Raw genomic sequence first — 57,671 nt, forward strand, 5'->3', positions numbered from 1 at the left:
AATGGATGGTCCACCCCTTCGAGTCGGAGTGAGCGGCAGCGTCCCAGTGCCCGGGCCCGCCGGTGCCCCGGCGGCCGCCGAGGCCGTCGAGACGGTGGTTCCGGCCGCCGCCGACCAGGCTCGCGAAGTGACGGCGGTCGTCGAGGAGCCCGCTGCCGAGGAGGCCGGACGTCCGCGTCGCCGGGTCGCCCGCCGTGCGTCCGCGCCCGCCGGGTCCCCGGCCTCCGCCGAGGCCGCCGAGACCGTCGTCCCGGCCACCGCCGCGTCGGGTGCGGCCGCTGCTGCCGAGGCCGACGGCGTCGCTGAGCAGCCCGCCGTCCAGGCGCCCGCCGCCGCGGAGGAGGCCCCCGCCGCGCGTCCGCGCCGCCGTGCGACCCGCCGCGCGTCCGCGCCCGCCGGAGCGCCGAAGGCGGCCGAGTCCGCTGCCGCCGAGGCTCCCGCAGCCGAAACCCCCGTCACCGAGGCTGCCGCTGCCACCGAGGTGAGCGGTGTCGCCGAGGAGGCCGCCGCTGCCGGTCGTTCGCGTCGCCGGGTCGCCCGCCGCGCGTCCGCGCCCGCCGGCGTGCCGAAGGCCGCCGAGGAGGCTCCCGCCGCCGAAGCCGTCCCCGCCCAGGCCGTCCGGGAAGCGGAGGAGACCGCGGAAGCCGTCCAGGTGCCGGTCGCCGAGGAGGCGGCCCAGCGCCGTACCCGTCGCCGGTCCACCCGCCGGGCGTCCGCGCCCGCCACCGACACCGCCGAGTCCGCGGAGGCCACGGCCGACGAGACCGCCGCCGGTGCCCAGACCCCGGAGGTCCCCGTCACCACGCACACCACCGAGCCCGCCACCGCCGCCCAGGCGCCGCAGGCCCCCGCGTCGCAGGCCCCCGCCGAGGCGGCCGGCCCGCGTCGTTCCCGGCGCCGGGTCGTGCGCCCCGTGTTCGGGTTCTCCGAGCCCGCGCAGTCCACGCAGCCCGCGCAGCCCGCCGAGGCGGAGACCCCCGAGCCCGAGCCCGAGGCCCCGCGCCGGCCCGCGCGCCCGGCCGTCGCCGTCTTCCAGGCGCCGGTGTTCACCGAGCCGAGGTTCCAGACCCCGGAGCGCGCCGCCGCCCAGGCAGCCGCCGAGGCCGCCGAGGCGGAGGAGCCCGAGGAGTTCCCGGAGGAGCGGGCCGAGACCGGAGCGCGCCGCCGCCGTCGCCGCCGGGGCGCCGCCGAGGAGACCCCGGCCGTCGAGGCCGCCGCCGAGGAGGAGCCGGAGGAGCCCGCCGAGGCCGTCGCCGAAGCCGAGGAGGAGGCCGAGGAGGAGGCCGAGGAGGAGGCCGAGGAGGCGGAGGGCGCCGAGGGCTTCGAGGAGTCCGGTGCGCGCCGCCGTCGCCGTCGTGGCGGCCGGCGTCGCCGTCGCGGTGAGACCGCCGAGGGCGAGGGCGCGGAGGCCGAGGCCGAGGAACTGGCCGCCGAGCAGGCCGCGCAGGACGCCGAGGACACCGCCGAGCAGGAGGAGGAGGACGCCGAGGAGGCCCACGACGAGGCCGGTGTCTCCAGCTCCAGCAGCCGTCGCCGTCGTCGCCGCCGTCGTCGCGCCGGTGACACCGCTGCCGACACCGAGCCCGGCGAGGGCGACCCGGAGCGCACGGTCGTCAAGGTCCGCGAGCCCCGCAAGCCCGCCGAGCCGTCGGACGAGGTGCAGTCCATCAAGGGCTCGACCCGTCTGGAGGCCAAGAAGCAGCGCCGCCGGGAAGGCCGTGAGCAGGGGCGCCGCCGTGTCCCGATCATCACCGAGGCCGAGTTCCTGGCCCGCCGCGAGGCCGTCGAGCGCGTGATGGTCGTGCGCCAGCACGGCGAGCGCACGCAGATCGGCGTCCTGGAGGACGGCGTGCTCGTCGAGCACTACGTCAACAAGGAGCAGGCGACCTCGTACGTCGGCAATGTCTACCTCGGCAAGGTCCAGAACGTGCTGCCGTCGATGGAGGCCGCCTTCATCGACATCGGCAAGGGACGGAACGCCGTCCTGTACGCCGGTGAGGTCAACTTCGAGGCGCTGGGCATGGCCAACGGCCCGCGCCGCATCGAGTCTGCCCTGAAGTCCGGGCAGTCGGTCCTCGTCCAGGTGACGAAGGACCCGATCGGGCACAAGGGCGCGCGTCTGACCAGCCAGGTCTCCCTGCCCGGCCGCTACCTCGTGTACGTCCCCGAGGGCTCGATGACCGGGATCAGCCGCAAGCTGCCCGACACCGAGCGGGCCCGGCTGAAGACCATCCTCAAGAAGATCGTCCCCGAGGACGCGGGCGTCATCGTGCGCACCGCCGCCGAGGGCGCGAGCGAGGACGAGCTGCGCCGGGACGTCGAGCGGCTGCAGGCGCAGTGGGAGGACATCCAGAAGAAGTCGAAGAACGGCAACGCCCCGACGCTGCTGTACGGCGAGCCGGACATGACCGTCCGGGTCGTGCGCGACATCTTCAACGAGGACTTCTCCAAGGTCATCGTCAGCGGTGACGACGCCTGGGACACGGTCCACGGGTACGTCTCGCACGTCGCCCCGGATCTGGCGGGCCGGCTGTCGAAGTGGACCTCCGAGGTCGACGTCTTCGCCACCTACCGGATCGACGAGCAGCTCGCCAAGGCCCTGGACCGCAAGGTCTGGCTGCCCAGCGGCGGTTCGCTGGTGATCGACAAGACCGAGGCGATGGTCGTCATCGACGTCAACACCGGCAAGTTCACCGGCCAGGGCGGCAACCTGGAGGAGACCGTCACCAGGAACAACCTGGAGGCGGCCGAGGAGATCGTGCGCCAGCTGCGGCTGCGCGACCTCGGCGGCATCGTCGTGATCGACTTCATCGACATGGTCCTGGAGTCCAACCGCGACCTGGTGCTGCGCCGTCTGCTGGAGTGCCTGGGCCGCGACCGGACCAAGCACCAGGTGGCCGAGGTGACCTCGCTGGGCCTGGTGCAGATGACCCGCAAGCGGGTCGGCCAGGGTCTGCTGGAGTCCTTCTCCGAGACCTGCGTCCACTGCAACGGCCGCGGTGTCATCGTGCACATGGAGCAGCCGAGCGTCGCCGCCGGCGGTGGCGGCAAGCGCAAGAAGCGCGGGCGTGGGGGTGAGGTGCACGAGCACGTGCACGAGACCGCCGCCGTGGCCGTGGAGACCGGCGAGGCCCTCGAGCCCGAGGTGGAGACCGCCGCCGAGGTGGCCGCCGAGGTCGCCGAGCCGGTCACCCTGCCTGCCCCCGACTTCGCGCCGGACGAGGAGCTGTACAGCAGCGTCGCCGAGGCGGAGGCGGCGGCCACCCGTGGCCGTACGCGGCGCCGGGCGAGCCGCCGGGCCTCGGCTCCGGCCGGCGCGCCGAAGGCGGAGGCTCCTCGCCAGAGGGCCCCGAGGACCGAGGCCGCCGTGGCCGCCGAGGCGCCGACCGCGCAGGAGGTCACCGCCCAGGAGGCGGCGGCGCGCCCGGTGCGTCCGGAGCCGGCCGCCGAGGCCCTGGCCCAGCCCGCGGCCGTCGAGGACCAGGTGGTCGCGGCGCCGCATGCCGAGGCTGCCGAGGAGGCCGCGCCCAAGGGGCGTACGCGCCGTCGTGCGACCCGGAAGGTGTCGGCGCCGGCCGGTTCCCCCGCGGGGGCCGAGGCGGCGGTGGTGACCGTGCCCGAGGCCGAGGAGCCGGTGGCACAGCCCGCGGCCGAGGCGCCCGCCGAGGAGGCCCCGGCCCCGGTCGCCGTCGAGGAGGCGCCCGCCGAGGCCGCCGCCCCGGCCCGCCCGCGCCGTCGTGCCGTGCGCAAGGTCGGCGCGCCGACCGCGTCCGAGGAGGCGGCCGTCGTGGTCGTCCCGTCGGCCGCGGCGGAGGAGGCGCCGGCCGGCGATGTCACGGCCGAGGAGGTGGCCGAGGCGACCGCTCCGGCCAAGAAGGCGGCTCGCAAGACCGCCAAGAAGGCCACGGCGAAGAAGGCCGCCGCCAAGAAGACCGCGGTGAAGAAGACCGCGGCCAAGAAGACCACGGCCAAGAAGGCGGCCAAGACGGCCGCCGCGAAGTCGGCGGCGAAGAAGACCACCACGGTCGTGGCTTCGGACGCCTCCGACGAGGGCTGACGCCCGGGGTGTGGGGCCGGTCCGGGTGACCGGCCCCACACCCACCGGGGCCCGGTTTGACCCTCCAGGTCATGGCCCCGTAACCTTGACCGTCGGCGTGTCCACTGAACATGCCACATCCCCGTAAACCTCTTCCTCCCGGGCGCAAGGTTGGCCGGGAGAGGTCGTCCGTGGTGTTTCTGGGCGGCTGGCCTGCGGGGGTGCCGTTTCTTCGAGCGAAAGAGAGATCCGCGTGTACGCCATCGTGCGCAGCGGTGGTCGCCAGCACAAGGTTGCTGTCGGCGACATCGTTGAGGTTGACAAGATTTCCACCGCCAAGGTTGGCGACACGGTCGAGCTCTCGACCCTGCTCGTTGTCGACGGCGACGCTGTGACCAGCGACCCGTGGGTGCTGGCCGGCATCAAGGTCCAGGCCGAGGTCGTGGACCACCACAAGGGCCAGAAGATCGACATTCTGCGCTACAAGAACAAGACCGGCTACCGCCGTCGGCAGGGCCACCGCCAGCAGTACACGGCGATCAAGGTCACGTCGATCCCCACGGCTGCGAAGTAAGGGACTGAGGAGACATGGCACACAAGAAGGGCGCATCGTCCACCCGGAACGGTCGCGACTCCAACGCCCAGCGGCTCGGCGTGAAGCGCTTCGGCGGTCAGGTCGTGAACGCTGGTGAGATCCTGGTCCGTCAGCGCGGCACCCACTTCCACCCCGGCGCCGGTGTCGGCCGTGGCGGCGACGACACGCTGTTCGCCCTGCAGGCCGGTGCGGTGGAGTTCGGTACCCACCGCGGCCGCAAGGTCGTGAACATCGTTCCGGTCGCCTGAATCGCCTGATTCAGCACTGAACGCCTTCGCGAGGCGGACCTCACTTCCCGGTCGGGAAGGCGGGTCCGCCTTTCGCGTGTTGACCACTGTGTCGACGACGAGACATACCCGTACTTTCTGGAGGCACTGAACCATGACCACCTTCGTGGACCGCGTCGAACTGCATGTCGCCGCGGGTAACGGAGGTCACGGCTGTGCCTCCGTCCACCGCGAGAAGTTCAAGCCGCTCGGCGGCCCGGACGGCGGCAACGGCGGCCGTGGCGGTGACGTCATCCTCACCGTCGACCAGTCGGTGACGACACTTCTCGACTACCACCACTCCCCGCACCGCAAGGCCACCAACGGCAAGCCCGGCGAGGGCGGCAACCGCTCCGGCAAGGACGGCCAGGACCTCGTCCTGCCCGTGCCGGACGGCACGGTCGTGCTGGACAAGGCCGGCAATGTGCTCGCCGACCTGGTCGGCCACGGCACCTCGTACATCGCCGCACAGGGCGGCCGCGGCGGCCTCGGCAACGCGGCGCTGGCCTCCGCCCGCCGCAAGGCGCCCGGTTTCGCGCTGCTCGGCGAGCCCGGGGACCTGCACGACATCGTCCTGGAGCTGAAGACCGTCGCCGATGTGGCGCTGGTCGGCTACCCGAGCGCCGGCAAGTCCTCGCTGATCTCCGTGCTCAGCGCGGCCAAGCCGAAGATCGCCGACTATCCCTTCACGACCCTGGTGCCGAACCTCGGTGTCGTGACGGCCGGTTCGACCGTCTACACCATCGCCGACGTGCCGGGTCTGATCCCGGGCGCCAGCCAGGGCAAGGGCCTGGGCCTGGAGTTCCTGCGGCACGTGGAGCGGTGCAGCGTGCTGGTGCACGTGCTGGACACCGCGACCCTGGAGTCCGAGCGCGACCCGGTCTCCGACCTCGACGTCATCGAGGAGGAGCTGCGCCAGTACGGCGGCCTGGACAACCGTCCCCGGCTCGTCGTCCTGAACAAGGTCGACGTGCCGGACGGCAAGGACCTCGCCGAGATGGTCCGCCCTGACCTGGAGGCGCGCGGCTACCGCGTCTTCGAGGTGTCGGCGGTCGCCCACATCGGGCTGCGCGAGCTGTCGTTCGCGCTCGGTGAGCTGGTCGGCAAGGCACGCGCGGCCAAGCCGAAGGAGGAGGCGACCCGGATCGTCATCCGGCCCAAGGCCGTGGACGACGCCGGTTTCACCGTCACCCACGAGGAGGTCGGCGGCGAGCCGCTGTTCCGGGTGCGCGGTGAGAAGCCCGAGCGCTGGGTCCGTCAGACCGACTTCAACAACGACGAGGCCGTCGGCTATCTCGCCGACCGGCTGGGCCGCCTCGGCGTGGAAGAGGAGCTGATGAAGGCGGGCGCCCGGGCCGGCGACGCCGTCGCCATCGGCCCCGAGGAGAACGCGGTCGTCTTCGACTGGGAGCCGACGGTCATGGCCGGCGCGGAGATGCTGGGCCGCCGCGGCGAGGACCACCGCTTCGACGCGCCGAGGCCTGCGGCACAGCGCCGCCGGGACAAGCAGGCCGAGCGGGACGAGGCGCTGCGCGAGTACGACGAGTTCGACCCCTTCGAGTAGGGCTCGGACCATTGCCGGGGCAACCCCGTTCCGCTCCGGTGAGTCGAACCGTGCGGCGTGGAGAGGCACTTGAGCCTCTCCACGCCGCACTTCTCTGTCACCATGACTCCCGGAGCCGATGTGTCCCGGTCGTCCCGGTCCCGTTCCCTCCGCCGGTGCACGCTCACGATCGCACCGGTGTCGCCCTGGCCGCCGCCCGCACCCGAGCCCGGGACTCATCCCGGTCCCAGGCTCCTCTCAGCCTCGCCTCAGGCAAGCCTCTTACCGTCCCTTAACCATGGAGACGGCCTGCACGACGACCCCCGCGCCCCTGCCCCCGGGCACCCGCCTGCTGCACATCGGCCCGCACAAGACCGGGACCACCGCCATCCAGGGCGCCCTCTTCGCGGCCAGGGAGCGCATGCCGGAACACGGCGTCGCGTTCCCCGCGCACACCCGGCATCCCATGGAAGCCGCCCTCGCCGCCTGCGCCCGGCCGGCGATGATGGGCGACACCGTGCCCACCGACCGGCACTGGCGGCGGCTGCTGGACCAGGTGGCGGCCACTGGCGGGCTCACTTCGGTGATCAGCAGCGAGTTCTTCGCCGACGCCCAGGGCGACGGGACGATCGCCCGGATCGTGGAGCGGCTCGGCGGCGACCGCGTGCATGTGCTGGTCACGCTGCGCCCCCTGGTGAAGATCATGCCCTCGCAGTGGCAGCAGTACGTGCAGAACGGGCTGCGCATGGGCTATGCGGACTGGCTGGAGCACATGCTGCGCAGGCCGCCGTACGAGAAGCCCAATCCGAGCTTCTGGCACCGGCACCGGCACGACCGGCTGGTCGAGCGCTGGGCGCGGGCGGTCGGTCCGGGGCGGGTGACCGTGGTCGTGGTGGACGACGGTGACCGCGGTGGTCTGCTGCGCACCTTCGAGGCGCTGCTCGGGCTGCCGGAGAATCTCCTGCGGCCCGTTCCCGACGCCGCTAATCGTTCTCTTACCCTCGCCGAGACCGAAATGCTGCGCAATCTTAATGTCGAATTCCGCGGCAATGGACTGCCGGCCGAGCTGTATTCCCGTCTTGTCCGGGGCGGCGCCGTTCTCCATATGAAGAACGCGTGCCCTCCCGAGCCCGGGGACGTGAAGATCGTGACGCCGCGCTGGGCGGTCGAGCGGGCGGCCGGGATCGGCGCCGAGTCGGCAGAGCGGATCGCCGCGCTGGGGGTGCGGGTCCTCGGCGATCCGGCCCTGCTGTCCGCCGTTCCCGAACAACCGCAGTCCGGGCAGGTCGAGCCCCGGATCGCCCCGGAGGTCGCGGCCAGCGCGCTGTACGGGGCGCTCGCCGCGGCGGCCGGGCAGGCCTCCGTCCGGACCGTACAGCAGACGTCGTCGAGGGAACTCGTGCGGGTCCTCGGGCACCGCTGTCTGAAGCGGCTCGGGCGGCGCTGAACCGCACCCATGACCCGTGACGGACCTGTGGACTTACTCACAGGAAATTCACGGGTGTTCGCCAGGTTCCGGACCCAATCACCGGGGGTGCAAGGTGAATGACAGGTTGCGCTCACATATGCATGGGATGTCGCTCACCTTGCACTGCGCTTACCTAAAGTGGGAGCATTTCACGGTTCCCTGACGCCCCAAGGTAGGTCACCTGTGTCCCAGCACATAGCCAAGCCCCGAACCACCGCAGTGATCCTGGCCGGTGGCACCGGCCAGCGGGTGGGTCTGTCGATCCCCAAGCAGCTGCTGAAGATCGCCGGCAAGGCAGTCATCGAGCACACCCTGACCACCTTCGAGAAGGCGGACTCGGTCGACGACGTCATCGTGCTGATGGCGCCGGGCTTTGTCCCGGACGTCGAGAAGATCGTGGCCAAGGCCGGCTTCACCAAGGTGAAGAAGATCATCGAGGGCGGCTCCACGCGGAACGAGACCACCGAGCGCGCCATCTCCGCGCTGCGCGAGGGCCTGGCCGAGGGTGAGGACCTCAACGTCCTTTTCCACGACGCCGTACGCCCCCTGCTCTCGCGGCGCGTCATCGACGACTGCGTGGCCGCGCTGGAGCGTTACCAGGCCGTGGACGTGGCCATCCCGTCCGCCGACACCATCATCGTCACGCGAACGCACGGCGAGGACGGCGAGTTCATCACCGAGATCCCGGACCGCTCCCGGCTGCGCCGCGGCCAGACCCCGCAGGCCTTCAAGCTGTCCACGATCCGCCGCGCCTACGAGGTCGCCGCCGGCGACCCCAACTTCCAGGCCACGGACGACTGTTCCGTCGTGCTCAAGTACCTGCCGGACGTGCCGATCCACGTCGTCGCGGGTGACGAGTACAACATGAAGGTGACTCAGCCGGTCGATGTCTTCATCGCCGACAAGCTGTTCCAGCTGGCCTCCACCGCCGCGCCCGAGCAGGTCGGCGAGGACGCCTACCGCGACCTGCTCACCGGCAAGACGCTCGTCATCTTCGGCGGCTCCTACGGCATCGGCAAGGACATCGCCGAACTCGCCGAGTCCTACGGCGCGAACGTCTACGCGCTGGGCCGCTCCACCACCGGCACCCACGTGGAGAACCCGGAGGAGGTAGACGACGCGCTCTCCAAGGCGTACGCGGAGACCGGCCGGATCGACTACGTCGTCAACACCGCGGGCGTGCTGCGCATCGGCAGGCTCGCCGAGACCGACAACGCCACCATCGAGGAGGCGCTGAAGGTCAACTACCTGGCCCCGGTGCAGATCGCCCGGTCCAGCTACAAGTACCTCGCCGAGACCAACGGCCAGTTGCTGCTGTACACCTCCAGCAGCTACACCCGCGGCCGCGCCGAGTACTCCCTGTACTCCTCCACCAAGGCCGCCATGGTGAACCTCACCCAGGCGCTGTCCGACGAGTGGGCCGGCGACGGCATCCGCGTCAACTGCATCAACCCCGAACGCACCGCCACCCCGATGCGCACCAAGGCCTTCGGCCAGGAGCCCGCGGGCTCGCTGCTCTCCTCCGAGGCCGTGGCCCGCACCTCCCTGGACGTGCTCCTGTCGGAGCTGACCGGCCATGTCATCGACGTCCGTCAGCAGGACCCGACGGCGGGTGCCGCCATGGCCTCCGGTTTCGAGCAGGCGCTGGCCACTGTTCTGGACCGCCAGGACGGCATGTAATAATTCGTCAATAGCTTTTAGGAATTTCAGGCCTCTGCCACCGCTCATTAACCGGGCGTTAGCAGAGGCCTGAATCCGTACATCTCTCACCATTCCCCGCGAACCGGCACTCTCCCTCCCAGAGCAGGTTTCTCCGTGATATCCACTGCTATTCGCGTCGCCCGGGTGGGCAGCGCGGCCGAGCTGACCGCGGCGGCCCTCATGATCCTGGGCTTCCCGGCGCTCATGCTGGCCGCGCTCGCCCCGAGCGTTCCCGCCTTCGCGGCCCTGGCCGCCGTGACGTACCTGGCGGATCACTATCTGCACCGCAAGGGCAGCTATCTGATCAACCGCCTCAGCAAGATCCGGGCGGGTCTGTCGATCCGCTTCCTGATCCGGCAGCTGCTGCTGATCCTGCTACTGGCCCGCCTCTCGCACGCGGACGACCTGATCTTCTACGGCGCCGTCGCCTGCTTCATCGCCTTCTACGGCCTTCAGGCCCCGCACGGCGCGCTGGTCACGCTCATCCGCAACCGCCGCCGGATGCCGGTCGCCACCCGCAACATCGACCTGAAGTCGCGCATCCGCATCCCGGACGCCCCGCCGCGCCGGCTGCTGCACCGCAGCGCGGAGAAGATGCTCCACCTGGACCTGTTCGCGATGATCGGCATCCTGGTCTCGGCCGGGCAGGACTCACCTGCCGCGCCGGGCTTCGCCGGCGTCGGTCTCACCGTCGGCCTCGGCGTCCTGTACGTCCTCGTGCTCGTGCCGTACGTGCGCGGCCGGAAGATCCCGCCCAAGGCCGAGATCGTCCTCGCCGCCGTCGACGACTGGCTGGCCGGCTACAAGCCGGAGACGGTCCTGTACTTCTCCGGCTCCAAGGACTCCGCGTACCAGGTCAACATGTGGCTGGAGACGATGGAGCAGCTGGACACCCGGCCGCTGATCATCCTTCGTGAGCGGGCCATCCTGAGCAACCTCGCGCCGACCACGGTCCCCGTCATCTGCGTGCCCGGAGGGGTGCACCTGATGAACCTGGACCTGTCGACCGTGCGTGTGGCCCTGTACGCCGCGAACGTCGGCAAGAACATCCACCTGCTGCGCGTGCCCACCATGAAGCACGTCTTCATCGGCCACGGCGACAGCGACAAGCTCGCCAGCGTCAACCCGTACAGCAAGGTCTACGACGAGGTGTGGACCGCCGGGCGGGCCGGCCGCGACCGCTACGCCATCGCCGACGTCGGTGTCCGCGACGACGACATCGTGGAGGTCGGCCGTCCCCAGCTCGCGCCCATCCAGAGCCGGCAGGGCGGGCCCGACGGCCCCCGCGGTGGAGCCGCTGACGGACACTGCCCGACAGTTCTTTACGCCCCGACCTGGGAAGGCTGGGACGGCAACCCCGGCAACACCTCGATCGTGCTCGCCGGCGAGACCATCGTGAAGAAGCTGGTGTCGGCGAACCCGCCGGTCCGCGTCCTCTACAAGCCGCACCCGTTCACCGGCACCGTCAGCAAGAAGGCCGCCGCCGCGCACAGGCGGATCACCGCCCTGGTGGAGAAGGCCGCCGCCGAGCGCGCCGCCGACTCCCGCTTCACCGCCGACGGCAAGGCGCTCGCCCAGGCCAAGGCCGAGCTGACCCGGATCGAGGCCCGGCTCGCCGAGCTGGTCGCGGCCGGCGACGACAAGGGCGACGAGGCCGAGGCCACCCGGGACGGCGTCGTCGACGTGGCGAAGCACGCGGAGATCGCCCGGCTGCGCGCCGAGTGGGACACCGCCTACTGGCGCTCCTTCCCGTCGTACGAGCACCGCGTCATCACCGGCGCCGAGCCGCGTCTGTACGACTGCTTCAACGTCTCCGACGCGATGGTCTCCGACATCTCCTCCGTGGTCTCCGACTTCATCGCGAGCGGCAAGCCGTACGCGGTCACCGACTCCGCGGCGCTCGGTCACGAGGAGTTCAAGCGGCAGAACACGGCGGTGCGCGCCGCGGTGATCCTGTCCAACGACGCGCGCGAGCTGGGCGCACTGCTGGACGCCGTGCGCGATCCGTCGGCCGACCCGCTGACGGAGGCCCGCAAGGAGCTCAAGCGCTATCTGCTGGGCCCGGACGAGCCGAAGTCCATCGAACAGTTCAACGCCGCGGTGGCCGGCCTGGCCCTCAAGGCCGAGGCCCGCAACGTCGGCCAGCAGTCCCGGCTGGGCGCCGGGAGCGCGGACCCCGCCGGGGCCGCCGGGCTGACCAACGCGGTGCCCAGCCAGCGGACCGCGTCCGCCGACGACCAGGACGGTGTGAACGCCGGCTGACACCCACTGCCGAGGAGGGCCGGCCCCGGGAGAGATCCCGGGGCCGGCCCTCGCCGTCGTCCGGAATCCGTTGTTCACGTTTCTTACAGGCGCTCTTACCCCGGACGCCGACCGACGGTGAGCAACTCTTACCGACCCTACGTACTGTCGGGTGGATACCCGAGCCCCGCGTGACATGCATCACTGGTCACCCGATGCAGGGCAACCGCTTCCATGAGGAGACTGTCTGACGGGTTGCCATTGTGGCGATACTGGGGAAATTCTCTTTTGGTAAGTAAGGGGAAAGTGTGACCGTCGTGACGCAGCCTGATGTGAGCGTGATCATCGGGGCGTACGAAGCGATGCCGTACCTGGTCGAGTGCCTGGCGTCCGTCGAGGCCCAGACCATGGACCCGGCACGTCTCGAGGTCATCGCGGTCGACGACGGCTCGACGGACGGCACCGGGGAGTGTCTGGAGGAGTTCGCCGCCCGCGCCCCCATGCGCGTCACCGTCATCCGCCAGAAGAACTCCGGCGGCCCCAGCGGCCCGCGCAATGTCGGCCTCGGCAGGGCGGCCGGCCGGTTCGTGTTCTTCCTCGACGCCGACGACCGGCTCGGCCCCGAGGCCCTTGAGCGCATGGTCGCCATGGCCGACGAGAACGGCACGGACGTGGTGCTCGGCAAGGTCGAGGGCATCAACCGCATTCCGCCGAAGTCCATGTGGGGCAAGACCCTCGGCCGTACCGACGTCTTCTCCTCCAACATCAAGTTCACGCTGAGCGCGCAGAAGCTCTTCCGCCGCGAGCTGCTGGACAGGCACAGCATGCGGTTCGACGAGTCTCTGTTCACCGGCGAGGACGCCCTGTTCACCATGGAGGCGTACCTGCGAGCGGACGGCGTCTCGGTCCTTGCCGACTACCCCTGCTACTACCTGGTCGGCCGCGAGGACGGCAAGCACGTCACCAAGAGCGGCAGCTACACCCTGCGCTTCGACTCCGCGCGGTCCCTGATGACGCTGATCGCCGACATGGTCCCGGCCGGCGACAAACGGGACCTGCTCATGGTCCGGCCCTTCCTGATCACCCTGCTGCCGCAGTTCGGGCCGAAGTTCCTCAAGGACAGCGAGAAGGTCCGCCGGCACAAGTTCGAGCTGGCCAAGCCGCTGATGGACGCGTACTGGACGCCCGGAGTGGCCCGGCGGCTGAAGGTGCACGAGCGGCTGCGGCTGCACCTGGTCGCCCTGCAGCGAGCCGATCTGCTGCTGGACGTCGTGGAGTTCGTCAAGGCCAAGAAGCAGCCCGGCGCGATCCTGGAGAAGCGCGGCACCCGCGTCTACCTCGCCTACCCGCACTTCCGCTCGGAGACGGCCGCCATCCCGGACGACATCTACCTCGCCGCACCCCGCGAGGCCCGCGCCGTCCACGGCTACCGCGAGGCCGCCGCCAACTCCTTCCTGCGCCGGGTACTGCGCAAGGTACGGCGGACGCTGTCGGCGAAGAAGTTCAATCCGGCGGCGGCCTGACCGGGCGACACTCGCGGCGTGGCCGGGGTTGTGCGGGGTGGCTTGTGCCGTGGCGCGGACCGGTCGGGCAGGAGAGAACCGGTCCGCGCGGAGCGCCCCACACCAGCAGGCCAACCGCGGCCGGATGCCCGGCGCAGCGGGCGGCCCACCACGCGGCGGGCGCGGCGGTAGACGGACGCGGCGGGCGCGGGGGAGGTGCCCTGTGCCTTGCATGACCGGGCCGGCTCCTTGCGCAACTTCGCGTTGTCCTCGGCCAGTTCGCTGACCTGCATGTGCAGCCGGCCGAACCGGCTGCTGAGCGAGGTGAGGTCGGTGTCGTTCCACGGCCGGATGCCCGGCGGGAAGGACAGCGACCGCAGCCGCTCCTCGAAGGCGGTGCCGCCGTCGCCGTGCGTGAAGGTGTTCCGCAGCCCTTGCTTCTTCAGGAAGCCGACGAACCGGTCGAACCTCTCCCGGTGGTTGCTCACCAGGCCGCCGAGGTCCGCCTCCTCGTACAGCCGGGCCGGATCCGCCGCCTGCGGATCCTTGGCGGCCTGGTCCAGCGGCTGATGCGGGATCTCGAAGTACCGGCACAGCTCCAGCGTGCGCCAGTCGCCGCACAGCACGGTCGCGGGCGTCCCCGCCGGCAGCGCCGCGATGTTGCCGTGGATGCGCGAGCCGAAGGAGAAGTCAAAGCCGCGCAGATCGTCGATCCGGGTGACCGGGTCGATGTACACCCGCACCTTGTCCTCCCGGTACAACGGGTGGTCCGGGTGCGTCGGCATGGCGGCCTCCCGGGAGTTGGGGTCCGTGAGGTCGGCGCCCACCGCCGGCACCCGCTTGCGGACATCGAGCTCGGGGCCGTCTCGCTCCGGACACCGATCGACGAGCTGCGCTCCAGCACAGCCTCGCAGAACCCGCGCACCGACTGCTCCATCGGCTTCAGCCGGGCCGGGTTGTAGCTCACCCCCGTCTGCGCGCCGACGCCCAGCACCACGACCGGGATCCTCAGCTTGTCGATCAGCCGGGTCAGCCGCTTCGGCCGGCCCTCGAAGGACGGCCGGAAGGCGTTGGCCGGCGGGAGGACGAACGCGTCGTACCTCGTTGGTCCGGGCGGCCGCGGCCAGGTCCGTGCCGATCCCGTTGGACACGACCTCGGCGTCCGGTGTCTCAAGGATCTTGTGCGGCGCGTCGCTGAAGATCAGATTTCCCGAGTTGGTGGCGATGACGTCCCGGTGCACGACGAGCTTTAATTTCCATACGCAAGCAGTACAACTTTTTTGCCGTACGCAAACCGTGAAGGAACGGCTACGGAACGCGTGTCCGGAGGCTGGACCGGTGGGCGAGGGCCGATCCGCTTCGCGTAGATTGCCGCTCAGGCAGCCGGAACAGCGCGCGGGCAAAAGAGGGGAACAGAGGGCAAGGTGGCAAGGGCAAGGCAGGCCGTGGGCGAGGCCCGCAGGATCGTCGTCAAGGTGGGCTCCTCGTCGCTGACCACCGCCGCCGGCGGTCTGGACGCCGACCGCGTCGACGCGCTGGTCGACGTGCTGGCCAAGAGCCGCAGCGGCGGAGAGCGGGAGGTCGTCCTCGTCTCCTCCGGTGCCATCGCCGCCGGTCTCGCCCCGCTCGGTCTGCGCCGCCGCCCCAAGGACCTCGCCCGGCAGCAGGCCGCCGCCAGCGTCGGCCAGGGCCTGCTCGTCGCCCGCTACACCGCCTCCTTCGCCCGCTACGGCGTCCGCGTCGGCCAAGTCCTGCTCACCTCCGACGACATGAGCCGCCGCGCCCACCACCGCAACGCCTCCCGCACCCTCGACAAGCTCCTCGCGATGGGCGCCCTCCCGATCGTCAACGAGAACGACACGGTCGCCACCGACGAGATCCGCTTCGGCGACAACGACCGCCTCGCCGCCCTCGTCGCCCACCTCGTCCACGCCGACCTGCTCGTGCTCCTCTCCGACATCGACGGCGTCTACGACGGCGACCCCAGCAAGCCCGGCACCTCGCGGATAGCGGAGGTGAAGGGGCCGGATGACCTCGCGGGCGTCGCGATCGGCAGCGCGGGCAAGGCCGGCGTGGGCACCGGCGGGATGGTCACCAAGGTCGAGGCCGCCCGGATCGCGGCCGCGGCCGGCATCCCCGTGGTCCTCACCAGCGCCGTGCACGCGGCGGACGCCTTGAGCGGCGGCGACACCGGCACCTACTTCCACCCCACCGGAAAGCGCTCCGCCGACCGGCTCCTGTGGCTCCAGCACGCCTCCACCCCGCAAGGGGCGCTGACCCTGGACGACGGGGCGGTGGACGCCGTGGTGAAGCGACGCACATCGCTGCTGCCCGCCGGAATCGCCGCCGTGGAGGGCGAGTTCAGCGCCGGTGACCCCGTCGAACTGCGCGACACCACGGGGCGCGCGGTGGCCCGTGGACTCGTCAACTTCGACGCCAAGGAGATCCCCCGGCTGATCGGGCGCTCGACCCGTGAACTGGCCCGGGAACTCGGCCCGGCGTACGAACGCGAGGTCGTACACAGGGACGACCTGGTGCTCTTGCACGCGTAAAACGGGACGTAACGACAGCCCTCGGTGGGGGACGTTCCGTAAAACCGCCCCGCGGTGCCGTAGGGCCTGCTCAACTTTGTCTCAGAGAGACGTTCCGACAGACGTCCCCGAGCAGTGGGTGAAGGAGGCCGTCGTGAGACGAGTGCGCCCTGGGGTGGCCACCCGCGGTGCCCTGACGAGCGTCGCCGCCGGTGACACCTATGAGGAGCCCAAGGACATGCCCCGGCTCTGGCACGTCACTCTCAGCGTCTCCGGCCCGGACGTCCCCCTCACCGATCTGCGGCGGGCCCTGGAACAGCTGGCCCACGACCACCCCTTCCTGCTGACCAGCAGGTACGCGAGCGACCACGCGGAGATCCGGTACTGGGAGGAGGCCCGCGACCTGCACGACGCCGCCGCCGTCGCCCTGCGCCTGTGGGGCGAGCACCGGCAGACCGCCGGGCTGCCCCCGTGGGAGATCGTCGGCCTGGAGGTCATCGACCGCGAGACCTACCACCACCGCATCGCCGAGGGCTACGGCCCGCCGCCAGCCACACCGGTGGGAGTCCATCCCTTTTGATCCCTCCTGAGACCTTGTCTCGGGGTTTGGGATGAGCGGTGACCGACACGAGCCGCGCACTACCCTTCCCTCATGACCACGCTCTCGCCGTACGACTCGATGTCCCCGGTCACCCAGGCCGCCTACCGGGCCAAGGCCGCCGCCGCAGACCTCGCGCCGCTCCCGCGGGCCGTGAAGGACGACGCGCTGCTCGCCATCGCCGACGCGCTGGAGGTCCGGACCGCCGAGATCGTCGAGGCCAACGCTCGCGACGTGGCCAAGGCCAGGGAGAACGGCACCAGCGAGGCCATCGTCGACCGCCTCACCCTCACCCCCGAGCGGGTCCGCGCCATCGCCTCCGACGTCCGTGACGTGGCGAAGCTGCCCGACCCGGTCGGCGAGATCGTCCGCGGCTCCACCCTCCCCAACGGCATCGACCTGCGTCAGGTCCGCGTCCCGCTCGGCGTCGTCGGCATCATCTACGAGGCCCGCCCCAACGTCACCGTGGACGCCGCCGCCCTCTGTCTGAAGTCCGGCAACGCCGTCCTGCTGCGCGGCTCCGCCTCCGCCTACGAGTCCAACACCGCCCTCGTCCGCGTCATCCGGGACGCCGTCGGCGGCGCAGGCCTGCCCGCCGACGCCGTCCAGCTGGTCCCGGGAGAGAGCCGCGAGAGCGTGCGCGAGCTGATGCGCGCCCGGGGCCTCGTCGACGTGCTGATCCCGCGAGGCGGCGCCTCCCTCATCCAGACCGTGGTGAGCGAGTCCACCGTTCCCGTCATCGAGACCGGCACCGGCAACTGCCACGTCTACGTCGACGCCCACGCCGACATCGACATGGCCATCGACATCCTGATCAACTCCAAGGCCCAGCGGGTCAGCGTCTGCAACGCCGCCGAGACCCTCCTCGTCCACCAGGACATCGCCCCGGTGTTCCTGCCGCGCGCCCTCGACGCCCTCGCCGAGGCCGGCGTCACCGTGCACGCCGACGAGCGGGTGATGGCCTACGCCGAGAACTCCAAGGCCACGGTGGTGGAGGCCGTGGCCGAGGACTGGGAGACGGAGTACCTCTCCTACGACATCGCCGCCGCGGTCGTCGACTCCCTGGACAGGGCCGTGGAGCACATCCGGCTGTGGACCTCCGGCCACACCGAGGCGATCGTCACCACCTCCCAGCAGGCCGCCCGCCGCTTCACCCAGCTGGTCGACTCCACCACCGTCGCCGTGAACGCCTCCACCCGCTTCACCGACGGCGGCCAGTTCGGCTTCGGCGCCGAGATCGGCATCTCCACCCAGAAGCTGCACGCCCGCGGACCGATGGGCCTGCCGGAGCTGACCAGCACGAAGTACATCGTCACCGGTGACGGCCACGTGCGCCCCTGAGACTCACCCGTTCGGCCGTACGCCCCGCGCGTCGTGGCGGGCGGCCGAAACGGCGTCTCACCAGTCAGACGAATTTCCATACCGTCTGCCCAAATTGACCCCCCAGGTCTACTCTGGATGCGTGCCGGAGGACGTGGGGGGCACGCCGTTCCCTGACGGCTGGGAGCCCGACGACGACCACGACCACGGGGTGTCGGACGAAGAGTTCGCCTCCGTGGTCTTCGACGAGGCCTTCGTACAGGCGGCCACGGTCCATGAGCCGACCGCCGTCGAGCGCCTCCTTGCCGCCGCACAGGCCAGAGCCGAGGCCTCCGACGCGGAGGCCCGCCGCGCCCACGCCCGAGGCGAGCGCTACGACGACGCCTACGGCCCCGAAGGGACCGAATTCGGCCAAGATCCTGAGGACGACGAACTGGAGGACACCTACGTCCTCGGCGACCGCCGCTTCGGGGGATACGGCAAGCAGGTCCGCTGGCATCGCCCCGTGGCCTGGGTGCTGGCCGTCGTGATGGGCATCGGCATGGTCGCCCTGGCCTTCGCCGCCGTCTACCGCGGCGGCTCCGCGGGCACCCGTGACGGGATTCCCACGCCCGCCCCGACCGGCCTGGAACAGGGCAGCGCCGCCGCGCCCTCTGTCTCCGCCGACACCGCCCAGCCGCCGGCCTCGGCCATCCCGCGCTCCCCCTGAACGCCCGCCCCCGCTCTTGGTGAGCACCTGTCAGAAGTTGTCGTGTAGCAGGGCGTTTACCTGAGGCCTACGCGACCTACTCTGAAAGTATGAGCGGGTCTGGAGACCCACCGGAGGGCACACCCGAGGGCGGGCCCGGAGGTGGCGAGGACGAGTACCGATCCGTCGTGTTCGACGAGTCGTTCGTCCGTGCTGCGCGTCTCCAGGAGTACTCCGCCGAGGAGCGGATGGCCGACCACGCGCCCGCCGTACGCCGCCGTCCGCCCCTGCACCGCGGACTCACCCGACAGGCCCTGATCCTCGTCCTGCTGATCGCCGTCGCCTTCGGCACCGCGATCTACATGGGCGTCCGCCACCCCTACGGCACCCCGGAGACCCGGCGCCCCGTCGAACCCCTGAGGATGACGGTGATCCCGCTCGCCCCCACGGGCAAGGTGCCGGGCACCGCCGACGCCGAGAGCCTGTACACGCACAGTCCCGCCGCGTCGTACGACGTCGGCGCCGAGGGCATACCGCTGCCGGCCGCCCGCAGCACCGCCCACTTCTCCGACAGCCAGGTGGTGACCGCGCTCACCACCGCCAAGGACTACGTAGTCCGCTCCTCGCTCGACCCCGAGGTGCTGACCGGCCGCCAGGTCAGCCCTGTCCGCTCCCTCATCGACGCCGACCAGCTCGATCAGTTCGACCAGAGCTTCGACCACCCGGCGGCGGACGGCCGGCACGCCCCCACCGGCTGGCTGGTCCGTCTCGACCCCTCCCGCGTCCAGCTCGCCGCCGACGGACCGACCCGCGTCCAGGGCAACCTCCAGGCTGTCGAGAGCGACGCGAGCACGCTGGAGGTCACCGCCGACCACACCTTCGTCTACGCCCTGCGCCCCACCGGTGCCGCGGCCGGCGCCCCCGCGTCCCTGTTCACCCTCCGCCGCGAGGTGACCTTCCGCTTCACCCGCGACGATCTGCGCACCCACCAGGTCCAGCTGGTCACGTCCTACGTCCAGGCGGGCCCGCTCGCCTGCACCGAGGACTCCACGGCCTACCTCCGCCCCCTCCTGGCCGGCCAGACGGCCCACACCGGCGGCCCCGCGGGCACCGACCCCTACGAGACCGACAGCCCTGCGGCCCTGTGCGGGACGCTGGCCGCCGGAGCTGAGCCGAAGGTGTGAGCGGGGAAGTTTTCGAGGGCGGCCGGGGTCGGCCCTTGGGGCCGAGGAGGGGCGGCACCGCCGGATCCCGCCGCTGTGGCTGAACGGGGAGCCGGTGCGGCTGTGGTTGAGCGCGGAGCCGGTGCTGCCGTGGCTCAGCGGGGAGCCGGTGCCGTGGCGGCGGGGCGAGGGGAGCCGGTGTCCGTGTGGCGGGCTGGTGTCACCCCTCCTGAGGGGCGTCCGCCGGGCCTCCCTTGGCCGGTGGCGGGCTGCGGAAGCCGTCGAAGCCGCGGCGGACCCGGCCGCTCAGGTCGCCCGCGCCGTCCGCGAGGTCCGTGACCAGCTTCATCAGCGGGTCCTTGGAGGTCTTCACGTCGCTCGCGTAGCTGGCCGCCGACTCGCGGAAGGAGTCGCTGACCGAGGTGTCCTTGTCCTCGTCACGCCGCGGGTAGTGGCCGTCCATGATCCGCTGGAAGTCCCGGGACTCGGCCCACTTCTTCAGCTCGGCCGCACGGATCGTGGCGAAGGGGTGCGAGCGGGGCAGCACGTTCAGGATCTTCAGCACGGAGTCGCGCAGATCGCCGCCGGAGTCGTACTCCTCGGCCTGCTCCAGGAACGCGTCCACGTTCATCTCGTGCAGATGGTTGCCGCCCGCGATCTTCATCAGGCCGCGCATCGAGGCCCGGACATCCTGCCCCACCAGCAGCCCCGCCCGGTCCGCGGACAGCTCCGACTTGCGGAACCACTCCCTGAGCGCCGTGATAATGGCCATGATCGCGAAGTTGCCCAACGGGATCCAGGCGACCTTCAGCGCGAGGCTGGTCAGGAACAGCAGGATCGTGCGGTACACCGAGTGACCGGACAGCGCGTGTCCCACCTCGTGCCCGACGACCGCCCGCATCTCCTCCTCGTCGAGGAGTTCCACGAGCCCCGTGGTGACCACGATGATCGGCTCGTCCAGGCCGATGCACATCGCGTTCGGCTGCGGGTCCTGGTTGACGTACATCGGCGGGACCTTCTCCAGGTCCAGGATGTAACAAGCGTCCAGCAGCATGTCGTGCAGATGCTGGAACTGCCGTTCGGAGACGCGCACCGAGTCGGACAGGAACAGCAGTCTCAGGCTCCGCTCGGGCAGCAGCCCGCTGAGCGCTTTGAAAACGGTGTCGAATCCGCTCAGCTTGCGCAGCGCGACCAGGGCCGAGCGGTCGGCCGGATGCTCGTAGGCACGCGAGGATATCCCCGGGAAGCGCCTGCGCTGCCTGCTCGGCACGCGCTCGTGCCCCGTCTGCTGCTGGCCGTCGTCGGACATGTCTTCCCCCATGTGCGTATGAGTGCCCACTGTGCCCCCGAAGCGGAGTCCAGCCTAGGCGGAGATACCGTGGACGGGCAGTACGGCCGAAGGAGTCCACTCATGGAGCACCACCCCACAGCCGCCTGGCTGACTGATGCCGCCGCAAGCGCCGTCCAACAGCACGGGTCGGGCAATCTGCTCCGTATCGTCCTGATCGTGATGGTCCTGGGCTGTGCACTGACCGCCTGGTTCCTGCTGAGCGGCTACAAGCGGAAAGACGACTGACAGCTCGCGAAAGTTCCCCCGCGGGCCCAACGGCGGAGTCGGCGTGATCGCCGCCGGGACGCCCGCATACGATGAGCCGACATCTTTATCCCGCCCACACGCGTTAGGTCCTGCCGAAGATGAGCCTTCCCAGCACCGCAGCCCACTTGGTCACCCTCGCCGAAGCCGAGGGCGGCCACCACAACAGCCTCAACCCCGCGGTCACCGGAGGCAGCGCCCTCGCCATCCTGCTGCTCCTGCTGTGGATCACCACCCGCTTCAACCGCGACCGCTGAGCGGGGACCCCGTCCCCGGCCGGACGCCCAAGGCCGGGCCGGTAGGGTCTGCACGCATGGGAGAGCAGGACATGCCTACCGGTCCGGCAGACGAGACCGCCGACGACACGGTCAAGCACCCGCAGTACCGGCAGCACCGGCCGGGCCACGGCCCCGCGCACACGGGCAAGCGGCGCCTGGGCGTCATGGGCGGGACCTTCGACCCGATCCACCACGGGCACCTGGTGGCGGCCAGCGAGGTCGCCGCGCAGTTCCAGCTGGACGAGGTGGTGTTCGTGCCCACCGGCGAGCCGTGGCAGAAGTCCCACCGCAGGGTCTCGCCGGCCGAGGACCGCTATCTCATGACGGTCATCGCCACCGCCGAGAACCCGCAGTTCTCCGTCAGCCGCATCGACATCGACCGCGGCGGCCCCACCTACACCGTGGACACCCTGCGCGACCTGCGCGCCCTCAACCCCGACACGGACCTCTTCTTCATCACCGGCGCCGACGCCCTCGCGCAGCTGCTGACCTGGCGAGACAGCGAGGAGCTGTTCTCCCTCGCGCACTTCATCGGCGTCACCCGGCCCGGCCACCATCTGACCGACCCCGGCCTGCCGGAAGGCGGCGTCTCGCTCGTCGAGGTGCCGGCGCTGGCCATCTCCTCCACGGACTGCCGTGCGAGAGTCGCCAAGGGAGAACCCATCTGGTACATGGTGCCGGACGGAGTCGTGCGCTACATCGACAAGCGCGAGCTGTACCGCGGCGAGTGAGCCGAGAGGGGCACCGGTGAACGACCGATACGACGCGGGTGACGTTGGCCATGGCGCCGGCCCGTACGAAATCGTCGGCTATGACGAGTACGGCCGACCCATATACCGGCAGGTCCCGGCACAGCAGGCACCGCAGGCGACCTACGACCCGTACGCCCAGCAGCAGGGCTACGGCTACGACCCGTACGCCACCGGCCAGCAGCCACCGGTGACCTCCTACGACCCGGGCCGGCCCGCACCCGGGTACGACCCCTACGGCTCCCAGGCCCCGTACGACCCCTACGGCACCGGCACCCAGCACCTCGTCGGCCACGACCCCTACGGGCAGGCCGCGAACAGCGGACAGCAGCCCCGGGTCACCGAGCAGACCGCCCACATCCCGCAGCAGGCCGGCCCGGCGCAGCGCCCGCACGCCCCGGCGCCGTCCCAGGGGCCGCGGGACGCGGGCGAACGGGATTACCACACCGAGCAGTTCGCATTCGTCGAGGAGCCGGACGGCGACTCCGAGGACGTCATCGACTGGCTGAAGTTCACCGAGAACCGCACCGAGCGCCGCGAGGAGGCCCGCCGCCGCGCCCGCAGCCGGATCATCGCCCTTCTCGTCGTCCTCGCCCTCGTCGCGGTCGGCGGCGTCGGCTACCTCTGGTACGCCGGAAAGCTGCCCGGTCTGTCCTCCTCCGGCTCCAAGCCCGGCGCGGCGACGCCGGTCGCCGCCCAGAAACGCGACGTGATCGTCGTCCACCTGCACAACACCGGCAAGGGCGGCACCTCCACGGCGCTGCTGGTCGACAACACCACCACCAAGCAGGGCAGCACCGTGCTGCTGCCCAACTCCCTCGCCCTGAGCGACGACGACGGCTCCACCACCACTCTCGCCAAGTCGGTGGACGGCGACGGCGCCTCCGGCACCCGCGACCAGCTGGACACGGTCCTCGGCACCGACATCCAGGGCACCTGGCGCCTGGACACGCCCTACCTGCAGAACCTCGTCGACCTGGTCGGCAACATCGACATCGACACCAACACCGACGTGCCCGACCCGGACACCAGGAAGAAGGGCGCGGAACCCCTCGTCCACAAGGGCAGCGACCAGACCCTCAGCGGCAAGATGGCCGTCGCCTACGCCACCTACCGCGCCGCCGGAGAGTCCCAGAACGCCCAGCTGGAGCGGTTCGGCCAGGTCATGCAGGGCGTGCTGCGCAAGATGTCCTCCGACCCGTCGTCGGCCACGACCACCGTGCAGACCCTCGCGCAGATCCTCGACCCGCCGCTCACCGACAAGGACCTCGGCACCTTCCTCGCCAAGCTCGCCGACCTCGCCAAGAGCGGCGCCTACAAGACCGCCCTGCTGCCGGTCCAGGCCGACGGCACCCTGAGCGCGAGGACCAGCGACAGCGTGGTGAAGGACATCCTCGGCGGCACCGCCAAGAGCCCCGACGCCGGCTCCGCGGTCCGGGTCTCCGTGCAGAACGCCACCGGTGTGAAGGACGACGCGGAGAAGGCCCGTGTGGTGCTGCTCAACGGCGGCTTCACCTTCCTTGAGGGCGGCACCGCCCCCGGTGCGCAGGCCACCTCGAAGGTGGTCTACTCGGACGCCTCCCACAAGTCGGACGCCACCGAGGTCGCCAAGACCCTCGGCCTGCCCGCAGGCTCCGTGGCCAAGGGCACCGTCTCCTCCGGCGCCGACGTCTCGGTCGTCCTCGGTCAGGACTACAAGCCCACCAGCTCCTGACCGGGCGGTCCCGCGCACCCCACGTGCCACCGTAATCACGTGGGGTGCGCCCGGCGGTCCGTGAGACCCTTGAGGTCCAGTGACCGCCGACCGAAAGCTTCGTAGTGACCGCCACCGACCGTTCTCTTGACCTCATCAACACCGCCGCCCAGGCGGCGGCCGACAAGCTCGCCCACGACGTCATCGCCTACGACGTCAGCGACGTGCTGTCGATCACGGACGCCTTCCTGCTGGCCTCCGCGCCGAACGACCGCCAGGTCAAGGCCATCGTCGACGAGATCGAGGAGCGCCTGCTGAAGGAACTCGGCGCCAAGCCGGTCCGCCGCGAGGGCGACCGCGAGTCCCGCTGGATCCTGCTCGACTACGTCGACATCGTCGTGCATGTCCAGCACAGCGAGGAGCGCGTCTTCTACGCCCTGGAGCGGCTGTGGAAGGACTGCCCCGAGCTGGAGCTGCCTGCCGACGCCAAGGCCACCCGCGGCAAGGCCGAGGAGCACGCGAAGCTGCAGGCCGCCGAGGCAGAGCAGCAGCCGGGCGGGGACTGGTGATGAGCGCCACCGGCGAGGTCACCGACCGCAAGAATCGCGGCCGCCGCATCATCCTGTGGCGGCACGGCCAGACCGCCTGGAACGTCGAGCGCCGCTTCCAGGGCAGCACGGACGTCGCGCTGACCGAGACCGGCATCGGCCAGGCCCGCCGTGCCGCCCGGCTGCTCGCCTCCCTGGGGCCGGACTCGATCGTCTCCTCGGACCTGCAGCGGGCGGCGAACACCGCTGCCGAGCTCGCCGCCCTGACCGGCCTCGACGTCACCCGCGAGGAAGGCCTGCGCGAGACCTACGCGGGCGTCTGGCAGGGGCTGACGCACGAGGAGATCATCGCCCGCTACGGCGAGGAGTACGCCGCCTGGAAGCGCGGCGAGGCGGTCCGCCGCGGCGGCGGCGAACTGGAGACCGAGGTCGCCGACCGTGCGGCGCCCGTCGTACTGCGGCACCTCGAGAAGCTGCCGGAGGACGGCACTCTCGTCGTCGTCAGCCACGGTGGCACCATCCGCACTACCATCGGCCGGCTGCTCGGCCTGGAGGCCAGGCACTGGGAGAGCCTCGGCGGCCTCTCCAACTGCTGCTGGTCCGTGCTCGGTGAGGGCGCCCGCGGCTGGCGCCTGCTGGAGCACAACGCCGGCACCCTCCCGGAGCCGGTCCTCGGCGACGACGACTGAGCCTCTGGGGGCTCGCGACTCCGGATTTCACTTTCTGGCAGGTCACAGGCTAAAGTTCTTCTTGTTCGCCCCGCCGAGCGGGGCGAGACACCATGCGGCTCCGCCGCGTGGCGCCAGGGGCTATAGCTCAGTTGGTAGAGCGCCTGCATGGCATGCAGGAGGTCAGGAGTTCAATTCTCCTTAGCTCCACTGATCGACACTCTGTTGAGTTGTCAAAGATCGGTGATGAAGGTCCCGTCCTCTCAGAGGGCGGGATTTTCTGTTGTGTATGCCGGCGGCCACAGCCGCTCCCTTCGCTCCCGCAGCGACGCGATCTTCTCTCGCGACTCCTCGTCCTCCGGGGTGTAGACGACGATCCGGCACTCGGGCATCCCGTCGATGGACAGCGACTGCGAAGTCATCCGCATGTCGCCCACCGCCGCGTGACGGAACGTCTTCACCCGAGGGCCCGGCGGTATCACCTCACCACCCGCCCACAGCCGCGCGAACCAGGGGCTCGCCGCCGACAGCGCGCGTATGTACTCCTCCCAGGCCGACTCACCCACGTGTCTGCCGTACGCCGACCGCAGCGTCGCCACCATCAGCGGCAGCTCGCGCTCCCGGTCCACCACCGGGCAGTCCTCGTCCGTCGCGGTGAACAGCGTCCACAGCGCGTTCGGCACGCCGATCCCGCGGGCCTTCCGAGCCGCGAACAGGTCACGGTAGGCCGGGTTGGCGGCCAGGATGTCGTAACGCGCGTTGTAGACCACCGCCAGCAGGGGATCGAGGGTGTCGATGATGCCCTGCACCTCAGGGGCGACCCGGCGGGGCAGGGCACCCGGCTCTGCCTCGAACGGCACCTCCGCCAGCCGGTACAGATGCTCCCGCTCCGGCGCGTCCAGCCGCAGGGTGCGGGCGACCGCGTCCAGCACCTGTGGCGAGGCGTTGATCGGCCGACCTTGCTCCAGCCATGTGTACCAGGTCACACCCACGCCGGAGAGCTGGGCGACCTCCTCCCGGCGCAGGCCGGGTGTGCGCCGCCGCAGGCCCGGCGGCATTCCCACGTCGGCCGGTGTCACCCGGGCCCGCCTGCTGCGCAGGAAGGCGGCCAGCTCCGGCCTGCGGCGCTGAGCGCTCGCCGGCCGGACCGTCTTCGCCGTCCCCGCCCGGTTCGCTGTCCTTGTCGGCTGTGCCGTCCGTACCGTCTGTGTCGTCTGCCTTGTTTGCGTCGTCTGTGCCGTCGGCGTCGTGTTCGTCGTGCTCGCCGTCATCGTGCGACCCCCGTCGTCCCCGTCATCCTCGCCATCTCCCTGCGTCCCCCGTCGTCCCCGTCCTCATCGTCGGCGCCCCGACCCGGCCCTGCCAGGTGTTGGCAGTACCAGCATCGCCGGGCTCTCGGCACCCGTACCGGACCGTCGTCAGGCTCGGCGCCATGACGACGACATCCCGAAGCGGGCCAGGCGACGGGCCCGCTGCGAACCCTGCGATCAGTGAAGCACCTGCCACTGACAGTCACCCCTCGACCGCCGGCCGTCCCGCATCACCCGTCACGGACAGTGAAGCACCCGGCACTGACAACCGACCGCGGCTGCTGCTCGCCGTCCTGCTCACCGCCCTGTTCATGGCGGCCCTCGACGTCTTCATCGTGAATGTCGCCGCGCCCACCATCGGTTCCGGACTCCATGCCTCGGGCGCCGACCTGCAGCTGGTCATCGCCGGCTACGCCATCTCCTACTCCGTGTTGCTGATCACCGGCGCCCGGCTGGGCGACCGGCTCGGCCATGCCCGGGTCCACCTCGCCGGTGTCGCCCTGTTCACCACGGCCTCACTCGCCTGCGGCCTGGCGCAGGGGGCGACCGAGCTGATCGTCCTCCGGATGGCGCAGGGCGCCGGTGCGGCGCTGGCCATCCCGCAGGTGCTCAGCCTGATCCAGCGAACCTTCACCGGCGCGGCCCGGGCCCGGGCGCTCGGCGCCTATTCGGCGGTCCTCGCCGTCGGTGCGGCGGCCGGGCAGACAGCGGGCGGTGTGCTGGTCAGCGCCGATCTGTTCGGGACCGGCTGGCGGCCGGTGTTCCTCGTCAACGTACCGGTCGGTGCCGTGCTGCTCGTACTCGGCCGCCGGGTCCTGCCGCTGGGCGGCGTGGGAGGGAGGGAGCGGTCCCGTGCGCTCGACCTGCCCGGACTGGTGCTCCTGGGCGCGGCCGTGTCGCTGCTGACGGTGCCGCTGGTGCTCGGGCAGGAGGAGGACTGGCCGCTGTGGTCCTGGCTGTCACTGGCCGGTGCGGTGGTGCTGTTCGCGCTGTTCTGCGGGTACGAGACCCGGCTGGCCCGGCGCGGCGGCGCCCCGCTGATCGCGCCCCGGGTGCTGCGCCACCCCGGCATCGGCTTGGCCGTCTTCCGGATCCTCGTCGTGATGTCGGTCAACGCGGGCTTCCTCTTCGCGCTGACCCTGCATGTCCAGGGCGGCCTCGGCTACAGCGCGCTGCGGGCCGGCCTGAGCTTCGCCCCGACCGCCGGCGTCTTCGGCGCCGTCAGCCTGACGTGGCGGAGGTGGCCCGCCGGGCTGCAGCGGGTACTGACCTCGGCCGGGTTCGCGCTGACCGCGGTCTCCGTGGCCGTCGTGGGGCTGGCCTTCCACGGGGGCGGCGGCGGGGGAGCGGTGCTGTACGTCGGGTACGTGGGCGTGGGCGCCGGGCTAGCGCTCGCCTTCAGTCCGACTCTCACGCGCGCGCTCGCCACGGTGCGGCCCGAGGACGCTGCGGACGCCAGTGGCCTGCTGGCGACGGTCACCCAGCTCGGTCAGCTGATCGGCGTGGCGTCTTTCGGCACACTGTTCCTGAACCGGGTTGAGTCACCGGGGGTTCTGCGCTCGTATACCTCTGCGGAGGCGTTCTCGGTGTGTGCCTGGGCGCTGGCCTCAGCGGCCGTGGCAGGCGCCGTGTCCGGACTGGTACTGAGGCGTCGCTGACCGTATTGCTCCGGCCGTGGCAGAATCAAACGGCCGGAAGGGGGCGCGGCCCGACGGGAGGGAGTAGCGATGCCTGCGAGCATCCTTGAGGAGGTCGGCCACCTCCTCGGTGCGGCGTTGATACGGGACACGACCACCCGGCTGAGCTGCCCTTCCTGTGGTTCCGCGCATGTCGCTCAAGTGCTCGGCGACAACGGCGGAATCTCCTACGTGTGCACGGCCTGCGGCCACATCTGGAGCTGATCGATGGGTGCACACAGGCGAAAGTGCGACTGGTGTGGGAGCGGTACGCCGATCGTCCGTGACATGGAGCCGATCAATCCCGACTACCAGTACTGGTGCGAGGAATGCGCGCGGGCGCTGATCATAAAAGGCGACCCGATCGAGACGTACCGGGAATTGGAGGGCGAGCCGATCTACGGGCGCCTTCTCGAAGAGCACTGCACACTCAAGCGGTTCTACTCCTTCGTGACCGCCTGATACCCGGCGTGCCGCCGTCGTCTTCCGGCGCCGAGGTCCGGGTCAGCACGAGGAACGGCGCGCCGGCTGCCGCGTAGAGCGCCGGAAGCGTCAATTCCTCGGCTCCCTGGTGCGGTTCGGGCCGCCCGGTTCCGTGCGACACCCATCAGGGGGTCCGTGGGCCCGCAGCAACGGTACGAGTGGACCCGCACTCAGCCACGGCGGCCGCGAGGCCCAGAGCGGCCATGACAGCCTTCGAGGCAGCCCAAAGGCTTTCCCCCGGTCCCCCGGTCGGGCGTGTGCGGAACGCGCGCCAGAACGCCGTGGAGGGCCTGATCGACCGCTTCCTCGAACGCGACGGCCGCCCCGCGCGCGTGCCGCGGCCATGGCGTCGCGCCCCCGCCTCACAGGTGGGTCAGCACACCCGTCACGAGCAGGAACACCGGGAACAGCGCGGGCGTCAGTTCGATCCGGGCGACAAAGGCGGACATTGGCCACGCATCGGTGTGAAGCTGAAACCGATTTTGCGCTGCGCTCCCGGCCCTGTAATGTTTACGTCGTCGCCGGGGGAACCGGGCGAAACAGTAAAACAAGGGGCTATAGCTCAGTTGGTAGAGCGCTTGCATGGCATGCAAGAGGTCAGGAGTTCAATTCTCCTTAGCTCCACAGAAGTCGAAGGCGGACCATCCCGACGGATGGTCCGCCTTCGGCGTGTTGCGTCACCGAGCGCCGCGGCTGAACCACGACGGTCGAGCGAGCGTGGCCGAACCAAGGGGCGGTCACCCGGACCGGGTGACCGCCCCTTGGTGTGCTCAGCGGCCGAGAGCGCGCCGGCCGCGGCCCTGGGAGACGACCGGAAGGTTGCGGGACGGCGCCTGCCCGCGGGTGTCCTCCTCGATGCGCAGGGCGAGCGCCGGGCAGCGGCGCACCGCCCGCAGGGCCTTCGCCTCCGCGTACCGCGGCACCTGCGCCTGGGCGACGGTCGGGAAACCGTCGGCGCCGAGTTCGAACACCTCCGGGAGGATGTCGGCGCACAGTCCGTGGCCCCGGCACAGCGTCCAGTCGACGTAGATCTTCTGGCGGCTGGCGCCGGTTTCCTCGGGCTCTCCGCCGCCCGGGATGCCCGTAGGGGCCCTGCCGCCCTCGAAGAGCGGCAGAACGCCCTCCACGGGCCGTCCGCAGCCGTTTCCGAGGACATGCGCGGCCAGGTCGTCGGTGAACGCCTTGATGGTCGACTCCAGGAACATCGCCGAGCCGTCCGGATGCGAACACGCGCCACGGCGCTTGACGTTCTTCGCGACCTGCTTCAGCGCCTCCAGCGCGGCCGGGCCGCCGCCGCCCAGGATGTCCTCCATGCCGCGCGCGGCGGCCGGCAGTCCGAGGTAGCAGGGCCCGCACTGGCCCGCGCTCTCCTCGGCCAGCCACTGCGCCACCCGCAGCGACTCGCCCAGCGGGCAGGTCTCCTGGCTGATCGGCAGAATCGCGCCCGCACCCAGCGAACCGCCCACCGCGTCCAGCGAGTTGCGCGAGACGATCGCCTCGTTGACGGTCGCCGCGTCGATCCACTTGCCGTGATAACCGCCGGTCAGCACGCCCTGCGGCACCGGCGGGGCACCCGCCAGCTGCAGCACATAGCGCAGCGGCACGCCCGTGGGCACCTCGATCACCATCGGGCGGGCGACCGCGCCGGACACGGTGAGCATGACGGTGCCCGGCTCGTCGTACAGGCCGGTGTTGCCGTAGCGCTCGGGGCCGATGCGGGCGGCGATGGCCAGCTGCGCGAACGTCTCCGCGTTGGACAGCAGCGTGGGCGCGCCGCCGACGCCGCTCTGCGAGGCGCTGATCTTGCGGCCGGGCGGGATCGCTGGGCCGCCGTCGACCGAGCGGATCAGCGAGGCGGCGGCGCCGGTGACCATCCGCACCGGGTTGCGCTGCACCCACGCGCGCAGCGCCGATCTACGGCTGTTGCTCAGCCCACGTTCGGCGAGCGCGGCCTCCATGGAGCGCTGCGTCGACTCGCGGGTGACACCGATCACCAGCGTCCGCGCGCCGAGCGCCTCGGCGCACAGCAGCGCGCCGTCCAGGATCAGGTGCGGGGCGCGGTTGATCAGCACCGTGTCCTTGCGGCATGCAGGCTCGTCCTCGCTGCCGTTGACCACGACGACCGGCCGCACCCCGCGCTTGATCGCCGACTCGGCGACCGAGCGCAGCTTCTTGTGGAAGGGGAAGCCCGCGCCGCCACGGCCCCTGAGGTTGATGCGTTCGGCGAGCTGAGCGAGCTGTTCGCCGCCGAGCGGGTCGAGCGGCCCGTGCACCTTCAGGTGCATGGGCAGATCGAGCCGTTCCACAAGGTCGAAGCCCGACGTGAGCTGCGGAAGGCCGACCACGCGGACTTCGGGTACGTCGGGCAGGGCCTCGTTCACTTAAAAGCCTCCGGACGGCGTGTTCCAAGATTCGCCCGAACCCGGAGTGTCGTAGGACGCGCCGGGCAGCGTTTCGGTAGCGGGACCGCTGTTGTACGTGTCACTGGCGTTGTACGTGCCGTAGAGGCCGTTTGTCTCACCGGTGTCGTACATGTCACTTCCGCCGTAACCGACGGTGCCCGAATTGCCGTAGACCGGAATGGTCTGCCCGGTGTCCTGGAGCGGGTCGTACGCGGACGGCGGGGCCTCGCCGACCGGCGGCGGGGACGGGATCGGCCAGCTGCCCGAGGTGCTGGACAGGCCCTCCACGCGCGGCATGGCCTCCGTGGCCTGCATGTCCAGCGGCAGGTCCATACGGGAGGTCTGACCGGCCGGGTACGACTGCCGGGAGCGGCCCGGCGTGGAGACCGCGCGGTAGGCGGCCGCGAAGCCCGACGCGGGTTCCGCGGCGGGGGTGGCGGGGGACTGGTACAGCGGCGCCGAAGGAGCGGCGGCTCCCCTCGGCTCGCGTCGGCTCTCGAAGCCCGCCGGAGCCGGCTCGGCCGCCCGGGAACGGCTCGCGTCCAGCTCCTCGAGTCCGGGCCGCTCCGAGCTGCCGAACAGCGCCACCAGCCGGTCGGCGACCCGGCGCTTGACCGGGCGCGGGGCGGCGCGCAGGGCGAGGGCGGCCATCACGCCCAGCAGCGACAGGCCGTAGGAGATCACGAAGAACGGCTTGGCCGCGCGACCCGCGTACAGGCCGTGGATCAGCGCGGCGCACCAGGCCGGGTAGGCGAGCATGTGCATGGCGCGCCAGCGGGCGGCGACCGGGGCCGGGGTGGCGAAATTGCTGCGCAGGGCGCCGGTGACGCCCACGAAGATCATCAGCAGGCCCGCCAGCGAACCCAGGCCGATCAGGCCGCCGATTCCGGTGACGCCGAGCGCGAACGGAATGATCGCGGCGATCGCCTTCGTGTGGCCGAGCGCGACCTTCGTGGTGATGTGCAGCAGGAGGAACGCGATCGAGGCGACCCCGAGCGTGCGGTGCACCGCCTGGCCGACGATCCGCTGCCGGATGTTCAGGAAGATCCGGTCCTGCGCGAACAGGCCCCAGATCACCGAGCAGCTGAGCGAGACCAGGGACAACACGCCCGCGCCGAAGTTGAGGAAGTCGCGGAACTGGTTGCCTCCGGCCAGCACGACCACGGGTATGAGCAGCAGGACGACAGCCGATGCCACCCCGTAGGCCGAGCGGCCCGGCTTGGGGAGGGAGCTGGTACTACGACGAGGGTTCATGGGGGCAACTCCGAGCAGTTTCGGGAAAGCGGTCCCGCTGCCGAACTCTAAGTGGCGCCATACCGATCAGTACGGGGGTTTGAGTTATTGCGTCGTTATCGGCGGACCATGCGACTGGGCTGATGTCCCTTGGCGGACGGTGCGCGAAGTAATTGTTGACCTTGGTGAGCCCTCCTCGGGGTTCTGGCATGTCCACAAGGGATACGGAAGAGCGCCGCCGCTTGCTCAAGCGTGTCGCGGCTCGCCGAAGGCCGTCGCCGCGCGCTGAAGGCCTGCGGTACCCTAGCGCCATGCGTGCCGTACGCCTTCTGCTTAGCGGGCCGCGCTGATCAGTACCGACCCCGGGTAGAACCGTGAGGTCGGCATCGGCGCGGCGTCCCCTCCTGTGCGAGGGGTTTTTTCATTTCCGCAGGCAGAGACGATCGATGGAGCTTTGAGGATCATGAGCGAGACGAACCCCGCTGCCGCCGCCACGTCGGCGGAGGCCGCGCCGCACCGCTACACGGCCGCCATGGCGGCCGAGATCGAGGCACGCTGGCAGGACTTCTGGGACGCCGACGGCACGTACGCGGCGCCGAACCCCGAGGGTGATCTGGCGGGCGACCCGGAGCTGGTCGCCAAGCCCAAGAAGTTCATCATGGACATGTTCCCGTACCCCTCGGGTGCGGGCCTGCACGTCGGCCACCCGCTGGGCTACATCGCCACCGACGTCTTCGCCCGGTTCCAGCGCATGACCGGCCACAACGTCCTGCACACCCTGGGCTTCGACGCCTTCGGCCTGCCCGCCGAGCAGTACGCCGTGCAGACCGGCACGCACCCGCGCGTGTCCACCGAGGCCAACATCGAGAACATGAAGACCCAGCTGCGCCGGCTGGGCCTGGGCCACGACAAGCGCCGGTCCTTCGCCACGATCGACCCGGACTACTACAAGTGGACCCAGTGGATCTTCCTGCAGATCTTCAACTCGTGGTACGACGACGAGGCGAAGAAGGCCCGCCCGATCTCCGAGCTGATCGCCCAGTTCGAGTCCGGTGAGCGCCCGATTCCGGGCACCACGCGCGCGTGGAGCGAGCTGAACGCCCGCGAGCGCGCCGACATCCTGGGCGAGTACCGCCTGGCCTACGCCTCCGACGCGCCGGTCAACTGGTGCCCTGGCCTGGGCACCGTACTGGCCAACGAGGAGGTCACCGCCGACGGCCGCTCCGAGCGCGGCAACTACCCGGTCTTCAAGGCCAAGCTGCGCCAGTGGAACATGCGCATCACCGCCTACGCCGACCGGCTGCTGGAGGACCTGGAGGAGCTGGACTGGCCCGAGGCCATCAAGCTGCAGCAGCGCAACTGGATCGGCCGCAGCGAGGGCGCCCGCGTCGACTTCCCGATCGACGGCGAGCACATCACGATCTTCACCACCCGCCAGGACACCCTGTTCGGCGCGACCTACATGGTGCTGGCGCCCGAGCACCCGCTGGTCGAGAAGTTCACCCCCGAGGCCTGGCCCGAGGGCACGCACGAGGTGTGGACCGGCGGACACGCCACCCCGGCCGAGGCCGTCGCCGCCTACCGTGCGCAGGCCGCATCGAAGTCCGACGTCGAGCGCCAGGCCGAGGCCAAGGACAAGACCGGCGTCTTCACCGGCGCGTTCGCGACCAACCCGGTCAACGGCGAGCAGGTCCCCGTCTTCATCGCCGACTACGTCCTGATGGGCTACGGCACCGGCGCGATCATGGCCGTCCCGGCGCACGACACCCGTGACTTCGCCTTCGCGCGTGCCTTCGAGCTGCCGATCCGCTGCGTGGTCGAGCCGACCGACGGCCGCGGCACCGACACGGCGACCTGGGACGACGCCTTCGTGTCGTACGACGCGAAGCTGGTCAACTCCGCGAGCGACGAGGTCTCCCTGGACGGCCTGGGCGTCGTCGAGGCCAAGGCCCGCATCACCGAATGGCTGCAGGACAAGGGCATCGGCGAGGGCACCGTCAACTTCCGTCTGCGCGACTGGCTGTTCAGCCGCCAGCGCTACTGGGGCGAGCCCTTCCCGATCGTCTACGACGAGGACGGCGTCGCCCACTCGCTGCCCGAGTCGATGCTGCCGCTGGAGCTGCCCGAGGTCGAGGACTACAGCCCGCGCACCTTCGACCCGGACGACGCCGACACCCAGCCCGAGACCCCGCTGTCGCGCAACGAGGAGTGGGTCAACGTCACCCTGGACCTGGGCGACGGGCCGAAGCAGTACCGCCGCGAGACCAACACCATGCCCAACTGGGCGGGTTCCTGCTGGTACGAGTTCCGCTACCTGGACCCGCACAACGAGCGGCAGCTGGTCGACCCCGAGATCGAGCAGTACTGGATGGGCCCGCGCGAGGGCCGGCCGCACGGCGGTGTCGACCTGTACGTCGGCGGCGCCGAGCACGCGGTGCTGCACCTGCTGTACGCGCGCTTCTGGTCCAAGGTGCTGTACGACCTGGGCCACGTGTCGTCGGCCGAGCCGTTCCACAAGCTGTTCAACCAAGGCATGATCCAGGCCTACGTCTACCGCGACAGCCGTGGCATCGCGGTGCCGGCCGCCGAGGTGGAGGAGCGCGACGGCGCCTACTACTACCAGGGCGAGAAGGTCACCCGCCTGCTGGGCAAGATGGGCAAGTCCCTGAAGAACGCGGTGACCCCGGACGAGATCTGCGCCGAGTACGGTGCCGACACCCTGCGCCTGTACGAGATGGCCATGGGCCCGCTGGACGTCTCCCGGCCGTGGGACACGCGCGCGGTGGTCGGCCAGTTCCGGCTGCTGCAGCGACTGTGGCGCAACATCGTCGACGAGGCGACCGGTGAGGTCACCGTCACCGACGCCGAGCCCGACGAGGAGACCCTGCGCGCCCTGCACAAGGCGATCGACGGCGTCCGCCAGGACCTGGAGGGCCTGCGCTTCAACACCGCCATCGCCAAGGTCACCGAGCTGAACAACCACCTGACCAAGACCGGCACCGCGGTGCCGCGTTCGGTGGCCGAGCCGCTGGTGCTGATGGCCGCCCCGCTGGCCCCGCACATCGCCGAGGAGCTGTGGCGCAAGCTGGGCCGCACCGACTCGGTCGTCCACCAGGACTTCCCGGTCGCCGACCCGGACTACGTCGTGGACGAGACCGTGACCTGCGTCGTGCAGATCAAGGGCAAGGTCAAGGCCCGCCTGGAGGTGCCGCCGGCCATCTCCGAGGAGGAGCTGGAGAAGGTGGCGCTGGCCGACGACAAGGTCGTCGCGGCGCTGGCCGGCGCGGGCATCCGCAAGGTGATCGTCCGGGCGCCGAAGCTGGTGAACATCGTTCCGGCGTGATGACCGGACACCGGCCACGGCCGGCATCGGGGTAGTCCCCTACGGGCAGGTTCGGGGTTTTTCCGGAACTCCGGGCCTGCCCGCTGCGTTTACCGTGGAAAGCGCAGCGGCGTGTGCCGCACCGGCCGGAGGAGGAGCGTCATGGAAGCAGTGATCGCCGTGTTTGCCCTGCTCTTCCTGCTCTTCATTGGCCTGGGCGCGTACGCCACGGTCAAGGCGGTCGGCGCCGCCAAGCGCGGGGTGGACCGGACGATCGAGCAGGCCCGCCGCACCGTCGAGGACCACACCCTGCGCGCCAGGTCCTTCGTCCAGGTCGGCCCGGCCGCGGAGATCGCGCAGCTGAGGCTCGCGCTGCGCACCTCGATGCGCGCCACCCAGGACGCCCTGCGCGCGGGCGCGGCCGAGGACGAGTCGCTGAAGGAGTCCCTCGGCCTCTTCGAACGGCTCAGCGCACACGGGCAAGAGCTGGACGCCGACCTCAGGCGGCTGGAGTCGGAGCCGGACCGGGCCGAACTCGCCGCGCGGCTGCCCGAGCTGCGCAGCCGCACCGCGCGCATCACCAAGTCCGCGGACTCACTGCGCTGGGCGGTCCGCGACCGGGCGCGCCGCTTCGTCGAGGACGATCTGGGCGCGCTCAGCGACCAGATAGACATCGAGGCCGACGCCCTGCGCCACTGGACCCCGGCCGGTTCCCCACCGGCGCAAGGACAGCGGCCCGGCACATCCGCCGCGTCCACCCCCGACGGCCCGGCGGCCCAGCACGCCCGCTCGCGGCCGTCACGCCCCGACGAGGAGCAGGCGCGCCAGGCGATCACCCCGCCGTCGCCACGCCTCACCCACCCTTGGCAGAAGAAGCCGCGCCCCGAGAGCACCACCTGACCTGGCCGCTCCGGACCCGCACCATGGGGGCCGGGCTGCCGCGCGAGCACTACGGCAGGTAACCTCCAGCTCATGTCCCGCCATGTCGCGATCGTCACCGATTCAACGGCCTACCTGCCGCCGCGGACGATGGAGCGTCACGGCATCACCGCGGTGCCCCTGACCGTGGTCCTCGGCGACCAGGCACTCGAAGAGGGCACCGAGATCTCCACCCGCTCCCTGGCCCAGGCGCTGCAGAAGCGGCGCCCCGTCACCACCTCGCGCCCGAGCCCCGAGGTGTTCGCGGAAACCTACCGCAGGGTCGCCGAGTCCGGCGCGAGCGGCATCGTCTCCCTGCATCTGTCCGCCGAGTTGTCCGGGACCTACGACGCGGCGGTCCTCGCCGCCCGCGAGGCGCCGGTGCCGGTACGGGTGGTGGACACCGGGATGGTGGCGATGGCCCTCGGCTTCTGCGCGCTCGCCGCGGCCGAGGCGGCCGGAGCCGGCGGCACGGTGGACGAGGCCGTCACGGCCGCCGAGAAGCGGGCCGCAGGCACGTCCGCCTACTTCTACGTCGACACCCTCGACTATCTGCGCCGTGGCGGCCGCATCGGAGCCGCACAAGCCCTGCTTGGTTCCGCACTCGCCGTCAAACCCCTGCTCCAGCTGGACGGCGGACGCATCGAACTGCTCGAGAAGGTCCGTACGGCGTCCAAGGCCATCGCGCGTCTGGAGGAGATCGCCGCCGAGCGGGCGGGCGATGCCGAGGTCGACATCGCCGTGCATCACCTCGCCGCCCCCGACCGTGCCGCCGCGCTCGCCGACCGGCTGCGGGAACGGGTGCCGGGCCTGGCCGACCTCCATGTCAGCGAGGTCGGGGCGGTGATCGGCGCACACACCGGACCCGGGCTGCTCGGAGCGGTGGTCTCACCCCGCTGACCCAGTCACTCGTACGGGTGGCAGAGTTATCCACAATTGGGCTGTCCTCCACGGGAATTGACCAAGATCATCGCGAATCGACGGGATGCCCCATCCTCGTCCCATGGCACTTCGATCACGTTCACGCACAGCCACCCCGACCAGCGGCCCCGGCCGTGGCCCCACCTCCGACGGCCGCATCCGCCACCGCCGTGGCATCGATGGCGGCCGTACCCGCAACCGCCCGCCGGCACCGGCCGAGGAACTGCGCCGCCGAGCGGAACTCCTCTTCGGTGAACGAGCCGTGCGATGGCGGGAGTCGGGGAACGGACCGCCGGACGGGGCGGGGGCCGCGAATCCGGCAACCGCGATGGCGACCGAGGTGGCCACCGGGGCGGCGGCCGAGGCTGCTACGGCATCGGTCGCGGGCCTGGCGCCCGGGCTGAGCCCGGCGAAGGCGGTGACGACCACGGTTGCGCCTCCTCCCACCGAGCCACCGCACGCCGCACCGGCTGACGGGACGACGCCCACGCCGACGATCACATCGGCACTGAGCACACCCCGAGACCCCGAACCAACCACTGAAGTACACCCGTTGGATTTGCCAGGACCCGTCGGCCCCGGCTGGCGGGAGCGGTTCGGGCCGGCGTTGCGGGAGCGGCTGCCGGTGTGGTTGCAGGCCCGGTGCGGGGTGGAGCGGCGGGGAGTCGTGGCGCTCACCGTGGTGCTCGTGGCCGCCGCGGTGTTCGCAGTACAGCACTTCTGGGCCGGGCGGTCCGAGTCCGTGAGCGCTCCTCAAGTGGTGCGTGCGGAGGCGCCTTACGCCAAGCCGGACACGCCCTACGCCAAGAAGGGAGACGACGCGAAGGCCGGTGCGGGTGCGAGCGCCTCGGCGACGCCGGGCGGGCAGATCGTCGTGGATGTCAGCGGCAAGGTCCGTCACCCGGGGATCCAGCGCTTGCCGGCCGGTTCCCGGGTGGCCGACGCGCTGCGGGCGGCCGGCGGTGTCCGTCCGGGTGTGAGCACCGAGGGCCTCAACCGGGCCCGCTTTCTCGTCGACGGCGAACAGGTCGTCGTCGGCGCGCCCGCCGGGGCGGTGCCTCCACCCGGCCCGTCGGCCGGGGCCGCCCCCGGACCGGCCGGCACGGGCCCCGCGGCGCCCGTCTCCCTCAACACGGCCACGGCGGACCAGCTCGACGCGCTGCCGGGAGTCGGCCCGGTCCTCGCTCAGCACATCATCGACTACCGCACCCAGCACGGCGGTTTTCGCTCGGTGGACGAACTGCGTGAGGTCAACGGCATCGGCGACCGCCGCTTCAACGATCTGCGGAACCTGGTGCGGCCATGAGCCGCGCGATCGTCGACGGGCCGCAGGGCCGCGTGAGGACCGGCGCATTCGCGCACGCCCGGAGCAGAGGCGAGCGGTCAGGAGACCCGGGGTCCGGCGGCGCGGTGGTCCGCGACACCGGGGAGAACGGGACCGCTGCTCGCGGCGACCGGGCGGGGCCCATGGACCTGCGTCTGGTGCCGCCCGCGCTCGCGGCCTGGGGCACGGCGGCCCTGACGCTGGACGCCCCGGCGGCCTGGACGGCCGGGATCACGCTCGCCTGCCTGGTGGGCGGAATCGCTCTGCTGGCGGCGCGGAGGCCCTCACAGCCCGCACAGTCCGTGGCGGGCGCGCGAGTCACGCGGAGAGGGCAGGCCGGGAGGCCGAGCGGCGGGTTCGCGTGGGCCCGTGCTTCGATCGCCGCCGTGCTGCTGTGCGTCGCCGCGGCGGCGGCCTCGGCCGGACTGCACGGGGCCGACCTGCGGCGCGGGCCGGTGCCCGAGCTGGCCCGGCGGTACGCGACCGTGACCGCCGAGGTCGAGGTGACCGGCGACCCCTGGCTGAGCCGACCAAGGGTGCGCGGCGACCACGCCGCGCCCCAGGCGGTACTGGCCCAATCGGAGGTGCGTCGCGTCGAACGGAGCGACGGGACGAGCGTACGGACGCGGACTCCGGTGCTGCTGGTCATCGATGCGGACGTTCCGGCACCGCAAGGGACAGCTGTCCGCGTACAAGGCGCCCAGGGTGCGCGGGGTGTGCAGCGTGGGCAGGGTGCTCGTGAGGCCTGGCTCGGGTTGTTGCCGTCCACGCGGGTGCGGGTGAGCGGGGGGCTGGCGCCCGCGCTGGCCGGTGGGGAGCGGACCGCGGCCGTGCTGCGGGTGCGTGGCCGGCCGGGGCCGCGGATCGTAGCGGGGCCCAGCGGGCCGCAACGGCTCGCGGGACGGCTCAGGGCCGGACTGCGGGAGGCGACCGACACTCTGCCGGGGGACGCGCGGGCGCTCCTTCCCGGGCTGGTCGTCGGGGACACCTCACGGATCACGCCCGAACTGGACGAGGTGTTCAAGGAGACGGACCTGGCGCACACGCTCGCCGTGTCCGGCAGCAATCTCACCGTCCTGCTCGCGCTGCTCATCGGGCCGCCCGGAATGGCCCGGCTGGTCGAACGCCGTGGCCTCGCTCCGCGCCTCGGGCTCTCGCTGCGGGCGACCGCACTGCTCGCCGGAGCGCTCACATCGGGATTCGTGGTCGTGTGCCGGCCCGACCCCAGTGTGCTGCGGGCCGCCGCCTGTGGCGCGGTCGCGCTGCTCGCCCTGGCCACCGGGCGCCGCAGATCCCTGATCCCGGCACTGGCCACGGCGGTTCTGCTGTTGGTGCTCTACGACCCATGGCTGGCCCGAAGTTACGGCTTCCTGCTCTCCGTGCTGGCCACCGGCGCGCTGCTCGTCCTGGCACCGGGCTGGTGCGAGGCGCTGCGGCGGCGCCGGGTGCCGCCGAGGCTCGCTGAGGCGCTGGCGGCGGCCGCGGCGGCACAGGCGGTGTGCGCTCCGGTCACGGCGGTGCTGTCGGCGCGGGTCAGCCTGGTGGCGGTGCCGTGCAACCTGCTGGCCGAGGTGGCGGTGGCACCCGCCACCGTGCTGGGCTTCACCGCGCTCATGACGGCGCCGGTGGCGATGGCGCCGGCCAAGGCGCTGGCCTGGTGCGCGAGTTGGCCCGCCGAGTGGATCGCCCATGTGGCCCGGACAGGGGCGGCGCTGCCCGGCGCGGGAGTGGACTGGCCGGGGAGCTGGGCGGGAGCGCTGCTGCTCGCGGCGGTCACTGTCGCCGTCGTCCTGGCCGGCCGACGGCTCACGCGGCATCCGTGGTGGTGCGGGCTGCTCGGGGTGCTGCTCCTGCTGGCGGTGGTCCGGCCTGCGCCACTGACCCGGGTGATCACGGGCTGGCCGCCCCCGGGCTGGCGGTTCGCGATGTGCGATGTAGGTCAGGGCGACGCGACCGTACTGGCGGCGGGCGAGGGCGCCGGGGTGGTCGTGGACGCCGGCCCCGATCCGGCGCTGGTCGACCGCTGTCTGCGGCAGCTGGGCATCACGCGCATCCCGCTTCTCGTACTGACCCACTTCCATGCCGACCATGTGGCGGGACTGCCCGGGGTGCTGCGGGGCCGTTCGGTGGCCGCTATCGAGACCACGGGTTTCGAGGAGCCCGCCGACCAGGCGGAGTTCGTCAGAAAGGAGGCGGCGGCGCGGCACATCCCGGTCACACGGGCCGTAGCGGGAGAGGAACGGCGTGCCGGAGCGCTGTCCTGGCGGGTCCTGTGGCCGCCACCGAGCACCCGGCCGCCCTGGGACACCCGGACCCCGGCCTGGCCGGGCCCGGTGCCCGAGCCGGACGGTCCGAACGACGCCAGCGTCGCGATGCTGGTGCGCTCGAGCGGTCTGCGGCTGCTGTTGCTGGGCGACCTTGAACCGCCGGCCCAACAGGCGTTGGTGCGGTCACCGGCGGCGGCCGAGCTGGCCCGTGTGGACGTCTTGAAGGTGGCCCATCATGGCTCGGCCTATCAGGACCCGGAGCTGATACGGCTCGCGGCTCCCCGGGTGGCGCTCATTTCATGCGGCGCCGACAACCCCTATGGCCATCCGGCACCGGCGACCGTGGCAGCACTGCGGAAGGGCGGGGCGCTGGTGCTGCGTACCGACCGGGACGGGGAACTCGCGGTCGGCGGGACGGGAGGGAAGCGTGGGGAGCTGAGGGTGGCCAGAGACTGAGGACCGGGTGTTCGCCCAGACTGGGCCCATGAACTCAAGCCAGGTCGAGGCCTATCTCCGCCGGATCGGGGCCGAGCATCCGCAGGAGCCCACCGGCCGGGCGCTGCGCGAGCTGCAACTGCGCCATCTGCTGACCGTCCCCTTCGAGAACCTGTCGATCCACCTCGGCGAGGAGATCGTGCTGGAGGAGGAGCGGCTGCTCGACAAAGTGATCGGACGCGGGCGGGGTGGCTTCTGCTACGAATTGAACGGCGCGTTCGGTGCATTGCTCGCCGCACTCGGCTACGAGGTCGAACTGCTCGCGGCACGCGTGTACGGCGACGAGGGGCGGCTCGGCATCCCGTACGACCATCTCGCCCTGCGGGTGCGGACGGTGGAGGGGGACACCTGGCTCGCGGACGTCGGGTTCGGTGCGCACAGTCACTACCCGCTGAGTTACGCGGAACGCGAGGAGCAGGTGGACCCGGGCGGCGTGTTCCGGGTGGTGGCGGCCGCGCCGGACGCGGCCGGGGTGAGCGGCGGCGGCTCGGCCGGTCCCGGGGACCTGGACGTCATACGGGACGGCAGGCCGCAGTACCGGCTGGAGACGCGGCCCCGTGTGCTCGGGGACTTCGCGGCCGGGGCCTGGTGGCACAGCACCTCGCCGCTGTCGCACTTCACCCGGTCACTCGTCTGCTCACGGGTCACCGAGGACGGAGGGAGGGTCACGCTCAGCGGGCGGGAACTGAAGACGACCGCGGGCGACGGGACGCGCGGGACACGGGGGTTGGAGACGGACGAGGAGGTGCTGACCGCGTACCGGGAGCGGTTCGGGATCGAGCTGGGCCGTGTGCCGACGGTGCGAAACCGGAACGGGAACCCGAATTCGTAATGCGGGCCGGTTCCGGCGCTTGTGTCGGATTCCCGCGATGCGTGCGCCGTGCCCGAGGCCTGACCTGGGCGTACGGGGCCGTCCCAGGTCCTCCGCACGGTGCCGGAGAATGGGCCCGTGAGCGATGTGAGACACGTGCTGGTGCTGCCCGACCGGGATGCCGCCGAGGAGGCGGCCGAGGCGCTCGGGCAGCGGTTCGGGCTGGACGAGGAGCCTCGGCTCGTCCGGGAGGCGCTGGCCGGCGAGGACGACGCCGAGGACGCACAGTGGCTGGTGGTCCTGCGGGACGAGGACGAGCGGCTGGACCCGGCGGAGCTGGACGAGTTCGCCGCGGAGTGGGACGGCTGGCGCGAGGAGCCGTGACCCCGAGGCGGACTCCGGGTCCGCTCCGGGACCGGTCAGGGTGCCGGGGCCGGTTCGTTGTCAGTGCCGCGTGGGATGCTTTCAGTGATGGCCAGGAAGACTGCACATGACGACCCTCTCGCCCCGGTGACGCTCGCCGTGGGCCAGGAGGACCTCCTGCTCGACCGTGCCGTGCAGGAGGTGGTGGCCGCCGCCAAGGCCGCCGACGCCGACACGGACGTACGCGACCTCACCCCGGACCAGTTGCAGCCCGGAACGCTCGCCGAGCTCACCAGTCCTTCGCTCTTCGCCGAGCGGAAAGTCGTGGTCGTACGCAATGCGCAGGACCTGTCCGCCGACACGGTCAAGGACGTGAAGGCATATCTCGGGGCGCCCGCCGAGGAGATCACGCTCGTGCTGCTGCACGCGGGCGGGGTCAAGGGCAAGGGGCTGCTCGATGCCGCGCGCAAGGCGGGAGCGCGGGAGGTGGCCTGCCCGAAGATGACCAAGCCTGCGGACCGGCTGGCCTTCGTGCGGGGGGAGTTCCGCTCCTTCGGGCGGGCGGCCACGCCCGAGGCGTGCCAGGCGCTGTGCGACGCCATCGGCAGCGATCTGCGGGAGCTGGCCTCGGCGGTCTCCCAGCTGGTCGCCGACGTGGAGGGGACGATCGACGAGGCGGTCGTCGGGCGGTACTACACCGGCCGGGCCGAGGCCTCCAGCTTCACGGTCGCCGACCGGGCCGTGGAGGGGCGTACGGCGGAGGCGCTGGAGGCGCTCAGATGGTCGCTGGCGACGGGCGTGGCGCCAGTGCTGATCACCAGTGCGCTGGCCCAGGGCGTGCGGGCGATCGGGAAGCTGTCCTCGGCGCGCGGGGGGCGGCCGGCCGATCTGGCGCGGGAGCTGGGGATGCCGCCGTGGAAGATCGATCGGGTGCGGCAGCAGATGCGGGGGTGGACACCGGACGGGGTCGCGGTGGCGATGCGCGCCGTTGCCGAGGCCGACGCCGGGGTGAAGGGCGGGGGCGACGACCCCGAGTACGCCCTGGAGAAGGCGGTCGTGACCATCGCCCGAGCGGCACGATCGAGAGGCCGGGCCTGATCCGCCGCCAGCCAGGGCGCGCCCCAGCGCGGACCTGGGGCTGACCTACTGCCGACCCGGGCAGACCCGCCGGCAATCCGGGCGACCCCGGCGCCGACCCGGTCCTGATCGAGCGGCGACCTGGGACTGATCGGGCGGCGACCCGGGCCATCCGGCACCGCCCGCGGTGCCCCCGGCGCCGACCCGGGCCTGATCGAGCGGCGACCCGGGCCATCCGGCACCGCCCGCGGTGCCCCCGGCGCCGACCCGGGCCTGATCGAGCGGCGACCTGAGCGATCCGGCACGGCCCCCGCGGGTGCCCCCCGGCGCCGCCCCGGGATGATCGGGCGACGACCTGGGCCGGATCGGGCGACGCCCGGGGTCGGATTGGGGCACCGACCTGGGGCTGATCAGACGGCGACCCGGGCCATCCGGCACCGCCCCCGCGGGTGCCCCCGGCGCCGCCCCCGGGATGATCGGGCGACGACCTGGGTCGGATCGGGCGACGGCTCCGGCGGTATCGGCGCCGCCCCGAAACCGGAGCGGGCCGCGACCCGGCGACCCCGGCACCGACTCGGGCCGTCCCCGCACCGAGCCGGGGCACATCCAGTCGTCCCCGAGCAACAGCCATGGCGAATCGTGGGTGTTCATGCCGAAGGCCCCGGTGTCCACCCTGGGGAAGGGAGGATGCCGGGGCCTTCGGATCAAGCTGGTGGACTCGCACCCGCGTGGCGAACGCAGGCCGCGTGCGAATCCGGGAGTGCCGGGCGGGAGCGGATGAGAGAGGGCCCGCTCTGGGTCCTTCCGGCGGTCAGATCAAAAAGGAGGTTCAGCCCTTGAGGGACGTGACCTTGGAAGCAAGCGCCGACTTCTTGTTGGCGGCCTGGTTCTTGTGGATGACGCCCTTCGAGACGGCCTTGTCGAGCGCACGCGCGGCAGCGCGCTGCAGCTCGGTGGCCTTCTCGACGTCACCCGCGGCAGCGGCCTCGCGGGCCTTGCGGATCGCGGTCTTCAGGGAGGACTTGACGGCCTTGTTGCGCAGCCGAGCCTTCTCGTTGGTCTTGATCCGCTTGATCTGGGACTTGATGTTCGCCACGAAGGAGCCTTTTCAGGTTCTGGTGCGGGGCCGCGCGGGTCCCGTACCGGTGATCCAAAATTTCTCTGACGCGCCTCGCGCCGAGAGGGCATGAGGCACAGCCATCTACAGTACCAGTGGCCCTGCGAGCGGCCCAAAACGGTGCCCGGTCCCTCCGCGTGGGACCATGGAGACTACGTATCGATCCGACCCGAGGCATAAGGCGCCTCAAGAGACAGGACCCTGCGTGCCCGCGACCCCTAACCATGTGCCCGAGCCGAGCCGTACCGACCCGGCTCTGATCCGCAATTTCTGCATCATCGCGCACATCGACCACGGCAAGTCCACGCTCGCCGACCGGATGCTCCAGCTGACCGGTGTGGTCGAGCAGCGGCAGATGCGTGCTCAGTACCTCGACCGGATGGACATCGAGCGCGAGCGCGGAATCACGATCAAGTCCCAGGCGGTGCGTCTGCCCTGGGCCCCCACCGAGGGCCCCGATCAGGGCACGACCCACATCCTCAACATGATCGACACCCCGGGGCACGTCGACTTCACCTACGAGGTCTCGCGGTCGCTCGCCGCCTGTGAGGGGACCATCCTCCTCGTCGACGCCGCCCAGGGCATCGAGGCGCAGACCCTCGCCAACCTCTACCTGGCGATGGAGAACGACCTCACGATCATCCCCGTACTGAACAAGATCGACCTGCCGGCCGCCCAGCCGGAGAAGTTCGCCGAGGAGCTCGCGAACCTGGTCGGCTGCGACCCGGAGGACGTCCTCAAGGTCTCCGCCAAGACCGGTCTCGGCGTCGACGCGCTGCTGAACAAGGTCGTCAAGGAGATCCCGGCGCCCGTCGGGGTCGCGGACGCGCCCGCCCGCGCGATGATCTTCGACTCGGTCTACGACTCCTACCGCGGTGTCGTGACGTACGTCCGTGTCATCGACGGCCAGCTCAACAGGCGTGAGCGCATCCGGATGATGTCCACCGGCGCCACGCACGAGCTGCTGGAGATCGGCGTCAACTCGCCCGAGATGCTGCCGGCCGACGGCCTCGGTGTCGGTGAGGTGGGCTATCTCATCACCGGTGTGAAGGACGTCCGGCAGTCCAAGGTCGGTGACACCGTCACCAGCCAGAGCAAGGGGGCGACAGAGGCGCTCGGCGGCTACAAGGACCCGAAGCCGATGGTCTTCTCGGGGCTGTATCCGCTGGACGGCTCCGACTACCCCGAGCTGCGCGAGGCCCTGGACAAGCTGCAGCTCAACGACGCCGCCCTGGTCTACGAGCCGGAGACCTCCGCCGCCCTCGGCTTCGGCTTCCGCGTCGGCTTCCTCGGCCTGCTGCACCTGGATGTGATCCGGGAGCGGCTGGAGCGCGAGTTCGGTCTCGACCTGATCGCCACCGCCCCCAACGTGGTCTACCGCGTGATCATGGAGGACGGCAGCGAGGTCACGGTCACCAACCCGAGCGAGTTCCCCGAGGGCAAGATCGACGAGGTCTTCGAACCGGTCGTACGGGCGACGATCCTCGCGCCGACCGAGTTCATCGGCGCGATCATGGAGCTGTGCCAGACCCGGCGCGGCACCCTGCTCGGCATGGACTACCTCTCCGAGGACCGTGTCGAGATCCGCTACACCCTTCCGCTCGCGGAGATCGTCTTCGACTTCTTCGACCAGCTGAAGTCCAAGACGCGCGGTTACGCCTCGCTCGACTACGAGCCCACGGGCGAGCAGAGCAGCTCCCTGGTCAAGGTCGACATCCTGCTGCACGGCGACAAGGTCGACGCCTTCTCGGCGATCACGCACAAGGACCAGGCGTACGCGTACGGCGTGCGGCTCGTCGTCAAGCTCAAGGAGCTGATCCCGCGGCAGAACTTCGAGGTGCCGGTGCAGGCCGCCATCGGCTCCCGGGTCATCGCCCGCGAGACCATCCGCGCCATCCGCAAGGACGTCCTCGCCAAGTGCTACGGCGGTGACATCTCCCGTAAGCGCAAGCTGCTGGAGAAGCAGAAGGAAGGCAAGAAGCGGATGAAGATGGTGGGTTCCGTGGAGGTTCCGCAGGAAGCCTTCATCGCCGTCCTGTCCAGCGATGACAGCGCGAGTTCGGCCAAGAGCAAGAAGTAACCATCGGTAACCTCGGGCTGCGTCCGTAAACCGGACACACAGGGGCCTGTCATGCGAAAGCGTGGTGGGCCCCTACGCGTGCGTAGCGTCGCTCTCCGTGGAAAGTGACAGGCCGATGCCCCTTACGCAGCGGCCGGTCGCGCCTTACTCTGATCCCTGCTCGATAGTTACTCGCGAGTTAAACAACAGCGATACAACAGCTCGAACCCCCACCGTGAGTTAACCCAGCCGCACCGAGTACAGCCGCACCGTCGCGGGCCCGGAGGATGTCGTGAGCGACACACAGACCCTGATCGAGAACCGTCCGCCGTCCGTGGCGGCCCTCTTCCTGGAGCGCGTGGCGGCCACACCGGACGCCGAGGCCTACCGCTACCCGGTGGCCGCCGCGTCCGGACAGGGCCCCGACGACTGGAAGTCGCTCAGCTGGGCGCAGGCGGCCGAGCGGGTGTTCGCGATCGCGGCCGGCCTCATCGAGCTGGGCGTGCAGCCCGAGCAGCGGGTGGCGCTCGCCTCCTCCACCCGGGTCGAGTGGATCCTCGCCGACCTCGGCATCCTGTGTGCCGGCGGCGCCACGACCACGGTCTACCCGCAGACCAACGCCGACGAGTCGGCCTTCATCCTCTCCGACTCCGAGAGCCGGGTGCTGATCGCCGAGGACGCGGCCCAGGTCGCCAAGGCGGTCGAGAAGCGCGCCGAACTGCCCGACCTGACCAAGGTCGTCGTCATCGACGCGGCCGGCGTCGAGACGGACGACTGGGTCATCACCCTCGCCGAGCTGGAGCGGCGCGGCGCCGCCTACCTGGACCAGCACCCGGAGCTGATCAAGGAGCGGGTCGGCGCGATCACCCGGGACCAGCTCGCCACCCTCATCTACACCTCCGGCACCACCGGCCGCCCCAAGGGAGTCAGGCTCCCGCACGACAACTGGGCGTACATGGCGAAGGCGATCGCCGCGACCGGCCTGATCAGCGGCGAGGACGTGCAGTACCTGTGGCTGCCGCTCGCGCACGTCTTCGGCAAGGTGCTCACCTCCGGGCAGATCGAGGTCGGGCACGTCACCGCCGTCGACGGCCGCGTCGACAAGATCATCGAGAATCTTCCGGTGGTGCAGCCGACGTACATGGCGGCCGTGCCGCGCATCTTCGAGAAGGTCTACAACGGCGTCGCCGCCAAGGCCCGCGAGGGCGGCCCGGCCAAATACAAGATCTTCCAGTGGGCCGCCGAGGTCGCCCGCGAGTACGCCAAGGTCAGCCAGGACAACTTCCGGCGCACCGGCACCCACGCCGTGCCCTTCGGCCTCGCCGCCAAGCACAAGGTCGCCGACACCCTCGTCTACGCCAAGCTCCGCGACGCCTTCGGCGGCCGGCTGCGCGCCTGTGTCTCCGGCGCCTCCGCGCTCGCGCCCGAGATCGGCTACTTCTTCGCCGGTGCCGGCATCCACATCCTGGAGGGCTACGGCCTCACCGAGTCCTCCGCGGCCTCCTTCGTCAACCCGGGCGAGGCCTACCGCACCGGCACGGTCGGCAAGCCGCTGCCCGGCACGGAGGTGCGCATCGCCGACGACGGCGAGATCCTGCTGCGCGGCCCCGGCATCATGGAGGGCTACCACGGGCTGCCCGAGAAGACCGCAGAGGTGCTGGAGTCCGACGGCTGGTTCCACACCGGTGACATCGGCGAGCTCTCACCCGACGGCTATCTGCGCATCACCGACCGCAAGAAGGACCTCATCAAGACCTCCGGCGGCAAGTACGTCGCCCCGGCCGAGGTCGAGGGCCAGTTCAAGGCGGTGTGCCCGTACGTCTCCAACATCCTGGTGCACGGCGCCGACCGGAACTACTGCACCGCCCTGATCGCCCTGGACGAGATCGCCATCACGGCCTGGGCGAAGGAGAACGGGCTGGACGGCAGGCCGTACGCCGATGTGGTGGCCGCGCCGCAGACCGTGGAGATGGTCGACGGCTATGTGCAGCAGCTCAACGCCGGGCTGCAGAAGTGGCAGACGATCAAGAAGTTCCGGCTGCTGCCGCGGGATCTCGACGTGGAGCACGGGGAGATCACGCCGAGCCTCAAGCTGAAGCGGCCCGTTGTCGAGCGGGAGTACAAGCACCTCATCGAGGAGATGTACGCCGGGACCAGGGAGAAGTAGGTCGGTCCCACAGGGGCGGCCGGGGGACTGCCGGCGGCTGCGGGTTGTCCGTGGTCGCGCGCGGTTCCCCGCGCCCCTGGGTAAGTTGCGCTCGCGGGCGTTCGAAAGTGGCCGTCTTCTGCCCACTTCGGTGACTCAGCGCTTATAGCCGCCCCCGGTCTGTCACCCTGGCCGCATGGACATGGCGGCCATACCGACGCAGCGGGAGGGCGAGCCCCGGGCCTGGGAGGTACGGGGGCGGGCCACGCTGCCCGGAAGCCCCCTCGCGCCCGGGGCGGCCCGTGCGCTGGTGCGGGCCGCGCTGGCCGAGGCGTCCGAGGTGTCCCGGATACCGGCGCGGCTCGTCGACGACGCCTTGGCCGTCGTCAGCGAGCTGGTCACCAACGCCGTCGTGCACGCCGGCACGGACGTGGAGGTCGACTGGCTGCTGGAGGACAGCGGCGCGTTCGTGGTGGAGGTGGGCGACCGGCATCCCTCCCGCGCCCCGCGCGACCCGCTCGGCGGCGAGGCGGCGTACGACACCCCCGAGTGCGGGCGCGGCCTGCGCCTGGTCACCACGCTCGCCGAGTCCTGGGGCGTCACCTACCGCGCCGGCGCCAAGACCGTCTGGGCGCGGCTGCCCCCGGGCGGCGTCGAGGACCCGGACGCCCCCGCCCCGGACGCCCCCCTGGAGGTCGCGGAGGACCTGGCCCCGCACCCGCACCGCGCCCACGGCGACCGGGACTGGCTGGGCCGGGGCGCGCTGTCGTTCCTCGCCGAGGCCTCCGACCTGCTCGCCGGACAGCTCGACGAGAACCTGGTCACCGCCCTCGCCGGCCAGCTCATCGTGCCCCGGCTCGCCGACTGGTGCGCGGTGTGGCTGGAGGACGAGGCGACCCTGCGTGGCGGCGCCGCCGGCGGCCCCGACCGGGTCTGGCACGCCAGCGAGAACCACATCGAGGAACTGCGGTGCGCCCTGGAGAAGGAGCCGCCCTGCCTGCGCGAGGGGCTGCGCTCCGGCCCCGAGCCGTACCCCTGGCCCGGCCATGCGCTCGGCCCGCAGGGCGCCGACGGCACGGCGCTGGCGTACCGGCTGATCGCGGGCGGCCGGCCGCTCGGCACACTGGTCATCGGCCGCAGCGGGTTCGCGCGCTTCCCCGACGAGGTCACCGGGCTCGTGGAGGACCTCGGCCGTCGCGTCGCCCTGGCGATCGGCGCCGCCCGCCAGTACGCCCGCCAGGCCACCATCAGCGCCGTCCTGCAGCGCGGCCTGCTGCCCGGAGCGGTCGCCCAGATCCCCGGCGTGAGCAGCGCGCTCGTCCACGAGCCGTGCGACAAGGGCGGCCCCAGCGGCGACTTCTACGACCTGTTCCCGGCCGGCGACGGCCGCTGGTGCTTCGCCGTCGGCGACGTCCAGGGCAAGGGGCCCGAGGCGGCGGTCGTGATCGGCCTCGCCCGCCCCTGGCTGCGCCTCCTCGCCCGCGAGGGCTACCGGGTCGCCGACGTCCTCGACCGCCTCAACCAGCTCCTCCTGGACGACGCCACCGAGGCCGCCGACGCCGCCGCCCGCGCCCTCGTCGCCGCCGGCGGCCGCCTGGCCACCGGGGACGGCCCGCAGACCCGCTTCCTGTCCCTGCTCTACGGCGAGCTGACCCCGTACGACGGCGGCGTCCGCTGCACCCTCGCCTCCGCCGGCCATCCGCTCCCGCTGGTCCTGAGCCCCGACGGCACCGTGCGCACCGCCGCCGGCCCGCAGACGCTGCTCGGCGTGGTCGAGGACGAGACGTACACCAGCGAGACCCTCGATCTGCGGTCCGGCGACAGCCTGCTGTGCGTCACCGACGGGGTGACCGAGCGGCGCTCGGGCTCGCGCCAGTTCGACGACGGCGACGGCCTCGCCCGCGCCCTGTCCGGCTGCGCCGGGCTCAGCGCCGAGCTGATCGCGGAGAGGATCCGCCGCCTGGTGGACGACTTCGGCGGGGGCCCGCTCGAGGACGACCTCGCCCTGCTGGTGCTCCAGGCGGAGTGACCGCCGCCGTACGGGACAATGGAGTACATGCCTTCCGCACTCCCCGACGGCGAGCCCGTCCCCGCCGACGGCGCGCTGCCCGCGCACGCGCTCGCCGGGGCGGCCGACCGCCCGCTCGGCTTCTACTTGCACGTCCCGTACTGCGCGACCCGCTGCGGCTACTGCGACTTCAACACCTACACCGCCACGGAGCTGCGCGGCACGGGAGGCGTGCTGGCGTCCCGCGACAACTACGCGGACACGCTGACGGACGAGATCCGGCTCGCCCGGAAGGTGCTCGGCGACGACCCGCGCCAGGTCCGCACGGTGTTCGTCGGCGGCGGTACGCCCACGCTGCTGGCCGCGGACGACCTCGTACGGATGCTGGGGGCCATCCGCGACGAGTTCGGCCTGGCGCCGGACGCGGAGATCACGACGGAGGCGAACCCGGAGTCGGTCGATCCGGCGTACCTGGCCACCCTCCGGGAAGGCGGTTTCAACCGGATCTCCTTCGGCATGCAGAGCGCGAGGCAGCATGTGCTCCGCGTGCTCGACCGCACCCACACGCCGGGCCGCCCCGAGGAGTGTGTGGCTCAGGCGCGAGCGGCGGGCTTCGAGCACGTCAACCTCGACCTGATCTACGGCACCCCCGGCGAGAGCGACGACGACTGGCGGGCCTCGCTGGACGCGGCGATCGGCGCGGGGCCGGACCACATCAGCGCGTACGCGCTCATCGTGGAGGAGGGCACGCAGCTGGCCCGCCGGATCCGCCGGGGCGAGGTCCCGATGACCGACGACGACGTGCACGCGGACCGGTACCTCATCGCCGAGAAGGTGCTGTCCGGGGCGGGCTTCGACTGGTACGAGGTCTCCAACTGGGCCACCTCGGAGGCGGGCCGCTGCCTGCACAACGAGCTGTACTGGCGCGGCGCCGACTGGTGGGGCGCGGGTCCCGGGGCGCACTCGCACGTGGGCGGGGTGCGCTGGTGGAACGTCAAGCATCCGGGGGCGTACGCGGCGGCGCTCGCCTCCGGCCGCTCCCCGGGGGCGGGTCGGGAGCTGCTGTCCGACGAGGACCGGCGCGTGGAGCGCATCCTGCTGGAACTGCGGCTGCGGGAGGGGGTGCCGCTGTCCCTGCTGAAGGAGGAGGGACTCGCGGCGTCCCGGCGCGCGCTGGCGGAGGGGCTCCTCCAGGAGGGGCCGTACGAGGAGGGGCGGGCCGTGCTGACGCTGCGGGGGCGGTTGCTGGCGGACGCGGTGGTGCGGGACCTGGTGGACTGATCACTCCCGCGAGTGAATCCCCCCGGAACGCCGGTTCGGTCCCTAACCTGGTTCGTAGGCTGCCGCCAAAAGGACGCGGCGGATGTGGAGGGCCACGGAGATGACCGCTGTGGACGAGCGTGGGATGACCAAGTTCTTCGAGGAGTTCGAGCCTCCGGAGGGCGTCAGGGTCGAGCTTCTCCGGGGGGTAATTGTGATGATGGCCAGCCCTGATCTGGTCCACAACATGATCGTGGAAGACGTGTTGGACCAGATCCCGCGCAAGCGGTGGGCTCGGCTTCAGACCCAGGACGTCGACATCCTTGACGAGGCCAGCGAGCCGGTGCCGGACTTGGTGGTAATGGAGCGCGACGCAATGCCGCGTTCAGGGCGCCTGTTGCCGTCCGGGCTGATCACGATGGTCGTCGAGGTCGTCTCCAAGTCCAGCGTCCACCAGGACTACGTGGTCAAGCGCTCGATCTACGCGGCGGGAAAGATCCCCGCCTACCTCATCCTCGACCCGGTCATGGCGCACTGCGTCCTGTTGACAAAGCCTTCGGGCCAGGGTGAGGACGCTGACTACCGCAGCCAGGAGATCATCAAGTTCGGTGATCCAGTCCCGTTGGAGGATCTGGGACTCGAACTGGACACCACCGAGTTCGGAGCGTTCCCGAACGTCAGGCCCCACCGCTACCCGTGACGAAGTCGATCAGCTCCTCCACCCGCCCCAGCAACTCCGGCTCCAGATCCTTGTAGGACCCCACCCGCTTCAGGATCGCCTGCCACACCGCCCCGGTGTTCTCCGACGGCCAGCCCAGCGCCCGGCACACCCCCGTCTTCCAGTCCTGACCCTTCGGCACCGTCGGCCAGGCCTCGATCCCCAGCGCGGCCGGCTTCACCGCCTGCCAGATGTCGATGTACGGGTGGCCGACCACCAGCGCGTGCTCGCTGGTCACCGACTCCGCGATCCGCCACTCCTTCGTGCCCGGCACCAGGTGGTCCACCAGGACGCCCAGCCGCGCGTCCGGACCCGGCGCGAAGGACGACACGATCGACGGCAGGTCGTCCACGCCCTCCAGGTACTCCACGACCACGCCCTCGATGCGCAGATCGTCGCCCCACACCTTCTCGACCAGCTCGGCGTCGTGCCGGCCCTCGACGTAGATACGGCCGGCGCGGGCCACGCGGGCGCGGGCACCGGGTACGGCGACCGAGCCGGAGGCGGTACGGGTGGGTCGTAGCGGAGCCGAGGACGACGGCCGTACCAGCGTCACCACCCGCCCCTCCAGCAGAAAACCCCGTGGCTCCAGCGGGAACACCCGGTGCTTGCCGAAGCGGTCCTCCAGCGTCACCGTGCCCGCCTCGCAGCGGATCACCGCCCCGCAGAAACCGGTGCCGGGCTCCTCCACCACCAGGCCGGGCTCCGCCGGTACCTCCGGCACCGGCTGCTGCTTCTTCCAGGGCGGGGTCAGGTCGGCGGAGTACTGGCGCATTCGGATGACGATAGGGAAACCGGCGGACCCGCGCCTACGACACGCCGAAACGCGCTGCCAGCTCCTCGCGTTGCCGTCGTACGAACGCCGCGTCCACCACCGCTCCGTGACCGGGCACGTACAGCGCGTCCTCGCCGCCCAGGGACAGGAGCCGGTCCAGGGCGTCCGGCCAGCGGGACGGGATAGCGTCCGGGCCCGCCTGGGGCTCGCCGGACTCCTCGACCAGGTCGCCGCAGAAGACGACCTCCGGTGAACCGGGGATCAGGACGGCCAGATCGTGCGCCGTGTGGCCCGGCCCCACGTTCGCCAGCAGAACCTGCCGGCCGCCCCCGAGGTCCAGCGTCCACTCGCCGGAGACCGGATGCCGGGGCGACACGAGCGCGTCCACCGCCGCGTCGGCGTCGGCGACCGGCAGTCCGTTGCGCACGGCGTCCAGGCGCAGCTCCTCGCGCTCGTGGGCGAACACCACGTCGACACCCACCGCCCCGTACACCTCCGACCCCGCGAAGGCCGCCGCCCCGAAGACGTGGTCGAAGTGGGGATGGGTCAGCGCGAGATGGGTCACACGGCCGCCGGCCAGCTCCTCGGCCTGTGTCCGCAGCCGCGCGCCCTCGGCCAGGCCGGAGCCGGCGTCCACCATCAGCGCCGTACCCTGCCCGAGGACCAGCCCGACCGTGCAGTCCCAGCCGGGCAGCCGGCACCGGCCGACCCCCGCGGCCAGCCGCTCCCACCCCAGCTCTTCCCAAGTCACCGTCATACCGTGACGCTAGCCGCACGAGCCGCCGGCGCCGCACCGACCTTGCCCTGGGTGTACCCGACAGCCGTACACTGGGCCGGGGAACGCTGGCACTCGCATGCGAAGAGTGCCAGGCGGACGAACCGCAGGACAGGAACCGAGGGACGACGTGCTGGAGGTGCGCGCGGATGCTGAGTGAACGCAGGCTGCAGGTACTGCGCGCCATCGTCCAGGACTACGTCGGCACCGAGGAGCCGGTCGGGTCGAAGGCCCTCACCGAGCGGCACAGCCTCGGCGTGTCCCCGGCGACGGTCCGTAACGACATGGCGGCCCTGGAGGACGAGGGGTACATCGCGCAGCCGCACACCAGCGCGGGGCGCATCCCCACCGACAAGGGCTACCGGCTGTTCGTGGACAAGCTGGCGGGCGTCAAGCCGATGACCGCGCCCGAGCGGCGCGCCATCCAGAACTTCCTGGAGGGCGCCGTCGACCTCGACGACGTCGTGGCGCGGACGGTACGGCTGCTCGCGCAGCTCACCCGGCAGGTCGCCGTCGTGCAGTACCCGTCCCTGACCCGGTCCACCGTGCGGCACGTGGAACTGCTCTCGCTCGCCCCCGCGCGGGTGATGCTCGTGCTGATCACGGACACCGGCCGGGTCGAGCAGCGGATGGTCGACTGCCCGGCGCCCTTCGGCGAGACCTCCCTCGCCGATCTGCGCGCGCGGCTGAACAGCCGGGTCGCGGGCCGCCGGTTCTCGGACGTGCCGACGCTGGTCGAGGACCTGCCGGAGGCTTTCGACCCCGAGGACCGCGGTACGGTCTCGACGGTGCTCTCCACTCTTCTGGAGACACTCGTCGAGGAGAACGAGGAGCGGCTGATGATCGGCGGTACCGCCAATCTCACCCGCTTCGGACATGACTTCCCCCTCACGATCCGGCCCGTCCTGGAGGCCCTGGAGGAGCAGGTCGTGCTCCTCAAGCTCCTCGGCGAGGCGAAGGATCCGGGCGTGACGGTGCGTATCGGGCACGAGAACGCCCATGAGGGACTCAACTCCACCTCCGTGGTGTCGGTCGGCTACGGTTCGGGCGGCGAGGCGGTTGCCAAGCTCGGCGTGGTCGGACCGACCCGCATGGACTATCCGGGAACGATGGGAGCGGTACGCGCAGTGGCACGGTACGTCGGACAGATCCTGGCGGAGTCGTAAGTGGCCACGGACTATTACGCCGTTCTCGGCGTGCGCCGCGACGCGTCGCAGGATGAGATCAAGAAGGCGTTCCGTCGGCTCGCGCGCGAGCTGCACCCGGACGTCAACCCCGATCCGAAGACCCAGGAGCGGTTCAAGGAGATCAACGCCGCTTACGAGGTGCTGTCGGACCCGCAGAAGAAGCAGGTCTACGACCTCGGCGGCGACCCGCTCTCGCAGTCCGGCGGCGCGGGCGCGGGCGGCTTCGGGGCCGGTGGCTTCGGCAACTTCTCCGACATCATGGACGCGTTCTTCGGTACGGCGTCGCAGCGCGGCCCGCGCTCGCGCACCCGGCGCGGCCAGGACGCGATGATCCGGATCGAGGTCGAGCTGGACGAGGCGGCCTTCGGGACGACCAAGGACATCCAGGTCGACACCGCGGTCGTCTGCAACACCTGCAACGGTGAGGGCGCTGCGCCCGGTACGACCGCTCAGACGTGTGACATGTGCCGGGGCCGCGGTGAGGTCTCGCAGGTCACCCGGTCCTTCCTGGGCCAGGTCATGACCTCCCGGCCGTGCCCGCAGTGCCAGGGCTTCGGCACGGTCGTGCCGACCCCGTGCCCGGAGTGCGCCGGCGACGGCCGCGTCCGCTCCCGCCGCACGCTCACCGTCAAGATCCCGGCCGGTGTCGACAACGGCACGCGGATCCAGCTCGCCGGTGAGGGCGAGGTCGGGCCGGGCGGCGGTCCGGCCGGTGACCTGTACGTCGAGATCCACGAGCTGCCGCACCCGACCTTCCAGCGGCGCGGTGACGACCTGCACTGCACGGTCACCATCCCGATGACCGCGGCGGCGCTCGGCACCAAGGTGCCGCTGGAGACGCTGGACGGCATGGAGGAGGTCGACATCCGGCCCGGCACCCAGTCCGGCCAGTCGATCCCGCTGCACAACCGGGGCGTCACGCATCTGCGCGGCGGCGGCCGGGGTGACCTGATCGTGCACGTCGAGGTGCAGACCCCGACCAAGCTGGACCCGGACCAGGAGCGCCTGCTGCGCGAGCTGGCCAAGCTGCGCGGCGAGGAACGGCCCCAGGGGCAGTTCCAGCCGGGACAGCAAGGGTTGTTCTCGCGGTTGAAGGACGCGTTCAACGGGCGCTGACGTGCGCTGCGGCGTGACCGGGGGTCCGAGGGTCGGCCCCCGCAGGCACGGTCAGCCGGGGCAGCAGGGGTTTTTCTCGCGGTTGAGGGATGCGTTCAAAGGGCGCTGAACCGTCGCCGGTGGAGGTCTGACGGGGTGCTTCGGCACCCCGTATGCCATTGGTTTATGCCATCGGTCGCCCGGATTCGGACTTGTTCAAAGGACGTGACAACATGCGGTCATGTCCTCCGCGCTGACCGATCTCTTCCCCTACCCGATCGTGCAGGCCCCCATGGCGGGCGGTGTCTCCGTCCCGCAGCTCGCCGCCGCCGTCTCCGAGGCCGGTGGCCTCGGGTTTCTCGCCGCCGGGTACAAGACCGCCGATGGCATGTACCAGGAGATCAAGCAGCTGCGCGGGCTGACGAGCCGCCCCTTCGGTGTGAACGTGTTCATGCCCCAGTCCGAGTACCCCGGTGCGGGCACCGGCTCCACCGGAGCGGCCAACGCCGTGCCCCCTTCCGGCGCCGTCGAGGTCTACGCCCATCAGCTGGCCGGCGAGGCCGCCTGGTACGAGACCGAGCTGGGCGATCCGGACAGCGGCCGGGACGACGGCTACGACGCCAAGCTCGCCGTACTCCTCGACAACCCGGTGCCGGTGGTCTCCTTCCACTTCGGCGTGCCGAGCCGGGAGGTGTTCGACGGCCTGCGCCGCGTCGGCACCTTCACCCTGGTCACCGCCACCACCGC

47 protein-coding genes and 2 tRNA genes (1 of these 49 running past the window's edge) are annotated in these 57,671 nt (G+C 71.3%); 40 read left to right on the forward strand and 9 right to left on the reverse strand.

Going from position 1 to position 57,671, the window contains the following annotated elements; translation table 11 throughout:
• Position 1 precedes the first annotated feature (1 nt).
• From ACWCQS_RS29725 to ACWCQS_RS29760, 8 genes are all read left to right on the forward strand, one after another.
• The gene (locus ACWCQS_RS29725) at positions 2-4,057 is read left to right on the forward strand and encodes an Rne/Rng family ribonuclease (RefSeq protein ID WP_451007303.1); all 4,056 of its coding nucleotides are present in this window, start codon (positions 2-4) and stop codon (positions 4,055-4,057) included.
• Positions 4,058-4,289: 232 nt separating this feature from the next.
• A complete protein-coding gene (gene rplU / locus ACWCQS_RS29730; RefSeq protein ID WP_009188585.1) occupies positions 4,290-4,610 on the forward strand; it encodes a 50S ribosomal protein L21 in 321 nt (106 codons plus the stop codon).
• A gap of 14 nt (positions 4,611-4,624) precedes the next feature.
• A complete protein-coding gene (rpmA, locus tag ACWCQS_RS29735) occupies positions 4,625-4,879 on the forward strand; it encodes a 50S ribosomal protein L27 (RefSeq protein ID WP_023550764.1) in 255 nt (84 codons plus the stop codon).
• 133 nt (positions 4,880-5,012) lie between these two features.
• Entirely contained in the window at positions 5,013-6,461 is a 1,449-nt protein-coding gene (gene obgE / locus ACWCQS_RS29740) for a GTPase ObgE (RefSeq protein ID WP_388622287.1), read from the forward strand.
• Between the two features lie 277 nt (positions 6,462-6,738).
• Entirely contained in the window at positions 6,739-7,887 is a 1,149-nt protein-coding gene (locus ACWCQS_RS29745; RefSeq protein WP_451007304.1) for a hypothetical protein, read from the forward strand.
• Positions 7,888-8,091: 204 nt separating this feature from the next.
• Positions 8,092-9,588: an SDR family NAD(P)-dependent oxidoreductase gene (locus tag ACWCQS_RS29750; protein ID WP_451007305.1), complete on the forward strand. Its 1,497-nt coding sequence runs from the start codon at positions 8,092-8,094 to the stop codon at positions 9,586-9,588.
• Between the two features lie 165 nt (positions 9,589-9,753).
• Positions 9,754-11,871: a hypothetical protein gene (locus ACWCQS_RS29755; RefSeq protein WP_451007471.1), complete on the forward strand. Its 2,118-nt coding sequence runs from the start codon at positions 9,754-9,756 to the stop codon at positions 11,869-11,871.
• A gap of 287 nt (positions 11,872-12,158) precedes the next feature.
• Positions 12,159-13,373 (forward strand): glycosyltransferase family 2 protein, encoded by a 1,215-nt coding sequence (locus ACWCQS_RS29760; RefSeq protein WP_451007306.1) that lies wholly within the window; start codon positions 12,159-12,161, stop codon positions 13,371-13,373.
• On the opposite strand, the gene ACWCQS_RS29765 is transcribed toward ACWCQS_RS29760, so the two are convergent.
• Complete coding sequence (locus ACWCQS_RS29765) at positions 13,277-14,179, reverse strand: hypothetical protein (RefSeq protein WP_451007307.1); 903 nt, start codon at positions 14,177-14,179, stop codon at positions 13,277-13,279. The two genes, ACWCQS_RS29760 and ACWCQS_RS29765, sit on opposite strands and share 97 nt — an antisense overlap.
• Positions 14,180-14,797: 618 nt before the next feature.
• Between ACWCQS_RS29765 and proB the strand changes: the two genes are divergently transcribed.
• The 5 genes from proB (at position 14,798) to ACWCQS_RS29790 (ending at position 19,673) form a co-directional block, all read left to right on the forward strand.
• Complete coding sequence (proB, locus tag ACWCQS_RS29770) at positions 14,798-15,904, forward strand: glutamate 5-kinase (RefSeq protein ID WP_451007472.1); 1,107 nt, start codon at positions 14,798-14,800, stop codon at positions 15,902-15,904.
• Positions 15,905-16,037: 133 nt separating this feature from the next.
• The gene (locus tag ACWCQS_RS29775) at positions 16,038-16,463 is read left to right on the forward strand and encodes a hypothetical protein (RefSeq protein ID WP_450984531.1); all 426 of its coding nucleotides are present in this window, start codon (positions 16,038-16,040) and stop codon (positions 16,461-16,463) included.
• A 72-nt stretch (positions 16,464-16,535) separates the two neighbouring features.
• On the forward strand, positions 16,536-17,822 hold the full coding sequence (locus ACWCQS_RS29780) for a glutamate-5-semialdehyde dehydrogenase (RefSeq protein WP_451007308.1): 1,287 nt from the start codon (positions 16,536-16,538) through the stop codon (positions 17,820-17,822).
• A gap of 121 nt (positions 17,823-17,943) precedes the next feature.
• On the forward strand, positions 17,944-18,510 hold the full coding sequence (locus ACWCQS_RS29785) for an SCO2584 family spore wall biosynthesis protein (protein ID WP_451007309.1): 567 nt from the start codon (positions 17,944-17,946) through the stop codon (positions 18,508-18,510).
• An 89-nt stretch (positions 18,511-18,599) separates the two neighbouring features.
• Positions 18,600-19,673 (forward strand): SCO2583 family membrane protein, encoded by a 1,074-nt coding sequence (locus ACWCQS_RS29790; protein WP_451007310.1) that lies wholly within the window; start codon positions 18,600-18,602, stop codon positions 19,671-19,673.
• 199 nt (positions 19,674-19,872) lie between these two features.
• On the opposite strand, the gene ACWCQS_RS29795 is transcribed toward ACWCQS_RS29790, so the two are convergent.
• Positions 19,873-20,961 (reverse strand): M48 family metallopeptidase, encoded by a 1,089-nt coding sequence (locus ACWCQS_RS29795; protein WP_451007311.1) that lies wholly within the window; start codon positions 20,959-20,961, stop codon positions 19,873-19,875.
• Between the two features lie 102 nt (positions 20,962-21,063).
• Here ACWCQS_RS29795 and ACWCQS_RS29800 point away from each other — a divergent pair, with 102 nt between their 5' ends.
• The 7 genes from ACWCQS_RS29800 (at position 21,064) to ACWCQS_RS29830 (ending at position 25,392) form a co-directional block, all read left to right on the forward strand.
• Positions 21,064-21,228, forward strand: coding sequence for a hypothetical protein (locus ACWCQS_RS29800; protein ID WP_450984525.1), 165 nt, complete (start codon positions 21,064-21,066; stop codon positions 21,226-21,228).
• Positions 21,229-21,347: 119 nt separating this feature from the next.
• A complete protein-coding gene (locus ACWCQS_RS29805; protein ID WP_330340003.1) occupies positions 21,348-21,503 on the forward strand; it encodes a hypothetical protein in 156 nt (51 codons plus the stop codon).
• Positions 21,504-21,559: 56 nt separating this feature from the next.
• Positions 21,560-22,255, forward strand: a complete 696-nt coding sequence (gene nadD, locus ACWCQS_RS29810) for a nicotinate-nucleotide adenylyltransferase (protein ID WP_451007312.1) — start codon at positions 21,560-21,562, stop codon at positions 22,253-22,255.
• A 16-nt stretch (positions 22,256-22,271) separates the two neighbouring features.
• Positions 22,272-23,987, forward strand: a complete 1,716-nt coding sequence (locus ACWCQS_RS29815; RefSeq protein WP_451007313.1) for a LytR C-terminal domain-containing protein — start codon at positions 22,272-22,274, stop codon at positions 23,985-23,987.
• Positions 23,988-24,091: 104 nt separating this feature from the next.
• Positions 24,092-24,535, forward strand: coding sequence for a ribosome silencing factor (gene rsfS, locus ACWCQS_RS29820; protein WP_451007314.1), 444 nt, complete (start codon positions 24,092-24,094; stop codon positions 24,533-24,535).
• Complete coding sequence (locus ACWCQS_RS29825; protein ID WP_451007315.1) at positions 24,535-25,203, forward strand: histidine phosphatase family protein; 669 nt, start codon at positions 24,535-24,537, stop codon at positions 25,201-25,203. Before rsfS ends, ACWCQS_RS29825 begins: the two co-directional genes overlap by 1 nt.
• A 116-nt stretch (positions 25,204-25,319) precedes the next feature.
• Positions 25,320-25,392: transfer RNA gene (locus tag ACWCQS_RS29830), tRNA-Ala, on the forward strand.
• A 53-nt stretch (positions 25,393-25,445) separates the two neighbouring features.
• On the opposite strand, the gene ACWCQS_RS29835 is transcribed toward ACWCQS_RS29830, so the two are convergent.
• Positions 25,446-26,453 carry a helix-turn-helix transcriptional regulator gene (locus ACWCQS_RS29835; protein WP_451007316.1) on the reverse strand — a complete coding sequence of 336 codons (1,008 nt, stop codon included), beginning with the start codon at positions 26,451-26,453 and terminating at the stop codon, positions 25,446-25,448.
• A 332-nt stretch (positions 26,454-26,785) separates the two neighbouring features.
• On the opposite strand from ACWCQS_RS29835, the gene ACWCQS_RS29840 reads away from it, so the two are divergent.
• From ACWCQS_RS29840 to ACWCQS_RS29850, 3 genes are all read left to right on the forward strand, one after another.
• Positions 26,786-28,150: an MFS transporter gene (locus ACWCQS_RS29840; protein ID WP_451007473.1), complete on the forward strand. Its 1,365-nt coding sequence runs from the start codon at positions 26,786-26,788 to the stop codon at positions 28,148-28,150.
• Positions 28,151-28,219: 69 nt separating this feature from the next.
• Entirely contained in the window at positions 28,220-28,393 is a 174-nt protein-coding gene (locus ACWCQS_RS29845; RefSeq protein WP_388622257.1) for a hypothetical protein, read from the forward strand.
• A 3-nt stretch (positions 28,394-28,396) separates the two neighbouring features.
• Complete coding sequence (locus ACWCQS_RS29850; protein WP_006136074.1) at positions 28,397-28,630, forward strand: hypothetical protein; 234 nt, start codon at positions 28,397-28,399, stop codon at positions 28,628-28,630.
• Positions 28,631-29,013: 383 nt separating this feature from the next.
• Here ACWCQS_RS29850 and ACWCQS_RS29855 read toward each other — a convergent pair whose 3' ends face one another.
• Positions 29,014-29,235, reverse strand: a complete 222-nt coding sequence (locus ACWCQS_RS29855) for a hypothetical protein (protein WP_451007317.1) — start codon at positions 29,233-29,235, stop codon at positions 29,014-29,016.
• Here ACWCQS_RS29855 and ACWCQS_RS29860 point away from each other — a divergent pair.
• Positions 29,203-29,275: transfer RNA gene (locus ACWCQS_RS29860), tRNA-Ala, on the forward strand. The genes ACWCQS_RS29855 and ACWCQS_RS29860 overlap by 33 nt on opposite strands.
• 146 nt (positions 29,276-29,421) lie before the next feature.
• Here ACWCQS_RS29860 and ACWCQS_RS29865 read toward each other — a convergent pair.
• Together ACWCQS_RS29865 and ACWCQS_RS29870 are read right to left on the reverse strand one after the other, a co-directional pair.
• Positions 29,422-31,032 carry an NADH-ubiquinone oxidoreductase-F iron-sulfur binding region domain-containing protein gene (locus tag ACWCQS_RS29865; RefSeq protein ID WP_450984520.1) on the reverse strand — a complete coding sequence of 537 codons (1,611 nt, stop codon included), beginning with the start codon at positions 31,030-31,032 and terminating at the stop codon, positions 29,422-29,424.
• Positions 31,033-32,307 (reverse strand): cytochrome b/b6 domain-containing protein, encoded by a 1,275-nt coding sequence (locus ACWCQS_RS29870; RefSeq protein ID WP_451007318.1) that lies wholly within the window; start codon positions 32,305-32,307, stop codon positions 31,033-31,035.
• A gap of 442 nt (positions 32,308-32,749) precedes the next feature.
• On the opposite strand from ACWCQS_RS29870, the gene leuS reads away from it, so the two are divergent.
• From leuS to holA, 8 genes are all read left to right on the forward strand, one after another.
• Positions 32,750-35,629, forward strand: coding sequence for a leucine--tRNA ligase (gene leuS, locus ACWCQS_RS29875; RefSeq protein ID WP_451007319.1), 2,880 nt, complete (start codon positions 32,750-32,752; stop codon positions 35,627-35,629).
• A gap of 141 nt (positions 35,630-35,770) precedes the next feature.
• Positions 35,771-36,508 carry a hypothetical protein gene (locus ACWCQS_RS29880; protein WP_451007320.1) on the forward strand — a complete coding sequence of 246 codons (738 nt, stop codon included), beginning with the start codon at positions 35,771-35,773 and terminating at the stop codon, positions 36,506-36,508.
• A gap of 72 nt (positions 36,509-36,580) precedes the next feature.
• Positions 36,581-37,426: a DegV family protein gene (locus ACWCQS_RS29885; protein ID WP_450984516.1), complete on the forward strand. Its 846-nt coding sequence runs from the start codon at positions 36,581-36,583 to the stop codon at positions 37,424-37,426.
• Positions 37,427-37,529: 103 nt separating this feature from the next.
• Positions 37,530-38,753 (forward strand): helix-hairpin-helix domain-containing protein, encoded by a 1,224-nt coding sequence (locus ACWCQS_RS29890; protein WP_451007321.1) that lies wholly within the window; start codon positions 37,530-37,532, stop codon positions 38,751-38,753.
• Entirely contained in the window at positions 38,750-41,494 is a 2,745-nt protein-coding gene (locus ACWCQS_RS29895; RefSeq protein ID WP_451007322.1) for a ComEC/Rec2 family competence protein, read from the forward strand. The genes ACWCQS_RS29890 and ACWCQS_RS29895 overlap by 4 nt, the downstream gene beginning before the upstream one ends.
• 28 nt (positions 41,495-41,522) lie before the next feature.
• A complete protein-coding gene (locus ACWCQS_RS29900; RefSeq protein ID WP_451007323.1) occupies positions 41,523-42,365 on the forward strand; it encodes an arylamine N-acetyltransferase family protein in 843 nt (280 codons plus the stop codon).
• A 117-nt stretch (positions 42,366-42,482) separates the two neighbouring features.
• Positions 42,483-42,728, forward strand: a complete 246-nt coding sequence (locus tag ACWCQS_RS29905; protein WP_451007324.1) for a hypothetical protein — start codon at positions 42,483-42,485, stop codon at positions 42,726-42,728.
• Between the two features lie 87 nt (positions 42,729-42,815).
• Complete coding sequence (gene holA, locus ACWCQS_RS29910) at positions 42,816-43,805, forward strand: DNA polymerase III subunit delta (protein ID WP_451007325.1); 990 nt, start codon at positions 42,816-42,818, stop codon at positions 43,803-43,805.
• A gap of 808 nt (positions 43,806-44,613) precedes the next feature.
• Here holA and rpsT read toward each other — a convergent pair.
• A complete protein-coding gene (rpsT, locus tag ACWCQS_RS29915) occupies positions 44,614-44,880 on the reverse strand; it encodes a 30S ribosomal protein S20 (protein WP_067006864.1) in 267 nt (88 codons plus the stop codon).
• Positions 44,881-45,106: 226 nt separating this feature from the next.
• Here rpsT and lepA point away from each other — a divergent pair, with 226 nt between their 5' ends.
• The 5 genes from lepA to ACWCQS_RS29940 all read left to right on the forward strand — a co-directional run bounded on the left by lepA (position 45,107) and on the right by ACWCQS_RS29940 (position 53,074).
• On the forward strand, positions 45,107-46,981 hold the full coding sequence (gene lepA, locus ACWCQS_RS29920; RefSeq protein WP_451007326.1) for a translation elongation factor 4: 1,875 nt from the start codon (positions 45,107-45,109) through the stop codon (positions 46,979-46,981).
• Positions 46,982-47,252: 271 nt separating this feature from the next.
• Positions 47,253-49,127: an AMP-dependent synthetase/ligase gene (locus ACWCQS_RS29925; RefSeq protein WP_451007327.1), complete on the forward strand. Its 1,875-nt coding sequence runs from the start codon at positions 47,253-47,255 to the stop codon at positions 49,125-49,127.
• A gap of 181 nt (positions 49,128-49,308) precedes the next feature.
• The gene (locus tag ACWCQS_RS29930; protein WP_451007474.1) at positions 49,309-51,135 is read left to right on the forward strand and encodes a SpoIIE family protein phosphatase; all 1,827 of its coding nucleotides are present in this window, start codon (positions 49,309-49,311) and stop codon (positions 51,133-51,135) included.
• A 27-nt stretch (positions 51,136-51,162) separates the two neighbouring features.
• Entirely contained in the window at positions 51,163-52,395 is a 1,233-nt protein-coding gene (gene hemW / locus ACWCQS_RS29935) for a radical SAM family heme chaperone HemW (protein ID WP_451007328.1), read from the forward strand.
• Between the two features lie 82 nt (positions 52,396-52,477).
• Entirely contained in the window at positions 52,478-53,074 is a 597-nt protein-coding gene (locus ACWCQS_RS29940; RefSeq protein ID WP_451007329.1) for a Uma2 family endonuclease, read from the forward strand.
• Here ACWCQS_RS29940 and ACWCQS_RS29945 read toward each other — a convergent pair.
• Both ACWCQS_RS29945 and ACWCQS_RS29950 read right to left on the reverse strand, forming a co-directional pair.
• Positions 53,052-53,867: a DUF3097 domain-containing protein gene (locus ACWCQS_RS29945; protein ID WP_451007330.1), complete on the reverse strand. Its 816-nt coding sequence runs from the start codon at positions 53,865-53,867 to the stop codon at positions 53,052-53,054. The genes ACWCQS_RS29940 and ACWCQS_RS29945 overlap by 23 nt on opposite strands.
• A gap of 34 nt (positions 53,868-53,901) precedes the next feature.
• Positions 53,902-54,624: an MBL fold metallo-hydrolase gene (locus tag ACWCQS_RS29950; RefSeq protein ID WP_451007331.1), complete on the reverse strand. Its 723-nt coding sequence runs from the start codon at positions 54,622-54,624 to the stop codon at positions 53,902-53,904.
• A 167-nt stretch (positions 54,625-54,791) separates the two neighbouring features.
• Here ACWCQS_RS29950 and hrcA point away from each other — a divergent pair, with 167 nt between their 5' ends.
• The 3 genes from hrcA to ACWCQS_RS29965 form a co-directional block, all read left to right on the forward strand.
• Positions 54,792-55,808 carry a heat-inducible transcriptional repressor HrcA gene (hrcA, locus tag ACWCQS_RS29955; protein WP_451007332.1) on the forward strand — a complete coding sequence of 339 codons (1,017 nt, stop codon included), beginning with the start codon at positions 54,792-54,794 and terminating at the stop codon, positions 55,806-55,808.
• Positions 55,809-56,945 (forward strand): molecular chaperone DnaJ, encoded by a 1,137-nt coding sequence (dnaJ, locus tag ACWCQS_RS29960; protein ID WP_450984473.1) that lies wholly within the window; start codon positions 55,809-55,811, stop codon positions 56,943-56,945.
• A 220-nt stretch (positions 56,946-57,165) separates the two neighbouring features.
• Positions 57,166-57,671, forward strand: partial view of a nitronate monooxygenase gene (locus ACWCQS_RS29965; RefSeq protein ID WP_451007333.1) — the beginning only. It continues 613 nt past the right edge of the window; the window shows 506 of its 1,119 coding nt (coding positions 1-506); its start codon is at positions 57,166-57,168; its stop codon lies beyond the right edge, outside the window.

The organism is Streptomyces sp. NPDC002076, from assembly GCF_053593835.1.

Excerpts from the sequence above, each read along its gene's own strand:
- ACWCQS_RS29725 (WP_451007303.1), top strand. The coding sequence starts at position 2 with ATGGATGGTCCACCCCTTCGAGTCGGAGTGAGCGGCAGCGTCCCAGTG.
- rpmA (WP_023550764.1), top strand. The coding sequence starts at position 4,625 with ATGGCACACAAGAAGGGCGCATCGTCCACCCGGAACGGTCGCGACTCC.
- obgE (WP_388622287.1), top strand. The coding sequence starts at position 5,013 with ATGACCACCTTCGTGGACCGCGTCGAACTGCATGTCGCCGCGGGTAAC.
- ACWCQS_RS29745 (WP_451007304.1), top strand. The coding sequence starts at position 6,739 with ATGGAGACGGCCTGCACGACGACCCCCGCGCCCCTGCCCCCGGGCACC.
- ACWCQS_RS29780 (WP_451007308.1), top strand. The coding sequence starts at position 16,536 with ATGACCACGCTCTCGCCGTACGACTCGATGTCCCCGGTCACCCAGGCC.
- ACWCQS_RS29790 (WP_451007310.1), top strand. The coding sequence starts at position 18,600 with ATGAGCGGGTCTGGAGACCCACCGGAGGGCACACCCGAGGGCGGGCCC.
- ACWCQS_RS29795 (WP_451007311.1), bottom strand. The coding sequence starts at position 20,961 with ATGTCCGACGACGGCCAGCAGCAGACGGGGCACGAGCGCGTGCCGAGC.
- ACWCQS_RS29800 (WP_450984525.1), top strand. The coding sequence starts at position 21,064 with ATGGAGCACCACCCCACAGCCGCCTGGCTGACTGATGCCGCCGCAAGC.
- ACWCQS_RS29805 (WP_330340003.1), top strand. The coding sequence starts at position 21,348 with ATGAGCCTTCCCAGCACCGCAGCCCACTTGGTCACCCTCGCCGAAGCC.
- nadD (WP_451007312.1), top strand. The coding sequence starts at position 21,560 with ATGGGAGAGCAGGACATGCCTACCGGTCCGGCAGACGAGACCGCCGAC.
- ACWCQS_RS29825 (WP_451007315.1), top strand. The coding sequence starts at position 24,535 with ATGAGCGCCACCGGCGAGGTCACCGACCGCAAGAATCGCGGCCGCCGC.
- ACWCQS_RS29835 (WP_451007316.1), bottom strand. The coding sequence starts at position 26,453 with ATGACGGCGAGCACGACGAACACGACGCCGACGGCACAGACGACGCAA.
- ACWCQS_RS29845 (WP_388622257.1), top strand. The coding sequence starts at position 28,220 with ATGCCTGCGAGCATCCTTGAGGAGGTCGGCCACCTCCTCGGTGCGGCG.
- ACWCQS_RS29850 (WP_006136074.1), top strand. The coding sequence starts at position 28,397 with ATGGGTGCACACAGGCGAAAGTGCGACTGGTGTGGGAGCGGTACGCCG.
- ACWCQS_RS29855 (WP_451007317.1), bottom strand. The coding sequence starts at position 29,235 with ATGCAAGCGCTCTACCAACTGAGCTATAGCCCCTTGTTTTACTGTTTC.
- ACWCQS_RS29870 (WP_451007318.1), bottom strand. The coding sequence starts at position 32,307 with ATGAACCCTCGTCGTAGTACCAGCTCCCTCCCCAAGCCGGGCCGCTCG.
- leuS (WP_451007319.1), top strand. The coding sequence starts at position 32,750 with ATGAGCGAGACGAACCCCGCTGCCGCCGCCACGTCGGCGGAGGCCGCG.
- ACWCQS_RS29880 (WP_451007320.1), top strand. The coding sequence starts at position 35,771 with ATGGAAGCAGTGATCGCCGTGTTTGCCCTGCTCTTCCTGCTCTTCATT.
- ACWCQS_RS29885 (WP_450984516.1), top strand. The coding sequence starts at position 36,581 with ATGTCCCGCCATGTCGCGATCGTCACCGATTCAACGGCCTACCTGCCG.
- ACWCQS_RS29890 (WP_451007321.1), top strand. The coding sequence starts at position 37,530 with ATGGCACTTCGATCACGTTCACGCACAGCCACCCCGACCAGCGGCCCC.
- ACWCQS_RS29895 (WP_451007322.1), top strand. The coding sequence starts at position 38,750 with ATGAGCCGCGCGATCGTCGACGGGCCGCAGGGCCGCGTGAGGACCGGC.
- ACWCQS_RS29900 (WP_451007323.1), top strand. The coding sequence starts at position 41,523 with ATGAACTCAAGCCAGGTCGAGGCCTATCTCCGCCGGATCGGGGCCGAG.
- holA (WP_451007325.1), top strand. The coding sequence starts at position 42,816 with ATGGCCAGGAAGACTGCACATGACGACCCTCTCGCCCCGGTGACGCTC.
- ACWCQS_RS29930 (WP_451007474.1), top strand. The coding sequence starts at position 49,309 with ATGGCGGCCATACCGACGCAGCGGGAGGGCGAGCCCCGGGCCTGGGAG.
- hemW (WP_451007328.1), top strand. The coding sequence starts at position 51,163 with ATGCCTTCCGCACTCCCCGACGGCGAGCCCGTCCCCGCCGACGGCGCG.
- ACWCQS_RS29940 (WP_451007329.1), top strand. The coding sequence starts at position 52,478 with ATGTGGAGGGCCACGGAGATGACCGCTGTGGACGAGCGTGGGATGACC.
- ACWCQS_RS29945 (WP_451007330.1), bottom strand. The coding sequence starts at position 53,867 with ATGCGCCAGTACTCCGCCGACCTGACCCCGCCCTGGAAGAAGCAGCAG.
- ACWCQS_RS29950 (WP_451007331.1), bottom strand. The coding sequence starts at position 54,624 with ATGACGGTGACTTGGGAAGAGCTGGGGTGGGAGCGGCTGGCCGCGGGG.
- hrcA (WP_451007332.1), top strand. The coding sequence starts at position 54,792 with ATGCTGAGTGAACGCAGGCTGCAGGTACTGCGCGCCATCGTCCAGGAC.